Source organism: Xanthomonas citri pv. mangiferaeindicae, assembly GCA_002240395.1.
GTDB classification, from domain to species: domain Bacteria; phylum Pseudomonadota; class Gammaproteobacteria; order Xanthomonadales; family Xanthomonadaceae; genus Luteimonas; species Luteimonas citri_A.
In genome coordinates this window covers 2214583-2272253 of sequence record CP016836.1, presented here as the reverse complement: position 1 = coordinate 2272253, position 57671 = coordinate 2214583, and the positions used below count along the sequence as shown (strand labels likewise).

The 57671-nt window shown below is 67.4% G+C and carries 31 protein-coding genes (2 of these 31 only partly in view); 10 read left to right on the top strand and 21 right to left on the bottom strand.

Annotated features, from left to right (window positions below; all coding sequences use genetic code 11):
• The 3 genes from BEN78_09710 to BEN78_09700 form a co-directional block, all read left to right on the top strand.
• Positions 1–1179, top strand: partial view of a hypothetical protein gene (locus tag BEN78_09710; GenBank protein ASR43608.1) — the 3' portion only. 216 nt of this gene lie to the left of the window's left edge; 1179 of the gene's 1395 nt are visible here — the last part of the coding sequence; its start codon lies off the left edge, out of view; it ends in the stop codon at positions 1177–1179.
• Between the two features lie 2846 nt (positions 1180–4025).
• Positions 4026–5243, top strand: a complete 1218-nt coding sequence (locus BEN78_09705; GenBank protein ID ASR43607.1) for a hypothetical protein — start codon at positions 4026–4028, stop codon at positions 5241–5243.
• A gap of 270 nt (positions 5244–5513) precedes the next feature.
• On the top strand, positions 5514–5693 hold the full coding sequence (locus BEN78_09700) for a hypothetical protein (protein ASR43606.1): 180 nt from the start codon (positions 5514–5516) through the stop codon (positions 5691–5693).
• Between the two features lie 83 nt (positions 5694–5776).
• On the opposite strand, the gene BEN78_09695 is transcribed toward BEN78_09700, so the two are convergent.
• The 11 genes from BEN78_09695 to BEN78_09645 form a co-directional block, all read right to left on the bottom strand.
• Positions 5777–6478: an aquaporin Z gene (locus BEN78_09695; GenBank protein ASR43605.1), complete on the bottom strand. Its 702-nt coding sequence runs from the start codon at positions 6476–6478 to the stop codon at positions 5777–5779.
• A 104-nt stretch (positions 6479–6582) separates the two neighbouring features.
• Complete coding sequence (locus BEN78_09690) at positions 6583–11643, bottom strand: hypothetical protein (GenBank protein ASR43604.1); 5061 nt, start codon at positions 11641–11643, stop codon at positions 6583–6585.
• Between the two features lie 178 nt (positions 11644–11821).
• Positions 11822–18469, bottom strand: coding sequence for a hypothetical protein (locus tag BEN78_09685; protein ID ASR43603.1), 6648 nt, complete (start codon positions 18467–18469; stop codon positions 11822–11824).
• 251 nt (positions 18470–18720) lie between these two features.
• Positions 18721–19905, bottom strand: a complete 1185-nt coding sequence (locus BEN78_09680; protein ID ASR43602.1) for a hypothetical protein — start codon at positions 19903–19905, stop codon at positions 18721–18723.
• A gap of 196 nt (positions 19906–20101) precedes the next feature.
• Entirely contained in the window at positions 20102–26740 is a 6639-nt protein-coding gene (locus BEN78_09675; GenBank protein ID ASR43601.1) for a hypothetical protein, read from the bottom strand.
• Positions 26741–27035: 295 nt separating this feature from the next.
• Positions 27036–28169: a hypothetical protein gene (locus BEN78_09670; GenBank protein ID ASR45054.1), complete on the bottom strand. Its 1134-nt coding sequence runs from the start codon at positions 28167–28169 to the stop codon at positions 27036–27038.
• Between the two features lie 68 nt (positions 28170–28237).
• Positions 28238–28807: a hypothetical protein gene (locus BEN78_09665; protein ASR43600.1), complete on the bottom strand. Its 570-nt coding sequence runs from the start codon at positions 28805–28807 to the stop codon at positions 28238–28240.
• Between the two features lie 53 nt (positions 28808–28860).
• Complete coding sequence (locus BEN78_09660) at positions 28861–29994, bottom strand: hypothetical protein (GenBank protein ID ASR43599.1); 1134 nt, start codon at positions 29992–29994, stop codon at positions 28861–28863.
• A complete protein-coding gene (locus tag BEN78_09655) occupies positions 29991–31157 on the bottom strand; it encodes a hypothetical protein (protein ID ASR43598.1) in 1167 nt (388 codons plus the stop codon). Before BEN78_09655 ends, BEN78_09660 begins: the two co-directional genes overlap by 4 nt.
• A gap of 101 nt (positions 31158–31258) precedes the next feature.
• Positions 31259–32050 (bottom strand): hypothetical protein, encoded by a 792-nt coding sequence (locus BEN78_09650; protein ID ASR43597.1) that lies wholly within the window; start codon positions 32048–32050, stop codon positions 31259–31261.
• Between the two features lie 74 nt (positions 32051–32124).
• Positions 32125–35274, bottom strand: coding sequence for a hypothetical protein (locus BEN78_09645; GenBank protein ID ASR43596.1), 3150 nt, complete (start codon positions 35272–35274; stop codon positions 32125–32127).
• Positions 35275–36651: 1377 nt separating this feature from the next.
• On the opposite strand from BEN78_09645, the gene BEN78_09640 reads away from it, so the two are divergent.
• The 6 genes from BEN78_09640 (at position 36652) to BEN78_09615 (ending at position 42612) form a co-directional block, all read left to right on the top strand.
• Positions 36652–37221, top strand: a complete 570-nt coding sequence (locus tag BEN78_09640) for a DNA resolvase (protein ID ASR43595.1) — start codon at positions 36652–36654, stop codon at positions 37219–37221.
• Positions 37222–37411: 190 nt separating this feature from the next.
• Positions 37412–37789, top strand: a complete 378-nt coding sequence (locus BEN78_09635) for a hypothetical protein (GenBank protein ASR43594.1) — start codon at positions 37412–37414, stop codon at positions 37787–37789.
• Positions 37790–37992: 203 nt separating this feature from the next.
• Positions 37993–39717, top strand: a complete 1725-nt coding sequence (locus tag BEN78_09630; GenBank protein ASR43593.1) for a type IV-A pilus assembly ATPase PilB — start codon at positions 37993–37995, stop codon at positions 39715–39717.
• A gap of 102 nt (positions 39718–39819) precedes the next feature.
• Positions 39820–41100: a type II secretory pathway protein gene (locus BEN78_09625; protein ID ASR43592.1), complete on the top strand. Its 1281-nt coding sequence runs from the start codon at positions 39820–39822 to the stop codon at positions 41098–41100.
• 3 nt (positions 41101–41103) lie between these two features.
• Entirely contained in the window at positions 41104–41967 is an 864-nt protein-coding gene (locus tag BEN78_09620) for a methyltransferase (GenBank protein ID ASR43591.1), read from the top strand.
• Between the two features lie 12 nt (positions 41968–41979).
• Positions 41980–42612: a dephospho-CoA kinase gene (locus tag BEN78_09615; protein ID ASR43590.1), complete on the top strand. Its 633-nt coding sequence runs from the start codon at positions 41980–41982 to the stop codon at positions 42610–42612.
• 561 nt (positions 42613–43173) lie between these two features.
• Here the strand turns inward: BEN78_09615 and BEN78_09610 are convergent.
• From BEN78_09610 to BEN78_09600, 3 genes are all read right to left on the bottom strand, one after another.
• Complete coding sequence (locus BEN78_09610) at positions 43174–44124, bottom strand: DNA mismatch repair protein MutT (GenBank protein ID ASR43589.1); 951 nt, start codon at positions 44122–44124, stop codon at positions 43174–43176.
• Between the two features lie 271 nt (positions 44125–44395).
• Positions 44396–47152 (bottom strand): preprotein translocase subunit SecA, encoded by a 2757-nt coding sequence (locus BEN78_09605; protein ASR43588.1) that lies wholly within the window; start codon positions 47150–47152, stop codon positions 44396–44398.
• A 1069-nt stretch (positions 47153–48221) separates the two neighbouring features.
• Positions 48222–49133 (bottom strand): hypothetical protein, encoded by a 912-nt coding sequence (locus tag BEN78_09600; protein ID ASR43587.1) that lies wholly within the window; start codon positions 49131–49133, stop codon positions 48222–48224.
• Between BEN78_09600 and BEN78_09595 the strand changes: the two genes are divergently transcribed.
• The gene (locus BEN78_09595) at positions 49123–49596 is read left to right on the top strand and encodes a hypothetical protein (GenBank protein ASR45053.1); all 474 of its coding nucleotides are present in this window, start codon (positions 49123–49125) and stop codon (positions 49594–49596) included. The two genes, BEN78_09600 and BEN78_09595, sit on opposite strands and share 11 nt — an antisense overlap.
• A gap of 283 nt (positions 49597–49879) precedes the next feature.
• On the opposite strand, the gene BEN78_09590 is transcribed toward BEN78_09595, so the two are convergent.
• The 7 genes from BEN78_09590 to BEN78_09560 form a co-directional block, all read right to left on the bottom strand.
• Complete coding sequence (locus tag BEN78_09590; GenBank protein ASR43586.1) at positions 49880–50788, bottom strand: UDP-3-O-[3-hydroxymyristoyl] N-acetylglucosamine deacetylase; 909 nt, start codon at positions 50786–50788, stop codon at positions 49880–49882.
• A gap of 368 nt (positions 50789–51156) precedes the next feature.
• Positions 51157–52440 (bottom strand): cell division protein FtsZ, encoded by a 1284-nt coding sequence (locus BEN78_09585; protein ASR43585.1) that lies wholly within the window; start codon positions 52438–52440, stop codon positions 51157–51159.
• A 212-nt stretch (positions 52441–52652) separates the two neighbouring features.
• Complete coding sequence (locus tag BEN78_09580; GenBank protein ID ASR43584.1) at positions 52653–53888, bottom strand: cell division protein FtsA; 1236 nt, start codon at positions 53886–53888, stop codon at positions 52653–52655.
• A complete protein-coding gene (locus BEN78_09575) occupies positions 53885–54721 on the bottom strand; it encodes a hypothetical protein (protein ASR43583.1) in 837 nt (278 codons plus the stop codon). The genes BEN78_09580 and BEN78_09575 overlap by 4 nt, the downstream gene beginning before the upstream one ends.
• Positions 54718–55743: a D-alanine--D-alanine ligase gene (locus tag BEN78_09570; GenBank protein ID ASR43582.1), complete on the bottom strand. Its 1026-nt coding sequence runs from the start codon at positions 55741–55743 to the stop codon at positions 54718–54720. Before BEN78_09570 ends, BEN78_09575 begins: the two co-directional genes overlap by 4 nt.
• A complete protein-coding gene (locus BEN78_09565) occupies positions 55740–57188 on the bottom strand; it encodes a UDP-N-acetylmuramate--L-alanine ligase (GenBank protein ASR43581.1) in 1449 nt (482 codons plus the stop codon). Before BEN78_09565 ends, BEN78_09570 begins: the two co-directional genes overlap by 4 nt.
• Positions 57185–57671, bottom strand: the 3' end of a protein-coding gene (locus BEN78_09560; protein ASR43580.1) for a cell division protein FtsW. It continues 860 nt past the right edge of the window; only the last 487 of its 1347 coding nucleotides appear in the window; its start codon lies off the right edge, out of view; it ends in the stop codon at positions 57185–57187. The genes BEN78_09565 and BEN78_09560 overlap by 4 nt, the downstream gene beginning before the upstream one ends.

Genomic DNA, 57671 nt, shown 5'->3' with positions numbered 1-57671 from the left:
GCCTACCCGCGCTGGGGCCTGATGGTCCTCGGCCCGCAGCAGATGCTGCACCTACTGCCGATCCTAATCGCCGGCGTTCTCATCGGGCGCCGTGCGTTATGGGTCGCCACCGCCTGGCTGGGCGGCCTGCTCATTCTCGGCGCCTGGACCGACACGCGCGCACTGATGGTCAGCCCCGATCACGTTTGGCGCGTCTCGTTCAACGTGAGCGCGGCGCTGGTCGGCCTGACGCTCGTCGCCTTCGTCATCGACCAGGCCCTGATCGCTCTGCACCAGAGCCTGGGCCTCGCTCGCCAGCGCGGCACTGAACTCGCGCGCGCCCGCGACCGGCTGCTGCTGGAGATCGAACAGCGCGAGCGCCAGCAGACCCAGTTGCTGCACGCCCAGAAGATGGAGGCCGTCGGCCGCCTGGCCTCGACCATCGCCCACGACTTCAACCACCTGCTGGCCCTGGTGATGGGCCATGCCGGCCGTGGCCTCGCCAGCGACGACCCAGCGGAGATGAAGGCGGCCCTGCGCGGCGCCGAATCCGCCGCGCGCCGCGCCGGCGAGGCCAGCCACCGCCTCGTCGACTTCAGCCGCCACGAGGACACCGCGCCCGAGACCTTCGACGCCGTCGAGGCCATTGCCGACCTCGAGCCCGTGCTACGACGGACCTTCCTGCCCACGGTCGACGTGGTCCTCGACCTCGACCCGAGCACCGCCCTGGCGATCCACTTCGACCGCGCCCACCTCGAACTGATCCTGCTCGGCCTGGCCACCAATGCCCAGCAGGCGATGCCCGACGGCGGACGGTTCACGCTGTCCGTCGCCCCCTACGCGCTCGACCGGGTCGAGATCATCGCCCGCGACACCGGACGCGGCATGGACGCCACTACCCGCGCACGCTGCTTCGAGCCGTTCTTCACCACCCGCCCCCCGCCCAGGCCACCGGCCTCGGCCTGGCCGTCGCCGCCCATCTCGTCCGCGAAGCCGGCGGCGACATCACCGTCGAGAGCACACCGGGCCAGGGCAGCGCCTTCCGCATCGTGCTGCCGCGGCAAGCGCAGGACGCCGAGACCGTGCGTACCGGTAGCAGCCGCAGATCACGCGTCTCGGGCCAGGCGCTCCGACACCGGTCCGCGGCCGGCGAGCAGCACTGAGGCAGCCTGGGCCCGCGCGACATTCGTGGGTGTTTGAAATTGCACAGGCGAAGCGCACGCGCCTGGGCGACGCTTTGCCGGGGATGGGCAGCTCGCTACGGCCCAATCGACGCTCAAGTTCATTGACGCGCCGCCGATATCAGGTCGCGCGGGCGATGCTCACGTCGTGCAAACCTCCTTCTGCGACAACAGTCACATCGGCAAGCTGCCCTTGCCTGACGCGAAGCGTCACAAGGCGCCCTTAACTGACAGCTTCAGGGCAGAACGCTCACGGTTGTTCACCACAAAGCTGCTCAGAACGCGCGAGCGAGCGCGTTCGCACGATTGGCACGACCCATGCGACACCCCTAGTGCACGTGCATGTCGCACGGCTGCCCACGGATCGGCACCCGCCGCCTTCCAGGCACGTGAATCCATCCACCCTTGGGGAGTTGCTCCATGAAGACGCAGAAAGGTTTCACCCTGATCGAACTGATGATCGTCGTCGCGATCATTGCCATCCTGGCCGCCATCGCGCTGCCGGCTTACAACAACTACCGCGTTAAGGCAGCAGAGAATGCTTGCCTCGGTGAAGCCAAGGCGTATATGAACTCAGCCGTTTCCGCTGTTCATGCCAATATGACGGTGGAAACCTACGCGCCGAAGGCGTGCGCTTCCATCTCGACTCCGATCACCGCAGCCAATGTCGCCAGCGGCGCTTCCATCACGTTCGCAGCCACGTCGAATCCTGCAGGTCAGAAGAGCACGACCTGTAACGCCGGAACGGCGAGCTGTGCATTGGCGGCGACCGCAGGCACCAGCTCGAGTTCGGGTGGCACGAGCGGCACGACTGGCGGTTGATAGGCCGATACATCGATTACAAAAGTAAAGGGGGCTTTGCCCCCTTTACTTTTCAACCATATGACAACACCGCCCCCGCCAACGGCTGTCCCCCTGAGAGTGGGGCTAAGCGGCCTGACTGGCTTCTCCGTCGGGCTGGCGGCGTCGCTAGCATTCGATCTAGCCCCCATCTCATCTCTAGCGGCGTTGATCCTCTGCACTGGCGCTCCAATGTGGTGGCTGGAATGGCGCCGCCATTCTCCGACGACTTGTCCGGAAGCATTAGTCAAGCAAGATGCCCGTGAGCGCAGAAGGCACAGGGCAGTAGGCCTGATGGCATTGGCTGCAATCTGGGCAGTGATGCTCAATATCCTTCCGCTCTCGCAACCATCCGTCATATCCGGCTTCTGGGACGCCCTTTTCACGATATGGCCAGCACTCGCGCTCTGCGCAGCGCTTTACATTTTTCGAACTACAAGCACAGATCCATGCGGGATCGAAATCCTCGGAAGATGGGCACTCCTGAGCCGAAAGATCAGGGATATCCCTGTTTCTGAAATCAGAGATCAAGCTGTCAAAGCGTTCTTCCTGCCCTTGATGGTGAGCTTCGCTTACAACTGGTCAGACACCTTCAGCACCTCCAATCAAACGCTGGCCACATCTTGGTTCCCGCTGTCGATTGCGGTCCTTTACCTGATAGACACGATATTCGGTACCGTTGGTTACCTTTCGACATCCCGGAGACTCGACGCTCATATACGATCGAGCAATTCGAGCTGGATCGGGTGGAGCGCCGCACTCTCCTGCTACCCCCCGATTTTCATATGGCTACAATCGGCCGGGCTCAGATACGGCGATGGATTTGAATGGAATAATTGGCTATCCACCAGCCACCCAATATACTATCTTTGGGCACTAGCGATACTTACGCTCACGGCTATATATACACTTTCAACAGTCGCATTTGGCATCAGATTCAGCAATCTGACCAATAGAGGAATAATCACTAGCGGCCCTTATAGGTTCACAAAGCATCCGGCCTATATAAGCAAGAACATTTCTTGGTGGCTGATATCAGTCCCTTTCATTCCATCGTCTGATGCAACGACTGCAGTCTGGCACTGCATCGCGCTTCTCGCGATCAATTTCGTTTACTTCATCCGCGCAAAAACCGAAGAAAGGCATCTTGCCCGAGACCCCGCGTACCAGGATTACTGCGCATGGATAGCTGCTCACGGCGTTCTCCCGCGAATCCATCGAGCTTTGAGACAAGAAAATAGACTCCGCTCTTAACTGTCGCCTATAAGCTCCCAACACCGCTCATTTGATGGTGCGTCGCAAGGTCTTGCGACGCCCAACTCAGCCCGCCCGTCCTTCAGTTAATAGCGGCTTAGGAATTTCCCTACATCAGGACGCGGGCTTTCCCGAGCCGAAATTGTGCTCTCCAGCGCGATACTCGATCGCCGGTCTGATCCGGCGCAGGGGAGATCATCATGGCGCGACGCTATGTGCTGTCGCGATCCGATACCAGTACCACTGCGTTCCCAAGGCATCGAACGGCGAAACCATTATCGGCAGCGAGCGCTACGCCACCAAGGCGAACGCGCTCGGAGGTATCGCATCAGTTCACAATAACTCACCTATCGATGCCCGCTACGAGAAGCGAACTGCGACCCACGGCCAGTTTTATTTCGCGCTCAAAGCGACAAACGGCGAGGTCATCGGCACCAGTGAGACCTACACCTCATCCGCGGGTCGAGATGCGGGATCGCACCGGTCAAGTCGCATGGTCCCGACGCCACGCTCACTGACAACACCTGAGATCACATCGAAGAAGGCTGGCTGACCACGACGCGTTCAATGCGACCCATGCGTACCTCGGGCTCCGATGGGTGAGCCTGAGGCCTCGGCCCGGCGTATGCAGTCACGCGTGCGCTGGATCCGATCCACAACATCCAGCCCAAACGCGACTCGATAGCAAACCCGCCGCACCGTACGAGCGCAGTTCGAATCACCCGGACGCCGTCCGGCGCCCAGTCGCAGCAACCGACGAGGGAGACTGAGATGAAACGGCTGACCTGGCTTGGCTTGATCGTCGTCGCAATGATGGCGCACATCGGATGTAGCACTTACACCAACGTGACCTACTCCAAGGCCGAAAGGAAGACCTACAACCCAGCGTTTTTCATGGATCGCGAAGGCGATCTCTATCCTCCAGGCGAAGTCTACGTCGACAGGCAAGGTGTACTTGGACCGGGCATTCGTAAGAGATCCGCGCACCTGAAAGGCTACTATCGCCGGCAAGCTGAGGCCCAATCCGCTGACTGGGCCGCCTTGGTCCGCGCGACCGGCATTACACCCACCACCGATTTCGACCGCGACTGGACCGCAATCCAGGCCCATCTCCGTGCACGCGCCATCGCGCTTTTCCAGCACGGCCCGGACGAGGATGTGCTTCTGGTCGTACACGGGTTTAACAACGACTTCGAAGACGCCGACGAGTGGATAGATGTCCTCGATCGCGACATACGCGAACGCCGGCCGCGGACTCGTGTTGTCAGAATGTACTGGGACGGGCTGGCTCGCGATGTTCCGATCGGTATCTGGGCAAAGGCCCAGTTCAACGGGCCACCGGTGGGCCATGGACTGCGCCGCATCCTCAATCAGTTGGATCCGGGCACCCGCCTGCGCATCCTCACCCACAGCTCCGGCGCTTTCGTCGTTACCAACGCATTGGGCGACGGCAGTGCCAGCTTTGGTGGTTTCGAGGACAAGCATTGGCGGCCTGAAGTCGCCCAACGTGCTGGCGCGGCTCAAGGCGATTACACCATTCCCAGCCAGTTGACCGACTTGCGGGTCGCCATGCTGGTACCGGCCCAGCCGGCCAACGCATTCGATCGCTTTGTGCGAAGAACCACTCAAGGCACGGAGTTGCATGGTGCAATTCCCAGAAGATTGGTCTTGGGCACAAGTCGGACCGATGAAGCGACGTCGAAGCTCCGGACGCGGTGCGGCTGGTTTGGTGCAACATGCATGGCAACCGAACCTGAGCAAGCCTGCGACGCCATCCGTCGTGCTCTCAGTCTGCCTGACCGCTCCCCATCCGTTGCGATCATCGACTTCCCTGCACCGATCAACCAGCGTTACCACCCCCATGGCGTGGTGTCCTACATGCAGGATATGGCGGAATGGAACGAACTGATGCGTCAGCTGTTCGGACCGGAGCCAGCCGGCACGATGGAAGCTCAAGTGGTCGCAGGCGCGGCAACCGCTTGCGTCTGAGAGCGGCATTGCCACTGGACGCATCGCGCCACGACGGCCGGGGAAGGACGGGCCGGCTGCCAGTGCTCGCGAACGCGGTTTCCGGGTATAGGAAAGCGGCCGCTTGCATACCCAGATTTGAAGCTAGCATCCTGGTGTGACGCACACACGAGAGGCGATCGCAGCGCATGGCGATGTCTCGCCTCGAGCGAGGACAACGCCTTGGCTGATGCCACACCGCCTACACTCGGCCAGGCCATCATGAGCGGCGCTGACGCACTCCGAAAGCTGATGGATACCGTGGAAGATCAGATGATCGTGCCGCCGACCACGCGCATTCGCGTGCGCGAGCCGCGGGCAGCCTACGGCGTGAACGCCATGCACGACGATAATTCCGCCATCCCGGGCTGGCCGCTGTCGGCACACCCGCCGCTGGGAACGCACGCATCCGCTCGACCGCGCCCGCACTGACCCGCGCCGAAGCGCGAACTACTATAAAAGCACGGGCCGCGGATCGATCCGCGGCCCGTGCGCTTTACGGGTTCGCCGCTTACTCAGAGCTCGCGACGCGGCGCCAGCACCAGGCGATGCAACACACCCCCCGCCGCGCCGGCCACCAGCGGCACCAGCCAGAACACCCACAGTTGCTGCAACGCCGGGCCCGCCGCGAACAACGCCACGCCCGTGCTGCGCGCCGGGTTGACCGAAGTGTTGGTGACCGGAATGCTCACCAGGTGGATCAGGGTCAGCGCCAGACCGATCGCCAGTGGCGCGAACGGCGCGGTCACCGGCTTGGCGGTCACGCCCAGTACCACCACGGTGAACAGCATTGTCAGCACGAACTCGATGACGATGGCCGCTTCCAGAGGATAGCCGGCGGGCGAATGCGCCCCGTAGCCATTAGTCGCGAAGCCCTGGCTGAGGTCGAAGACCGGGCTGCCGCTGGCGACGTAGTACAGCACCGCCGCCGCGCAGATCGAGCCGGCCGTTTGCGCGATGACGTAAGGCACCACACGGCCTGCGGTGATGCGCTTGGCCACCCAGCACGACAACGTGATCGCAGGGTTGAAGTGACCGCCCGAGATCGAGCCCAGGGCATAGGCCATGGTTACGACGCTCAAGCCAAACGCGAACGACACACCAAGGGTGCCGATCCCCGCACCAGGCGACGACGCCGCCAACACCGCAGCGCCGCAGCCGCCCAGGACCAGCCAGAAAGTACCGATGAATTCCGCGACCAGGGGTTTGAAGTTCATGTGGAGCGCACCTCTTTCAGGGAAATGAACCGCCTGACGGCGGGTGGAATCGAGCGTGTCGACGCCCCGGATCGAACGCCGACACGTTCGGAAGAACACGGGAACTACCAGCCCACTTTCACGCCGACGTTGGCAGACAGGTCGTCGCTGCGCGCCCGGCTCTGATCGCCATGCGCCCACAGCTTGTTGACCTCGCCGAACAGGCTGACCTCGCGGTTCACCGACAACGTGCCGCCCATCGCCAGCTCGCTGCTGCGGCCGCCGGTCGGGGTCACGATGTCCGCCGTTGCCGACGGGCCGATGAAGCGCGACACGTCCTCGTCCGAGCGCGTGCGGTAGTAGTTCACCCGCGTATAGGGCTGTAGCAGCCCCGCGCCGGTCTCGAACGCGCCTTTCAGGCGCATGCCCGCGCGGGCCGTCAGGCTGTTGGCCGTCTCCTGCTGGACCAAGGCGTTGGCGATCTGCACGTCGTCGTTGCTCAAACGCTGGTGCAGCAGCTGCAGCTGCGGCTCGATCTGCCAATCGCGCCCGATCGGGAATGCCCGACCAACTTCGACCGACACCGTCCGGCTGTCGCCATCGCCGGCCACCATGTCGCCCAGCGTGGGGATGAGCTTGTAACGCGTGCGCCCACCCTGCAGCACGGTGTCGACGTAGAAACCGTTCTCGCCTTGGAAGGTCGCGTACAGGCCAGCGAAGCGTTGGTCCAGATCGGTGCGACCGACCGGCAGATTCGTACTGCCGCGGGCGGAACCCTCGACCTGCATTTCGCCGGCCAACGTGCCGAAGTACGCACCGACGTGCCAGTTACCGCCGGCCCACACGTCCGAGCCGATCTGCAGACCGTTCTGGCGACCGCGGCTGCTCGGCGTCGCATCGCCGCCCTGCTTGAGGCTGCGATCGATGCTGACCAGACGGCCCCAGGACTGGCGATACCCCGCCGACTCCGAGCCGCTGCCCATCGTGGCGTCGCCCAAGCGCTGGTGCAGGTTGCCGAGCATGCCGGACGCCGACTCACGCAGTTGCGCATTCAACGAAGCGAACAGCGGCGTTTCGCCTCGGTTGGTCGAGCGCAGGTACCAGTTTTCGCCAAGACCCGCGGCGTCGGCTGCATGCAGCCGGTACTCGAACGCACCTGCCTCGACATACTCTCCGACCAGTGCAAAGCCGTCCTTGGTGGTCTGTGCGGTGGTCGTGGCACCATTGATCGCGCGCACCAGTTCGATGCCGTCGCCAGTCGTCTGTGCGCCCAACCCCTCGCGATTGGTCAACTCGATCGCGGTGCGACCACTGACCACACCGCCATCGATCACCAGCCGGTCGGTCGGGCTGGACGAATCGCCCAGCGCCGCGCTCATCCGCAGCACACCGCCATCGCCAACATAGTCGCCGCGCACCGTCAATGTCGTGCCCGGCGTCGCCCCCATCAGCGACACGGTGCCGGCATTGTGCAGGCCAGCCACCGTCTGGTCGTAGCCGGCCAGATCCAGCGTGCTGCCGCTCGCGACCTCATGTCGCGAATTGGCACTGAAGGCATTCGCCATCGCCGCCTGTAGCAAACCCGAGGCGACCTCGGTCACGCCCGTATAGGCGTTGCCGCCGCCGAAGGTCACCCGGCCGGCGCCATCCTGGCGCACGCTGCCGGTGCCGGACACCACACCATCGAAACGCACCGCATCGGATCGGTCGAACACCAAGGTCCCGGCGTTGGCGACGTTGCCAACCAGGCTGCCGATGGTCCCGCCATCGCCGAGCTGCAGGGTGCCGGCCGAGATCGTTGTCCCGCCGGTGTAGGTGTTGTCGCCGGTCAGTACCGTGGTGCCGGTACCCGCCTGGGTCAGATGCCCCGTGCCGGAGATCGCGCCGGCCAATGTGACGGCATCGGCGCGATCGATCACCAGCGCGGCGTTGTTGACGATGTCGCCCGCCAGACTGCCGCTGGTGCCTCCGTCGCCGACCTGCACGGTGCCCGCCGAGATCGTCGTGCCGCCGGTGTGGGTATTGGCACCCGTCAGCACTGTGGTGCCCGCGCCCATCTGGGTGAGATGGCCGGTGCCAGACATGGCACCGGCCAGCGTCACGGCGTCACTGCGGTCGATGGCCAGCGTGCCGTTGTTGACGATGTCGCCAACAATGTGACCGGTCGTGCCGCCATCTCCGAGTTGCAGCGTCCCGGCCGAGATCGTCGTGCCGCCGGTGTAGCCGTTGTCGGCAGTCAACGTCAGCGTGCCCGCACCGGTTTTGGTGAGTGCACCCGGACCATCGATTGCACCGCCCAGCGTCACCGAGTGGGTCTGCGTATCGAGCGTCGCACCGCCAGCCTGAGCGGCGATCGCGCGATCGCTCTCCAAGTCCGCCAGGGCCCGCAGTGTGCCGCCGTCGAGGGTCACCCCGCCGGTTGCTGCACCGAGGTTGCCGTCGTTGGAGATCGCCACGGTGCCACCGGCGATCGTCGTGCCACCGGCATAGGTGTTGGCGCCACCCAGCACTAACGTGCCGGCGTCGGTCTTGACCACACCGACGTCACCTTGCAGCACCGCATCGACCGTCGCGCTGTACCCCGCGCCCGCCGTCGTGCCGTCGCCCACGCGGATCGTGACGCCGCCTTCGGCCTCGTCGACCAGCGTCAGCGCATCGCCCTGCACCCGATAGCCGTCGGTCGCGAACTGCATCCCACCGGCGACCACATCGCCCTGGCTGTTGTCGACCTCAACCGTCCCCGCCGCACCGGCAAAGATCGCGAACGCGCCGCTGTCGTGCGGGGCATTGAGCGTACCGTCGGCATCCGTCCAGTTGTCATTGCCTGTACGTGCCTGCCAGGTCCCATCGCCGCCGCTGACCGCCCCGTCGTTGCGACCGCCGGCATTGCCGTCCCAGAAGTTCGCCGTCAGCCCGGCCGCATTGACCAGATTGACCTGGTTTGCGATCGAGGTCTGCACGCTGAGCTGCGCCGAATTCAACATGGTGCCGAGGGCGAGCCCGTTGTCGGTCAGTGCACCGCCATAACTGATGACGCGATAGAGCCCGGCGCCGAACACGCCGCCCGGCGAGGCCGTCACATCGAGCCTGCCATCGAGCACCAGGTCGCCTTCGACCACGGTCAGATCGTTGAGGGGGCCGCCGACCGTTCCGGCCTGGCCGAACTGATAATCGAGCACCGCGCCATCGGCCAGCGACAGATCGCCGGCAATCGTCAGCGTGCCGGGCGCACTGGCCGGGGCACCCGGTGCGAGCGTGGCGCCGCTGGCCACTGCGACATCGCCACCGATGACGCCCGCACCGCCGAGCGCTGCGCCGCCGGCGACGCGGGTGGCGCCGGTAGCTAAGCGCTGATCGCCATTGACCAACAGCGAGCCGGCAGCGACGTTGGTGGCACCGGTGTAGCGATTGGCGCCGGTCAGTGTGGTCGTGCCCGCCCCCGCCTGCGTCACGCTCCCCGTGCCGGAGATGACGCCCGCCATCGCAACCGCGTTGCTGCGGTCGAGCACCAGCGCACCATCGTTGGCGATGTCGCCGACGACCCCACCCGTGGTGCCGCCATTGCCGAGTTGCAGCGCGCCGCCGGAGATCGTCGTACCACCGGTGTAGGTGTTATCGGCGATGAGCGTCGTCGTGCCGGTGCCCGCTTGGGTCACCTTGCCAGTGCCCGAGATCGTGCCGGTGAGGTCGAACGCATTGCTGCGATCAACGATGAGGGCCGCGTTGTTGACGATGTTGCCGACCACACTGCCGGCGGTGCCGCCATTGCCCAACTGCAGCGTACCGCCGGAGATCGTCGTGCCACCGGTGTAGGTCTGGGCTGTGGTCACCGTCGTGACGCCGGTACCGGCCTGGGTCAGACTGCCGGTGCCCGACATCCCACCGCCGAGCGTGTAGGCATTGGACCGGTCGATCACCAAGGCCGCGTTGTTGACGATGTTGCCGACGACGCCACCGGTGGTGCCGCCATTGCCCAGCCGTAGCGTGCCGCCAGAGATCGTCGTGCCGCCGGTGTAGGTGTTGTTGCCTGTATAGACCAGCGTGCCGGCGCCGCGCTTTTCGACGATTTCTGTGTCGCTCCCGGTCAGCACCTGAGAGATCGTGAATGTGTTCGTCGGGCTGACGATGTCGAAAGCCCCGCCCCCGAGGCCAGCCCCAAGCTCGATGCGCCTGGCGGTACTGTTGAACGTATCGCCCGTCACACGCAACGTGCCCCGCATCAGCGTGAGGGTGCCGGAACTCGCGCCGAGGGCGCCATCGCTGTCCACCGTCAGCGAGCTAACGAGCACGTCCCAAGGTGTCACCGCAGTTGTGGTGCCGGTCAGCGTCCAGTTACTCGTCAGGACGAAGAAATTCCCGAAGCCCCGATACTTTGCCGTATCGCCGATCTCGGCGGCATTCAATGTGCCGGCCGTGCCAGTCCCGGCAAGATAAAGTGTGTCCTCACGGCTGAATGCCGTGACGTTGCCATTGATGACGCCGCCGGGATTCAATGTGAGCGAATTTACTCCGCCCGTGAACACAATCGCATTGGCGCGGCTACCGTCGGCATTCTGGCCACCGGTGATAACGCCGGTGTTGCTCACGGCAGCATTGGTACCGCGTATCGCATTGCCACCAGGTTGACCCGCACCCCCGCTGTTGCCACCTGTGATTGTGCCGGAATTTCTGACTCTAGCCGGCAGCGTCATGGTATCGGTTGCAGTGAGGACGATGCCGTGCCCGCCGCTGCGACCTGAGCCGCCATTGGCGCCAGAGATCCGCCCCGTGGCTGTGTTTTCCAGGCGCGCATCGTTTTCGGAGAGAAAAACACCGCTGCCGGCGTTGCCATTGACCGCACCGCTGCCCCCACCCACGATCGTGCCGCTGTTGCGGTGGTCGTCCCCGCCTGAAATCAGCGCGCCCCAGCCACCGGTGTTGGCAGCCGTTCCGGGCTCGCCCCCGATGAGGGCCCCGGCATTGTTCATTGTGTTCGCGCTGTTGAACGTCCCGCCGGGCGCGCCATCCTGGGCATACGCGAAGGGGATGCCCGTCGCAAACAGGCTGACCGACAACAATGCGGTACCGAGCTTGCGACCGCCTGCGGCAGATGTGCCGGTCGCGGAGCGATGGCGTCGTGCCAGTTCGCTGGTCACAACCCAGCGGCGGATGGAGGCATTCCAGCGGAGTGCGTAGATACGATTCATGCGACAAAGTCCTGAGTTTTATAGGGGCGTCGCTCTATGGCGACGTGGGTCTTGCAGGTCCTGTCGATGCGGAGGCATCGATCGGCCTTGAATCCAGTCAAAGCAAGGCATTCGGGACATCCGTCATCGCCCTGCCGCGCGACCGTCACCGGCGCGCGGCAGGGATGACGTGTCGGTGTTACCAACCCATCTTCACGCCGACGTTGGCAGACAGGTCGTCGCTGCGCGCCCGACTCTCATCGCCATGCGCCCACAGCTTGCTGACCTCGCCGAACAGGCTCACTTCCCTGTTGACCGACAAGGTCATGCCCATGGCCGCCTCGCTGCTGCGGCCGCCGGTCGGGGTCACGATGTCCGCCGTCGCCGACGGGCCGATGAAGCGCGACACGTCCTCGTCCGAGCGCGTGCGGTAGTAGTTCACCCGGGTGTAGGGCTGTAGCAGCCCGGCGCCGGTCTCGAACTCGCCCTTAAGCCGCACGCCCACGCGTGCGGTCAGGCTGTTGGCTGTGTCCTGCTGGACCAGGGCGTTCGCGATCTGCACGTCGTCATTGCTCAGACGCTGGTGCATCAGCTGCAGCTGCGGCTCGAGTTGCCAGTCACGTCCGATCGGGAACGCCTGACCGACTTCCACCGACACCGTCCGGCTGTCGCCCTTGCCCGACACCATGTCGCTGGCCGTGGGCACGAGCTTGTAGCGCAGGCGGCCGCCCTGCAGCACCGTGTCGACGTAGAAACCGTTCTCGCCCTCGTACGTTCCGTACAGACCGACGAACTTGCTGTCGAGATCGGTACGGCCGACGGCGAGATTGCTGCTGCCGCGGGCCGAGCCTTCGACCTGCATTTCGCCGGCCAAGGTGCCGAAGTACGCACCCACGTGCCAGTTGCCACCGGCCCACACGTCCGAGCCGATCTGCAGACCGTTCTGGCGACCGCGGCTGCTCGGCGTTGCATCGCCGCCTTGCTTCAGGCTGCGATCGACGCTGACCAGACGCCCCCACGACTGCCGATACCCGGCCGACTCCGAGCCGCTGCCCATCGTCGCGTCGCCCATGCGCTGGTGCAGGTTGCCGAGCATGCCAGCCGACGATTCACGCAGCTGACCGCTGAGCGAGGCGAACAGCGGCACTTCGCCACGGTTGGTCGAGCGCAGGTACCAGTTCTCGCCCAGACCCGCAGCATCGGCCGCGTGCAGGCGGTACTCATAGGCACCGGCGTCGACGTACTCACCGACCAGCGCAAAGCCGTCCTTGGTCGTCTGTGCTGTGGTCGTGGCGCCATTGATCGCGCGCACCAGTTCGATGCCATCACCCGTGGTTTGTGCACCGAGGCCTTGGCGGTTGGTCAGTTCGATCAGCGTGCGGCCGCTCACGGCACCGCCATCGATCACCAGGCGGTCGGTCGGGCTGGACGAATCCTCCAGCGTCGTGCTCATCCGCAGCGTGCCGCCGTCGCCGACGTAGTCGCCACGCACCGTCAGCGTGGTGCCCGGGGTCGCGCCCATCAGCGACACGATGCCACTGTTGCGCAGGCCGCCGACGGTCTGGTCGTAACCAGCCAGGTCCAGCGTGCCGCCCTTGACCACGTCATGCCGCGAGTTGGCACTGAAGGCATTCGCCATGGCGGCCTGCAGCGAACCCGAGGCCACCTCGGTCACACCGGCGTAGGTGTTGGCATTGCCGAACAGCACCGCACCCGGACCAGTCTGCACCACGCGGCCTGCACCGGTGATGGTGCCGTCGAAGCAGGTCGTGCCTGCACGATCAAAAGCCAGCGTGCCCGCATTCTCGACATTGCCGATCAGGCTGCCGGTATCACCGCCATTGCCGACCTGCAATTTACCCGCGGAAATCGTCGTGCCACCGGTGTAGGTGTTGTCGCCGACCAACACGGTGGTACCGGTCCCCGCCTGGGTCAGATGCCCGGTACCGGAAATCACACCGGTCAGCATCGTCTCGTCGGAGCGGTTCATCACCAGGTCCGCGTTGTTGACGATGTCGCCCGCCAGGCTGCCCGTGGTGCCGCCGTCGCCGACCTGCAGCGTCCCCGCTGCAATCGTCGTGCCACCGGTGTGGGTGTTGGCACCGGTCAGCACTGTGGTGCCGGTACCGGCCTGAGTCAGGTGACCCGTGCCCGACATCGCACCGGCCAGCGTCACCGCATCGGAACGATTCACCGCCAGCGTGCCGTTGTTGACGATGTCGCCGACGATATGACCGCTGGTCCCGCCGTCACCGAGCTGCAGCGTGCCGGCCGAGATCGTCGTGCCGCCGGCGTAGCCGTTGTCGGCGGTCAGCGTCAGCGTGCCGGTGCCGGCCTTGGTCAGTGCCCCCGCGCCATCGATCGCACCACCCAGCGTCACCGCGTGGGCCTGCGTGTCGACTGTCGCGCCGCCGGCTTGAGCGGCGATCGCACGATCGCTGTCCAGATCCGCCAGCGCTCGCAGCGTGCCGCCGTCAAGGGTCACCCCCGCGGTGGCCGCACCGAGGTTGGCGTCCTCGGAGATTGCCACTGCACCGCCGGTCACCGTCGTGCCACCGGTGTAGGTATTGGCACCCCCGAGCAGCAGCGTGCCGGCATCGGTCTTGACCAGGCCGGTGTCGCCCTGCAGCACCGAATCGATGGTGGCCGTGAATCCTGCACCCGCGGTCGTACCGTCACCCACGCGAATCACGGTGCCGTCCGCCGCATCGTCAACCAGCGTGATCGCATCGCCTTGGACCACGTAACCATCGGCTGCGAACTGCAGGCCGCTGGCGGTCACTGCACCGAGGCTGTTGTCCACATCGACGGTACCGCCCTTGCCGGCGAAGATCGCGAACGCGCCATCGGAGTACGCGGCGTTGATCGCACCGTCGGCGTCCGTCCAGTTGTCGTTGCTGTCCTGCGCGCGTGCCTGCCAGGTGCCGTCACCACCGGTGATCATGCCGTCGTTGCGGCCGCCGGCCTCACCGTCCCAGAAGTTCAGACTCAGCCCGGCGGTGTTGACCAGGTTGACCTGGTTCGCAACCGAGGTCTGCACGTTGAACGTCGCCGGGTCGAGATCGGCACCAAGGGCCAGGCCGTTGTTGGTCAGGCTGCCGTTGTAGCCGATCACGCGGTACAGACCGCCGCCAAACGCACCGCCGGCCGACTGGGTGACGTTCAAGGTGCCGTCCAGCACCAAGTCGCCCTCGACCAGGGTCAGGTCGTTGAGCGGACCGCCCACGACACCGGCCTGGCCGAACTGGTAATCCAGGAGGCTGCCATCGGCCAGCGACAGGTCGCCGGCAATGGTCAGCGTGCCCGGCGCTCCGGCCGTGGCGCCCGGCGCCAGGGTCGCGCCACTGGCCACCGCGACATCACCGCCAATCACGCCAGAACCGCCGATCGTCGCGCCGCTGGCGACGCTGGTCGCACCGGTCGCACCGCGCTGGTTGCCGTTGACCAGCAACGTGCCGCTGGCAACAGTGGTCGCGCCGGTGTAGGTGTTGGCACCAGACAACGTGGTGGTCCCGGTCCCATCCTGGGTCACCGTGCCCGCCCCGGAAATCACGCCGTTCATCGCCACCGCATTGCTGCGGTCGATCACCAGCGCACCGTCGTTGGCGATGTTGCCGACGACGCCACCGGTCGCACCGCCATTGCCCAGCTGCAGCGTGCCGCCGGAGATCGTGGTACCGCCGGTGTAGGTGTTGTCGGCGGTCAGCGTCGTGGTGCCGGTGCCCGCCTGGGTCACCTTGCCGCTGCCCGAAATCGTGCCCCCCATCGCAACGGCGTTGCTGCGGTCGATCACCAAGGCGCCGTTGTTGACCACATCACCGACCAAGCCGCCGGTCGTGCCGCCGTTACCCAACTGCAGCGTACCGGCCGAGATCGTCGTGCCACCGGTGTAGGTGTTGTTGGCGGTGAACGTCGTCGCGCCGGTTCCGGCCTGGGTGACCTCACCGGTGCCGGAGATGGTGTTCGCCATCACAACGGCATTGCTGCGGTCGAGCACCAACGTGCCTTCGTTGGCGATGTCGCCGAGCACACTGCCCGTGGCGCCGCCATTGCCCAACTGCAGAGTGCCGTCCTCGATCGTCGTCCCACCTGCGTACGTATTGTCGGCACCCAGCACCAGGGTGCCGGCATCGGTCTTTGTCACCGCCGCATCGCCTTGCAGCACCGCATTGATCGTCGCGGTGTAGTCGACACCGGCCGCCGTACCATCGCCGACGCGAACTGTCGCTCCGCCCAGCGCACGGATCATTGCGCTCTCCGGCACCTCCTCGACCAGCGTCAGCGCATCGCCCTGCACCACATAGCCATTGGTCGCGAACTGCAGGCCGCCCGCAGTCACCGCGCCAGCATCGTTATTCACGTTCACTGTGCCGGCGGTGCCTGCAAAAATCGCAAAGGCGCCATCCGAATAGGTCGCGTTGATCGCGCCATCGGCGTCGGTCCAGTTGTCGTCGCCGCCAGCGGTACGCGCCTGCCAGGAGCCGTCGCCGCCATCGATGAAACCATCGTTGCGACCACCTGCCTTGCCGTCCCAGAAGTTCAGACTCAGCCCAGCGGTATTGACCAGGTTGACCTGCCTGGCCACCGAGGTCTGCACGTTGAACGTCGCCGGGTCGAGCCCGGTGCCCAGTGTCAGCCCATTGTTGGTGAGGTTGCCGTTGTAGCTGATGACGCGATACAGGCCGCCACCGAAGGTGCCGCCTGGCGAGGCGGTCGCGTTCAAGGTGCCATTTAACGTCAGGTCGCCTTCCACGATGGCCAGATCGTTGAGCGGACCACCGACCGTGCCGGCCTGGCCGAACTGGTAGTCCAGCACCGCGCCATCGGCCAGCGACAGATCGCCGGCAATGGTCAGTGTGCCGGGCGCACCCGCGGCCACACCCGGCGCGAGTGTTGCGCCGCTGGTAACGGCGACATCGCCGCCCAGCGTGCCGGCACCGCCGATCGTTGCGCCGCTGGCGACACTGGTCGCACCGGTCGCCAGGCGCTGGTCGCCATTGACCAGCAGCGTGCCGGCGGTGACGTTGGTCGCGCCGGTGTAGCTGTTGGCACCGGCAAGAGTGGTGATACCCGAGCCCGACTGCGTCACGGTACCGCTGCCGGAGATCACCCCGCCAAGCGCCACGGCGTTACTGCGATTTACCACCAGTGCGGCGTTGTTGACGATGTTGCCGGCGACCGCACCCGCTGTGCCGCCGTCGCCCAGTTGCAGCGTGCCGGCCTCGATGGTCGTGCCACCGGCATAGGTGTTGCTGCCAGTGTAGACCAGCGTGCCGGCACCGCGCTTGGCGATGGCACCGTCACCTGTCAGTGCTTGGCTCACCGTAAAGGTATTGGCCGCATCGGCGATGTCGAACGCACCGCCGGCAGCGGTGACCTGCATCGCACGAGTGGTGGTGTTGAACGCGGCACCGTCCACCCGCAGCGTGCCGCCGTTGAAGGTCAGCGCGCCCGCGGTTGCGCCGAGTGCGCCATCGACGGAGGCCGCCAGCACACCCTGGGTCAACGTCCACGGTGTCGTCGTCGTATTAGTGCCGGTCAGCGTCCAGGTGCTGGTGCCGATCTTTTCGAATCGACCGAAGCGGATGTACTTCGCGCTAGGCCCGATCTCGGCGGCATCGAAGCTGGCATTGACCGACCCGCCGAGCGCCAGGGTGTCGCTGGCACCGAATGCGCGTACGTTGCCGGTGATCGCACTGTTCGAACGCAGCTCCAGCGTATTGGTGCCGCCCAGGAACGCCAGCGCATTGCTGCGGGTCGTGGCGTTCGCATCCAGGCCCGCGATCACCGCGCCGTCGTTGACCACGTATGCATTGGAACCGCTGATCGCAACGCCGCCGTTGGCGGTTCCGGTTCGCGCCCCGGTGTTTCCGCCGGTCACCGTGCCCAGGTTCTCGAACCGGGACCCGGTCAAGCGCACGCCGATGCCGCCACCGCCTGCCACCGTCGGGGTCGTGCTCACGTAGCCATCGGCACCGACGATCCGGCCCGCCGCCTCGTTCACCAGAACGGCGTCACCTGCCAGATCCGCACCTACACCGGCGATGCCGGTGCCGCCGCTGCCGATGTTCGCCCCGACGCCGGCCAGCCCACCCTGGATGAGGCCGCGATTGCGATGCGTGCCGCCGGTCAGCGCAGCGCCGACACCACCCGCACCGCCGAACTGGTTGTCGGCATCCGCGGTGTAGTTGGTGAAGCCTCCACCCTGGCCGCCCATGAGCGTCCCGGCGTTGTCCATCCGGCCCGCAGTTAAGGCGAGGCCGGCGCCGCCTGCACCGCCGACTGCGCCGGAATTCGTCAGATCGATGAACTGAATGTTCACCGAGCCACCAGCGCCGCCGGTCACCACGCCCGAGGCTGTGTTGACGAAGTCGCTTTGCGTCAACGCGTAGCCGGCACCGCCAGGCCCTGCGGTGACACCCGTCTGGCCCGCGACCTGACCGCCACCCCGCCCACCGGCGACGTTGCCGCGGTTCTTGAGGGACGCGCCGGACGCGGTGACGCCGGCGCCGCCCCTCGCGCTGCTGCCGGTCGTCGCGGTATTGCCGCCGGCAACGCGGCCGGCGATGACCAGCGGCCCGCTGCCCACCGTCAACGTGCGGCCCGTTGTATTGCCTGTCGTCGCCGGGTGGGAGATCAGGAATGTGCCGGTGTCGAGCACCACCGGTTTGGGCGTTGCCGGCAACGGCGTGACATCGCTCATCACGATGTTCGCGGTCAACGTGATCGTCGACTCCGCGTCGCCGTCGGCCGCAGCCTCCTCCAGCGCATTGCGCAGTTCCACCTCATTGGCCACGGTGTAGTCGGCGGCATAGGCCGCCGGCAGCCCGGCCCAGAGCATGCCCATCGACAATACGGTGGTCCCAATCGTGCGGCGCCGCGTTGCGGACGTGCCGGCGGCCGGACGGCTGCGCCTGGCCAGTTCACTCGTGACGACCCAACGGGAAATGGACGCGTTCCAGCAAAGTGCGTAGATGCGGTTCATGAGGTATGTCCTTAAAGATGGGCGTTGCAGCCGTGGGGTGAACAGCACCGAGGAACGGGGGGAGAGGGAGAGAAAGGGGGAGGTGGGTCAGCCGCTGGAGCGACGGGCTGGAATCAGCACGCAACGCGTTGCAGGGCGCGGTCTCGGGAACGCAGTTGTCCGTTGGCGCGGTGCTGGCCCGCGCGTCCGCGATAGAGCGACCAGTTGCCGTCCACGGCATGCATCGCCGCCTTGGTGGCTTCGCGCCGCTCGATGATCACCACGTGCGGAATCGCGGCCCGGCACAGCGCCTGCAGCGCATCGATGACTTCGTCGCTCCAGATGTCCGGGCTTTCCTTGCGCGCATCGAGATAGGCATGGTGCTCGCCGATGCAGACGATCGCGGGTTTGACCGCAAGCAGAAAATCCAGATTACAGCGGCCGCTGCCGAAGCCATCGAACGCGATCGAGCACCCGGCATCGCGCAGGCGCTGGCAGAACGCCTCCGCTGGCGCGGTGTCGAGCACCGGCACGGGCATTGCGATCTGCACCACCAGCCGGGTTGCGAGTTGCGGGTCGGCCTGCAAGCGCTCGAACAGCGAGCTCCACCACAGGTCGCAGGCCGCGCTCTGCAGCGAGATGCTGCAGGCAAGCGTGAGCTCGGGATCGGCGACAAGCTGATCGAGCGCCGTGTGCAACAGCGTGTGATCGAGCAGACGCGTCATGCCCAGCCGCTGCAGCGCCGAGAGCCACAACGGCAGGTCACTCGCCGGAAAGGGCGATGCTGCAGATAGCTGCAGCACCAGCTCGTGATAGATGACGCAGTCGGGATCGTCGCCGGGCACGATAGTCGATCTGGCGACCTCGATATTGCCCTTGTCCAACTGGTCGTGCAGTGCGACCGCCAGCGCGATGTCGCGCCGGTAGTCCGCCTGCCAGGTCAGGTCCTGCAATAGCACGGCCTCGCCTTCGGCGCCTGGGCCGAGATTGGAGACCTCCTCGATCAATCGCACCGACACCGCCGGCATGACCTCGGTGTCGTCCTCGAGCACGTAACGGCGGTTGAGCAGGACCAGCCAGTCCTCGACCAGCTGACGCTTTTCCTGTTCGCTGAGCTCGGGACCCGAGAAATCGAGCCGGACAATCAGCCGGTCCGGTCCGACCCATTCGATGAACGCGCCCTGCAGGGCGCAGATCCAACTCAATGCGCGCAGCACGCTGGGCGCGATGCCATCCGCGCCATAGCCGGCCGCCGGGCCGAAGGTGGCGTTGAGTTGACCGTAATTGCGCAGGGTGACCAACAGCCAGACATCCTGCATTCGCCCCGCAGCGCGGGGATCGACCGCACACGACATGGACCAGCCTCCTTACCTGCGGCCAGCGATGGCCGCATCCACGACAGACGATGGAGGCACGCGCGGCGACCGCCGCGCGTGCCTGACAAGCCCGATGTCTGGGTCTAGTGCATCGGGCGCGATGCGGGCACGGCGGCCAATCCGCCGTGCCCGCGGTGCCTCACCAACCCACCTTCACGCCCACACTTGCCGACAGGTCATCGCTGCGGCTGCGGCTCTGGTCGCCATGCGCCCACAGCTTGCTGACCTCGCCGAACAGGCTCACTTCCCTGTTGACCGACAAGGTCATGCCCATGGCCGCCTCGCTGCTGCGGCCGCCGGTCGGGGTCACGATGTCCGCCGTCGCCGACGGGCCGATGAAGCGCGACACGTCCTGATCGGAACGCGTGCGGTAGTAGTTCACTCGCGTGTACGGCTGCAGCAGCCCGGCGCCGGTCTCGAACTCGCCCTTCAGCCGCACGCCCACGCGCGCGGTCAGGCTGTCGGCCGTGTCCTGCTGGACCAGGGCGTTGGCGATCTGCACGTCGTCGTTGCTCAGGCGCTGGTGCATCAGCTGCAGCTGCGGCTCGATCTGCCAGTCGCGCCCGATCGGGAACGCCTGGCCGATTTCCACCGACACCGTCCGGCTGTCGCCCTTGCCCGACACCATGTCGCTGGCCGTGGGCACGAGCTTGTAGCGCAGGCGTCCGCCCTGCAGCACCGTGTCGACGTAGAAACCGTTCTCGCCCTCGTACGTCCCGTACAGACCCACGAACTTGCTGTCGAGATCGGTGCGGCCGACAGCGAGATTGCTGCTGCCACGGGCGGAACCCTCGACCTGCATTTCGCCGGCCAACGTGCCGAAGTACGCACCCACGTGCCAGTTGCCGCCGGCCCACACATCGGAGCCGATCTGCAGGCCGTTCTGGCGACCGCGGCTGCTCGGCGTCGCATCGCCGCCTTGCTTGAGGCTGCGATCGATGCTGACCAGACGGCCCCAGGACTGGCGATACCCCGCCGACTCCGAGCCGCTGCCCATCGTCGCGTCGCCCATGCGCTGATGCAGGTTGCCGAGCATGCCGGCCGACGATGTGCGCAGCTGACCGCTGAGCGAGGCAAACAACGGCACCTCACCGCGATTGGTCGAGCGCAGGTACCAGTTCTCGCCCAGACCCGCAGCATCAGCCGCGTGCAGGCGGTACTCGTAGGCACCGGCGTCGACGTACTCGCCGACGAGGGCGAAGCCATCCTTTGTCGTCTGCGCGGTGGTCGTTGCGCCGTTGATCGCACGGACCAGCTCGATGCCGTCGCCGGTCGTCTGTGCGCCGAGGCCTTGACGATTGGTCAACTCGATCAGCGTACGACCGCTGACCGCGCCGCCGTCGATCACCAGGCGGTCGGTCGGGCTGGACGAATCCTCCAGCGTCGTGCTCATGCGCAGCACGCCGCCATCGCCGACGTAATCGCCACGCACGGTCAGCGTCGTGCCCGGGGTGGCCCCCATCAGCGACACGATGCCGCTGTTGCGCAGACCACCGACGGTCTGGTCGTAGCCGGCCAGATCCAGCATGCCGCCCTTGACCACGTCATGCCGCGAGTTGGCACTGAAGGCATTGGCCATGCCCGCCTGCAGTGAACCGCTGGCCACCTCGGTCACGCCGGCATAGATGTTGGCATTGCCGAACAGCACCGCACCCGGACCGGTCTGCACCACACGACCCGCGCCGGTGATGGTGCCGTCGAAACGGGTCGTGCCCGCACGATCGAAGGCCAGCGTCCCGCCATTGTCGACATTGCCGATCAGGCTGCCGGTATCGCCCCCATTGCCGACCTGCAACGTACCCGCGGAAATTGTCGTCCCACCGGTGTAGGTGTTGTCGCCGACCAATACGGTGGTGCCGGTGCCCGCCTGAGTCAGATGGCCAGTGCCGGAGATCACCCCGGTCAGCATCGTCTCGTCCGAGCGGTTCATCACCAGGTCCGCGTTGTTGACGATGTCACCGGCCAGGCTGCCCGTGGTGCCGCCGTCGCCGACCTGCAGCGTCCCCGCTGCAATCGTCGTGCCGCCGGTGTGGGTGTTGGCGCCCGTCAGCACCGTGGTGCCCGCGCCCATCTGGGTGAGATGGCCGGTGCCGGACATCGCACCGGCCAGCGTCACGGCGTCACTGCGGTCGATTGCCAGCGTGCCGTTGTTGACGATGTCGCCGACGATATGACCGGTCGTGCCGCCATTGCCCAGCTGCAGCGTGCCCGCCGAGATCGTCGTGCCGCCGGCATAGCCGTTGTCGGCGGTCAGCGTCAGCGTGCCGGTGCCGGCCTTGGTCAGTGCACCGGGGCCATCGATCGCACCACCCAGCGTCACCGCGTGGGCCTGCGTATCGAGCGTGGCACCGCCCGCCTGAGCGGCGATCGCACGATCGCTGTCCAGATCCGCCAGCGCTCGCAGCGTACCGCCGTCGAGGGTCACCCCACCCGTGGCCGCACCGAGGTTGGCATCATTGGAGATCGCCACTGCACCACCGGTGACGGTCGTGCCACCGGTATAGGTGTTGGCACCACCGAGCACCAAAGTGCCGGCGTCGGTCTTGACCAGGCCAGTATCGCCTTCCAGCACCGAATCGATGGTGGCCGTGAATCCTGCACCCGCGGTCGTACCGTCACCCACGCGAATCACGGTGCCGTCCGCGGCCTCGTCGATCAGCGTGATCGCATCGCCTTGGACCACGTAACCATCGGCTGCGAACTGCAGGCCGCTGGCGGTCACTGCACCGAGGCTGTTGTCCACATCGACGGTACCGCCCTTGCCGGCGAAGATCGCGAACGCGCCATCGGAGTACGCGGCGTTGATTGCGCCATCCGCATCGGTCCAGTTGTCGTTGCTGTCCTGCGCGCGTGCCTGCCAGGTGCCGTCACCACCGGTGATCATGCCGTCGTTGCGGCCGCCGGCCTCACCGTCCCAGAAGTTCAGGCTCAGCCCGGCGGTGTTGACCAGGTTGACCTGGTTCGCAACCGAGGTCTGCACGTTGAACGTCGCCGGGTCGAGATCGGCACCAAGGGCCAGGCCGTTGTTGGTCAGGCTGCCGTTGTAGCCGATCACGCGGTACAGACCGCCGCCAAACGCACCGCCGGCCGACTGGGTGACGTTCAAGGTGCCGTCCAGCACCAAGTCGCCCTCGACCAGGGTCAGGTCGTTGAGCGGACCGCCCACGACACCGGCCTGGCCGAACTGGTAATCCAGGAGGCTGCCGTCGGCCAGCGACAGGTCGCCGGCAATGGTCAGCGTGCCCGGCGCACCGGCTGTAGCACCCGGCGCCAGCGTCGCCCCACTGGCCACGGCGACATCACCACCGATGACGCCAGAGCCGCCGATCGTCGCGCCGGTCGCGACGCTGGTGGCACCGGTCGCACCGCGCTGGCTGCCGTTGACCAGCAACGTACCGCTGGCAACAGTGGTCGCACCGGTGTAGGTGTTGGCGCCAGATAACGTCGTGGTCCCCGTGCCGTCCTGGGTCACGGTGCCACTGCCGGAGATCACACCGGCCATCGCCACCGCGTTGCTGCGGTCGATCACCAGCGCGCCATTGTTGACGATGTTGCCAACCACGCCACCGGTGGTGCCGCCGTTGCCCAGCTGCAGCGTGCCGCCGGAGATCGTCGTACCGCCGGTGTAGGTGTTGTCGGCGGTCAACGTCGTGGTCCCGGTGCCCGCCTGGGTCACCTTGCCGCTGCCGGAGATCGTGCCCGCCATCGCAACGGCGTTGCTGCGATTCACAATCAGCGCGCCGTTGTTGACCACATCACCGACCAGACCACCGGTCGTGCCGCCGTTACCCAGCTGCAGCGTGCCGGCCGAGATCGTCGTGCCGCCGGTATAGGTGTTGTTGGCGGTGAACGTCGTCGTGCCGGTGCCGGCCTGCGTGACCTCGCCGGTGCCCGAGATCGTGCCGGCCAGCGTGGCGGCATTGCTGCGGTTGATGACCAGTGCGCCATCGTTGGCGATGTTGCCCAGCACGCTACCGGTCGTACCGCCGTGACCGAGCTGCAACGTGCCGCCTTCGATCGTGGTGCCGCCGACATAGGTGTTGTCCGCGCCCAGCACCAGCGTACCGGCGTCGGTCTTGGTCACCTCGGTGTCGCCCTGCAGCACGGCATCGATGGTCGCGGTGTAACCAGCGCCTGCCGTCGTGCCGTCACCGACGCGCAGCGTCGCGCCGTTGGTACCGTCCTCGACCAGCGTCAGCGCATCGCCCTGCACCACATAGCCATTGGTCGCGAACTGCATCCCGCTCGCGGTCACTGCACCGGCGTCGTTGTCCACATCGACGGTGCCGCCGGTACCCGCGAAGACCGCGAAGGCACCATCGGAGTACGTGGCATTGATCGACCCATCGGCGTCGGTCCAGTTGTCGTCCCCGCCGGCCGTGCGGGCCTGCCAGGTGCCGTTGCCGCCATCGATGAAGCCGTCGTTGCGGCCACCGGCATCGCCGTCCCAGAAGTTCAGGCTCAGCCCAGCGGTATTGATCAGGTTGACCTGCTTGGCGACCGAGGTCTGCACGTTGAACGTCGCCGGGTCGAGCCCGGTGCCCAGTGCCAGGCCGTTGTCGGTCAGCGCACCGTTGTAACTGATGACCCGGTACAGACCGCCCCCGAAGGTGCCACCCGGTGAAGCGGTCGCGTTCAAGGTGCCGTCGAGCACCAGGTCGCCCTCGACTGCCGTCAGGTCATTGAGCGGACCACCGACCGTGCCGGCCTGGCCGAACTGGTAGTTCAGCACCGCACCATCGGCCAGCGAGAGATCACCAGCGATGGTCAGCGTGCCCGGTGCACCCGCGGTCGCACCTGGGGCGAGGGTCGCGCCGCTGGCCACGGCGACATCGCCGCCCAGCGTGCCCGCACCGCCGATCGTCGCGCCACTGGCAACGCTGGTTGCACCGGTCGCCAAGCGCTGATCGCCATTGACCAACAGCGTACCGGCGGTGACGTTGGTCGCACCGGTGTAGCTGTTGGTGCCAGTCAGCGTCGTGGTGCCGGCACCCGACTGGGTGACGGTACCGCTGCCGGAGATCGTGCCGGCCAGCGTCGCCGCATTGCTGCGATTCACCACCAGCGCCGCGTTGTTGACGATGTTGCCGGCAACCGCACCGGCCGTGCCGCCGTTGCCGAGCTGCAGCGTGCCGGCTTCGATGGCCGTGCCACCCGTATAGGTGTTATTGCCCGCGTAGACCAGCGTGCCGGCACCGCGCTTGGCGATCGCGCCATCGCCTGCAAGCACCTGTCCGAGCGTGAGGGTGTTGGCGGCGTCGGCGATATCGAACGCACCGCCCGCAGACGTCACCTGCATCGCGCGGGTGGTCGTACTGAACGCGGTGCCGTCCACACGCAGCGTGCCGCCATTGAAGGTCAGTGCGCCGGCGGTTGCACCCAGCGCACCGTCGGCCGAGACCGCCAGCACACCCTGGGTCAACGTCCACGGCGTGGTCGTTGTGTTCGTGCCGGTCAGCGTCCAGGTACTGGTGCCGATCTTCGAGAATTTGCCGAAACGACGATACTTCGCCGAAGGGCCGATCTCAGCGGCATTGAAACTGGCATTGACCGAACCGCCAAGTGCCAGCGTGTCATTGGCGCCGAACGCACCCACATTGCCGGTAATTGCGCTATTCGAACGCAGTTCCAACGTATTGGTGCCGCCGAGAAAAGCCAGTCCGATACCCCGGCTCGTCCCATTGATGTCCAGGCCGCCGAGCAAGATGCCGTCGTTGATCACATAGGCATTGGAACCGCTGATACCGGAGCCGCCAATTCCGCTACCACTGCTTATTCCTGTACGTCCGCCCTCGACAGTGCCCAGATTCTCGAATCGGGAATCGGTGACCGTGACACCGGCAGCGCCAGGCCGCCCGGTGCCGGTGTTGCCACCCCCTCCAGCGCGCCCATTCTCGCCAACGATCGACCCGCTGCTGGTGTTGACCAGCGATGCACCGCCCAAGAGCTCAACGCCAATGCCAGCAACGCCGTGACCGGATGACCCGTAGTTGTAGCCCACTGCCCCTTGACCGCCGCGGATGGTGCCGCTATTGACGTGGGAACCCGCCGTCAGGCGCGCACCGGTGCCGCCATTGCCACCGAAGGCCACCTGGGCGTTAGCCCGATTGCTGGGGCTGGCGCCGACGCCACCAACAATGAGGCCGGCATTGTTCAGGCTGCCACCGCCGCTGACGACGATGCCGGCACCGCCTGCCCCACCTGCTGTGACGTACAACTGACTGTTCGCACTGTTCTGCATATTCAACTGACCGCCTGCACCACCGGTCAGGACGCCGGACGCAGTGTTGACGAAGCTGCCTCCAGTGATCGCGGCGCCAGCCCCACCAGTACCGGAAATAGCAGGCGACTCAGCGAAATTCCGCCCACCTCCCCGGCCACCTGTGATGGCTCCCCTGTTCTCGAGCACCGAACCGGTTGGCACGGTGATGCCCGCACCGCCGGCGGGACTGTTGGTGGTTACCGTCGCCGCGTTGCCACCGGTGATGCTGCCGATGACGAACAGCGATCCACTGCCCACCGTCAACGTGCGGCCCGGGATATTGCCTGTGGTCGGTAGCTCGGAGAGCACGAACGTGCCGGTGTTGAGCACCACCGGCTTGGGCATTGCTGGCAGCGGTGTGACATCGGCCATCGCGATGTTCGCGGTCAACGTGATCGTCGACTCCGCGTCGCCATCGGCCGCAGCCTCGTCCAACGCGTTGCGCAGTTCTGCCTCATTGGCCACGGTGTAGTCAGCGGCATAGGCCGCGGGCAGACCTGCGCCGAGCAGGCCCATCGAAAGTACGGCGGCGCCAATCGTGCGACCGCTTCCTGCGGACGCACCAGTGGCTGGGCGCGTGCGCTTGGCCAGTTCGCTGGTCACGACCCAACGACGGATGGATGCGTTCCAGCGGAGTGCGTAGATGCGATTCATTTAGATACTTCCTCAGGGGTGGTCATTGCGGCCAACACGGCCATGGGACGGGTGAAACAGGAATTCGGTGGCGTGGCCGCGCAGCCGGCGCGTGACACGGGGTTGCCGGTGGCCCAGTCGCCCGCAAGCGCGCAGACGTACGACAGCGAGCGCCGACTCATGGCCGCGCCTCCGTGCTGCACAGGTTTGCGAGCAGCGCGTCGTAGGCGCTGATGAGTGCGCGATCAGTGCTCAGGTAGGGCGCGATGCGCTCGCGCTGCGTGGTGCGATAGCTGTCCCACTGCAGGTCGTGCCGGGTCAGCGCTTCGATCAGCTGCCGTGCGCCGGCCTGCACGTCATTGCCGGGGTAGTAGTAGCCCAGGCCCGCACACAGCGAGGCGTTGTGCACCAGCGCATAGCCCTGCCAGCACACATCGAAGTAAAAGTAGTTGAGCGGGTTCGCCCACTGGTGCGAGATCACCACGTCGGTATGCGCGGCCAGGAAGTTGGGCGTCTCGAACCGCCCGACAAAACTCGCCTTGCCCGCACGCACGATGTCGAGCTGGGCCATCAACCCGATGAACTCCGGGCTCTCCACCGCGATGCGCGCCGCATTGGTCACGTGCAGATGGCCGATGGCCTCGGGCACGCGCCGCCAGGCCTCTTCGGCGATCAGCACCGGATAGAGACAAAACTTGGTGATGTCGTGATTGGGCTCCATCACCGTCAGCCGCTTGGGGGCGCTGGCGGGGCGGTACTGCCCGGCGTGCGGCAACGCGAGCGTGCGCTGCTCCAGGAACATCGGATCCCAGACGAACGGCACGATCGTGGCCGGCACCCGGCGCAGCGTCTGCAGGAAATGCAGCGTGCTCTCGGCCACCTGTGGGATCACCCACACCGCGTCGTAGCGGGTGTTGACGAAGATCGTGTCCCACAGTCGGCGCCCGAACAGGATCGCCTGGGCGTTGTGGATGTACTCGAAGCCGCAGCAGTAGCTCACCAGGCGCGTGCCGCGCGCCTTGAGATGCTGGGTCTGCGCGGCGTCGATCTGTCCGCCGAGCTCGATCAGCACGTCCAGCTGATCGCGGCAGGCCTCGAACGACACGGTCGGAAACTGCTTCAAATCCCACGGCAGCCGATCGGTGATCGGCACGTCGGTGACATTGACCAGCAGCACCTGGTGGCCGTGTGGGCTGCCCAGCAGCAGCTTGGCCAGGTACAGCGCGTTCTGCTTGATGCCGTTGGTCCACAGGCTTTCGTCGGGCGCATGCAGGCCCAGCGTGATGCCGATGCGCAGCGGCGTGCGCACCACGCCTTCGTCGGTCAGGTCGCGCACATAGGCCGCGCGCCGGCCGGTGAGCCGCCCGAGCAGGGACTCGATCATTGCCCGCCCTCCCCGGCCTGATAGCCGGGTGCGGTGCCGGGGATGCGGGTCGGTCGGCCGATGCCATACTGCACGTGCCGCCAGACCATCAGGCAGCCGGGCGAGGCACGCACCAGCATCACCGTTTCCTGCGGCCGCTCGGCCAGGGTGTAGACATCGACCGTGGGCAGGAACGGCACCCGGGTGTAGCCGACGAGTTCGTCGGAGGCCAGCACATTGCAGGCGCGGCGATCGGCCTGGATGTTCTCGACCAGGAACGCGCAGCCGCCATTGCGCTCGGGCACGCGGTTGACCGACAGCAGCATCGTGCGGTCGCGGGTCTCGGAGGCGAGCAGGCTGAAGAACGCGCCGTCGTCGGGCGATTCGCGATCCCAGTCCAGCAGCACGTCCTGGCGCAGCACGTCGCGCGAGACGCTGGCCGAGATCGCCGACAGCGCCGGCAGACAGGTGCGGATGCCGGCACGGCGGGCGGCGCTGGCGAGCAGGGGCAGTTCCTGGCTGGCGGGCATCGCCACCGGTTGCGCTTCGGCGGCCTGGGTCACGGCGGCCAGGAGGATATGGGCCACGACACAGGCCGCCAGGAACCAGGCGGCAAGCGCGGCACGGGCTTGATGTCGTCTCATGCGAACAGCGCCTCCAGCGCCGCTTCGTACTGCCTGACGTTGTCGGGATTGGCCGGGTGGAGCGTGTCGAGAAAGGCGCGCGCGTCGCGGCGGTAGCCGGCCAGCGAGGCGTCGTGCATGGCGTGGGCCCGGCGCAGGGCGCGGGCGCCGTCTTCGCAGTCGAAGTCGCGGTAGCGATAGCCGCAGCCGCCGAGCAGCGCCGAGTTGTGGATCAGCGGAAAGCCGCCCCACAGCGCTTCGTAGTAGAGGTAGTTCTGGGCGTTCTCCCAGTGGTGCGACACCAGCGCATCGGCGCTCACGCCGAGGATGTCGGCGATCGGCAGCCGCGGCTCGAAGGTGGCGATGCCGTGATTGACCAGGTCCAGACTGCGCGCGAAGGCCACGAAGTCCGGGTTGGCCTTCATCTGCAGCGTGTTGTGCACGCGCAGGTGCACGATGACGTCCGGTGCCTGACGGTGGGCGACATCGCACACCAGCATCGGGATGTGGCAGGTCTTGACCGAGCAGATGTTCGGCTCGCACACCGCCAGCCGCCAACGCGTGCGGCCGGGCACGTACTCGAATGCGACGCCCGATTCGGCGGCGCGGTGCTCGAGCATCGCCGGGCTCCACAGGTGGCCCATCGTGCGTACGGGGGCGCCGAGCACGTGGCGGTAGTAGCTGGCGCAGGTGGCCTCGAACGACGGCAGCGTCCAGACGCTGTCGTAGACCACACCCGAGGCGCGCATGCCCGGTGCCAGGCCGTAGATCATCCGCTCGATGTCGATGACGTAGTCGTTGGCCACGTGCATCGCGACGATCCGCCCGCCCTTCTCGCGGAAGGCCTGCGCCCAGGTGGGGTCGAGCTGGGCGCTGAGCTCGATGACCACGTCGAGTTCGTCGAGCGCGGTCGCCAGATCGATCACCGGCACCGGCGAGGCGGCCAGGAAGTCGCCGCTCTGGGTCGGGTCGCCGTCGCCGCCGTTGACCAGCCGCACCGAGCCCACGCGCGGGGCGCACAGCAGCAGCGTGGCCAGCAGGAAGCAGTTCTGGAAGATGCCGTTCTCCCAGATCGACTGCTGCCCGCGCCGCACATACAGCGTGATGCCGACCTCGAGCAGGCCGCCGCGCCGTCCGGTGGCCCCGCTCATGCGAGCGTCTCCGCAAGCGCCGGCGCAGTAGCGAGCACGGCCGCGAACGCCGCGACATTGCTCGGCACCTGCGGATGCAGACCGCCGAGAAATTCCAGCTCGCGCAAGCGCGCCGCGCCGAAACCGGCCAGGCAGTCGTGCGCGGCCAGCGCCAGGCTGTCGGCGCCGGCATCGATGTCGAAGCCGGGGTAATAGGCGCCCACACCTGCGGCGTGCAGCCAGGGCGAGTTGTGGACCAGCGCAAAGCCGCCGTACAGCACGTCGAGCCAGGCCGCGTCCTGGTCGCGGCACCACTGGTGCGCGATGACCAGGTCGATCCGGTGCTCGGCGCTGTAGCGCGCAAAGCCCTGGGCGCCGGTGAGCAGCAGACGGTCGTCTCTCACCAATTGCAGATGCGGGCTGAGTGCGGCGAAGGTCGGGTGCTGGCGCAGGTGCAGGCTGCCGAGTACGTGGACGTGCTCGATCGCCACCGTGCCCATGCGGTAGGCGTGATTGGCGATCAGGATCGGCAGCAGAGCCACATCGAGCACGGAGGTATTGCTGGCGATGCAAGCGATCCGCAGGCTCTGCAGCTCGCTGTCGGGCGCATCGGTGCCTTCGCGCGCCAGACGCGCGGCCCGGGAACCGTACTCGATGCCCTGCCCCTGCAGCACCCGGGCCTGGGCATCGACGAACTCCGGTCCCCACAGCAGCGGCACTTCCTGCACCGGGCAGCGGTGCAAGGCCCGCATCGTCGGCGCCAGCGCGGCGTCGCGTGGCAGCAGCCACACTTCGTCGCAACGCCGCGGCCGGGCGAAGCCGCGCGGCCGGTCGAAGATCGTCGCCTCCATCAGCCGTGCATACGGCGGATGGGGCGGATGCAGCACCACGCGCTTGCCGCGGGCGCGCAGATAGTCGAGCCATTCCAGGTCGGGCTGGCCGCCGATCTCGATCAGCATGTCCAGCTGTTCGGTGGCCTCGCGTTGACCGGCCACCGGCAACCGCAGCGACTCGGGATCGGCCTCGTCCATGGCCTGCGGCACCTGCGCGGTATCGACCAGCATCACGTGCTCGACCGTGTCCACGGCCGCCAGCGCCTGGGCCATGTGCAGGGCGCGCCGACGCGCCGCCGCTTCGGCGGCGTCGTGCGGATGCGCACTGCTGATCGAAAGTCCGATTCTCATTCCGTTGTGTCCTCGCTCGATTCCATGGCCGCGCCGGGCGGCCCCCTGGTGTCACGCGATGGGGCGATCCCGCCAGCCCCGATGGCTCTGTTCGGTGTGCGCTACTTCATGGGCCGCGCCTGCTCGGCCACGCCTTGCCCGCCGTGGTCGGCAGCCGCGGTCTCGACCTGCGCCAGCGGTTGCGGCGTGGTCGAAGGCGCGCGCCGGACGGCGAACCAACTGGGCCAGTCCCGATGCGTGTCTCCGTGCGGGCCCATGGGTGCGGCATGCAGGGTGTCCGGGCGCACCGGCGCACCGGCACGCGCCCGATAGACGAACGCCGACTGCCGATGGCCCTGCGAGCCCGACATCGCCCCGCTGGCCTGCTCGGCCGGCGGCATCCGCACCTCCACGTGCGGCGGTGCGCAGGCACTGCGGCGGCGGGCCGCGGCCACGCCGTCGCGCACATCGTCACGCGCCATCGGCGCGCAGCCGGCCGGCTGAAACGCGATCCCGCTCGACCGGTTCTCCTTGTCGAACCAGATCCGCGCCCGACACGCCTCCGCCACCGGCGCCCGCGGGCTGGGCTTGATGACATAGCTCCACTCGCGTGGCTCGGGCAGTCCATCGCTGAACTGCGGCGGGCCCAGCAGCGCCAGCACCTGACGCCGCGTCATGCCGAGCACCAGCCGTCGCAGCTCGGCCTCGGAGACGAAAATGCCTTGTCTCGCCTGCTCTTCTGCGGCGAGGTTGGGAAACAGCAGCTCGCTGATCGGCGAACTGCTTCCCGTCATACCGCGGGCCAGTTGGGACGCCCGTCCCGTGCCCGCAAACAACAACACGATCAACGCCAGGGCGAGGATCAACAGCACCAGCAACACTACGGTGCCCAGCTTTGCCAGGAACGACTTCACACACCACCTCCTGTCAGTCGAGCGAATGCCGCCCACACACGGCCGCCCGAAGGCGGCCGTGCGCGGTCAACGCATCACCACTGATAGCCGACGCTCACGCCTGCACCGGTCTTGTCGCGGGTGTTGACGGTGGCACCGCCCTTGAACACCCAGTCGCCGTCTTCCGAGACGCGCGACACGCCGACGGCCAATGCGCCTTCGCCGTCGTACCCGCCGAGCGAGGCCGAGACCATGCTCTTACCCGGGTCGGTGGGCTGCGGCATCATCGCCATCGCCATCGCACCTGCGATGCCGGCGTTGGTGTTGCGCTCGATCTGGTCGACACGGTGTTCGACCGCACGCAGCTGACGCATGTTCGCCGCGTCCGTATCGGCGATACCGTCGGCCACGTTGACGATGCGACGCTCATGGCCCGGCGAACCGACCGACACGGTGTTGGGCTGGTCGGCAATCGACCCTGCCCCCAACGCGACCGAGTTGGCGCCGCTGGCCACCGCACCCGCACCGATCGCGGTGCCCTGGTTGCTGGCCGACGAGCCCGAACCGATGGCCGTGGTCTTGTCGCCGTTGGCGTTGGAGTCCGAACCGACCGCGGTCGCGCCGTTGCCGTTGGCATTGGAGCCGCCACCGGCCGCCAGGCTGCCGTCGCCGTCGGCCTTCGCCGGCGGACGCGGGGCGCCGCCGGTGTCGGTACCGCCGCCGATCAGGCTGCCGCCGCCGGTGCCGATGCTGCTCAGCGCCGTCGACAACGAAGCCAGACCGGTCGAGGTCGAGGTCGACAACGAACCCAGCTGACGGCCGTTGACCGCATCGGTGCTGTCGCTCGCCAGCGAGCCGTCGGAGACGTTGGTCAGACCGACCGTCCCGGTCGCCGACGTGCCGCCGAGCGTCGCCTTGGTGTGCGAGGCATCGTCGTACTGCACCGCGTTCGCCGCACCGCCCCCGTTGACCGTCAGGTTGGCGATCGCAGTCGAGGTCGAGGTCGACAGCACGTTGAGGTTGAAGTTGGTCGTGCTCAGGCTCGTCGACAGCGCGCCCAGCTGGCTGCCGTTGACCGCATCGGTGCTGTTGGCCGCCAGCGAACCGGCCGCCACGTTGTTCAACCGCACCGGAGCCTGGGCAGCCGCGCCGCCGAAGGTGACCGCGTCGTGGTTGACGTCGTTGTACTGCACCGCGTTGAAGCCGCTACCGCCCGCCGACAGATTGGCGAAGGCAGTCGAGGTCGAGGTCGACAGCGAGAACAGCTGGCTGCCGTTGACCGCATCCGTGCTGTTGGCGGTCAGCGCACCGGCCGCCACATTGGTCAGCCGCACCGGCGCCGTGGCCGACGTGCCACCCAGCGTGACGATCGAGCGCGAGGCGTCGTTGTACTGCACCGCGTTGGCGGCCCCGGTCGACAGGTTGGCGAACGCCGTCGAGGTCGAGGTGGACAGCGAGCCCAGACCCGTGGAGGCCGAGGTCGACAGCGCGGCCACGGTGCTGTTGGTCGAGCTCAGGCCGGTGGACAGCGAACCCAGACCGGTCGAGGTCGAGGTCGACAGCGAACCAAGCTGGCTGCCATTGACCGCATCGGTGCTGTCGGCGGCGAGCGAACCGGCCGCGACGTTGGTCAGCCGCACCGGCGCCGTGGCCGACGTGCCGCCCAGCGTGACCGCCGTACGCGTCGCGTCGTTGTACTGCACCGCGTTGGCGCTCACGGTCGACAGATTGGCGAACGCCGTCGAGGTCGAGGTGGACAGCGAGCCCAGACCGGTCGAGGCCGAGGTGGACAGCGAGCCGAGCTGGCCGCCGTTGACCGCATCCGTGCTGCCGGCCGCGAGCGAGCCGTCCGCGACATTGGTCAGCTTCACCGGCGCGGTCGCCGAAGCGCCGCCCAGCGTGACCGACGAGTGCGAGGCGTCGTTGTACTGCACTGCGTTCGCACCCACCGTGGACAGCGAGGCAAACGCCGTCGAGGTCGAGGTGGACAGCGAGCCCAGGCCGGTCGAGGACGAGGTCGACAGCGATGCCACGGTGCTGTTGGTCGTGCTCAGGCCGGTGGAGGTCGAGGTCGACAGCGAACCGAGCTGGCTGCCGTTGACCGCATCGGTGCTGTCGGCGGCGAGCGAGCCGGCGGCCACGTTGGTCAGCCGGACCGGTGCGGTCGCGGTGGTGCCACCCAGGGTGACGGCCGAACGCGAGAAGTCGTTGTACTGCACGGCATTCTCGGTGCCGCCGGTCTGGAGGTTCGCGAACGCCGTCGAGGTCGACGTGGACAGCGAGTTCAGATCGAAGCGGGTCGTGCTCAGGCCGGTGGAGGTCGAGGTGGACAGCGAACCGAGCTGGCTGCCGTTGACCGCATCCGTGCTGTCGGCGGCCAGCGAGCCGGCGGCCACGTTGGTCAACCGCACCGGCGCGGTGGCGTTGGCGCCGCCGAAGGTGACCGCTGTGTGCGTGCCGTCGTTGTAGACCACGACGTTCTCGCTCAGCGTCGACAGCGAGGCGATCGTGCTGTTGGTCGAGCTCAGGCCGGTGGACAGCGAGCTCAGGCCGGTCGAGGTCGAGGTCGACAGCAGACCGAGCTGGCCGCCGTTGACGGCATCGGTGCTGCCCGCCGCCAGCGAACCGGCCGCGACGTTGCTCAGCTTCACCGGCGTCGTCGCGCCGACACCGCCGAGCGTGACCTGGCCATGCGAAGCATCGTTGTACTGCACCGCGTTCGCGGCGACGGTCGACAGCGAGGTCACCGAGCTGTTGGTCGTGCTCAGGCCGGTGGACAGCGAGCCGATGCCGGTGGACAGCGAACCCAGGCCCGTGGAGGTCGAGCTCGACAGCGACGCGAGCGTGCTGTTGGTCGTGCTCACACCGCTCGACAGCGAGGTCACCGTGCTGTTGGTGGTGCTCAGGCCGGTGGACAGCGAGCCGACGCCCGTCGACAGCGACGCGACACCGGTCGAAGCCGAGGTCGACAGCGAGAACAACTGGCTGCCGTTGACGGCATCGGTGCTGGTGGTCGCAAGCGCGCCCGGCGCCACATTGGTCAGGCGCACCGGACCGGTGGCCGACGTGCCGCCCAGCGTGACTGCCGTGCGCGCCGCGTCGTTGTACTGCACCGCGTTGCCGCCGCCCGTGCCGCCGTTGCCGATGGCCGTCGACAGAGAGCTGATGCGAGTCGAGGTCGAGGTCGACAGGGCGTTGATGCCCTGGTAGGCGGCGTTGAGCTGGCTACCGTTGACGGCATCCATGCTGGTCGCGTTGACGCGGCCGGCGGCAACGTTGGTGATGGTGCGGTAGATCTGGCCTGAGCCGGGGGCACTGCCGACACTGACCGTTCCTTGTGGAGCGGCTCCAGCGAATGTATAGCTCGCTCCGCCAACCGTTGACGCAGTGGTTGCGACGGCCGCCTGCGTGACGGAAGCAGCGCCCAACGCTACGTCGTACTGATTGGCCGCTCTAGACTGCTGCCCCAGAGCCGTTCCGTATCTTGCGTTCGTCTGGGCCAAGCCGCCTATCGCTACAGATCCATCCGAGGCTTTACTTTGGAAGCCGAGTGCAATGCCGCCACCTCCGGCAAGCGTCTGACGGCCGATCGCAATGCCGTCCACTCCCGCAGCATTCGCAGAGTAGCCGAAGGCCATACCATTAGTGCTCGAAGCAACAGACTGCTGGCCGATCGCAATGGTGTTCTCGGCGGTCGCCTTAGCATGCGGACCGATCGCAGCACTGTAGGTGCCGGTCGCTTCAGCCCAGTAGCCCAGTGCGCTCGAAGCGGTTCCTGATGCCCTTGAGGAACTACCGAGCGCAACAGCCGCATTTCCGCTCGCGACGGCGTTGGCCCCGCACACAACCGCATTGTTGTTAGTTGAGCCCGTACCGACGTTCTGCCCAGCGGTGTTCTGACAGAACACGTTCTGCGCCATGGCCGCCTGCGGCACCGCAAACATCGCACCGGTCAACAACAGCGCCTGCGATCCCCACAGGGCGCAGCGCAGTGCGGTGGTGAGCCTTGCGTCGGACGGGGCACCGACGACACCAGTCACCACGGCGGCCGCGCCTTCAGCGCTGGCCAGTTCGGACGTCACGACCACTTGTTGCAGTGCGCGACTCCATTTTTTCTGATAGATCCTGTTCAATTTCGCGTCCTCACATCTTGTTGTTTTTAGACAATCGTCATAGGACTGCCGACGCGCTCTGGCGGGCAGTGGTCGTTTTTGCTTTTTTCGGGCAGACACACGCATGCGCTCCGTCGCCCTCTCCAGGGAAAGACGTGAGCCACTGCGTATGTCCTGTCGATTCATGCCGCGGCGCATCGCAAGATGCCGACCTGCTAGACAAATGAATGCGGACTTGCCCCTTCTCGCACTACTCTTCTGTTAATCTATAACGCCCAACTCGAAAGGAAATAAAATGCAAAAATTGGTGAAACTTCGAGTCTTTTGCGGCGAAAGGGAACCCTTGTGCAAAACTGAAATCGCCCGCAATATGGACGGGCGAAAGTAAGGGCGTAGTTCGCATTAAGGATTCGGCGCAGCCGAAATGGACACAGGGAGGAAAGGGTTCCCTTTTGTCAACAGGGAGTGTCGCCCACGGGGACTGGCGAACACGGAGGCTGCGCGGTAGGCATGAGATTCCTAGGCTATGCGCGTGTGTCAACTGACGAACAGAACGTCACCCTGCAGCTGAACGCCTTGAAGGCCGCCGGTTGCACCGAGATCTTCACTGATGAGGGCGTGTCCGGCGGCCTGCGGTCGCGGCCTGGACTCGATGAACTGCTTGCCAACGCCCAAGCCGGCGACACCTTGGTGGTGTGGCGGTTGGACCGCCTGGGCCGTTCGCTGACCCACCTCGTGGACCTGCTGGCCAGCCTGGGCCAGCGACAGGTCCGCTTCCGCTCGCTGTGCGAGTACATCGACACCGACTCGTCGGGCGGCCGGCTCGTCTTCCACATGATGGCGGCGCTCTCGGAGTTCGAGCGCTCGTTGATCAGCGAACGCACGCGTGCCGGCATGGCGGCGGCACGCTCACGGGGGCGCCATATGGGACGCGCCCGCGCGCTGTCGCGGGACCAGCGCGAGGAAGCCCGCAAGCTGGTGCTGTGCGATCACCTGACACACCGGACGGTGGCCCAGCGCTTCAACGTGCATCCACGCACGATCGCGCGGTTAATGGCACGCGACGACGCCGACGGATAACGCGCCGCGCGACGGGATCGTCTGCAGAGCCGGGACATGGCGCCTGGCGATGGCGGTGTGTGCGTGATTTTCACGGATAGCGCCAAGCCCGTGCATTTATTTCACGGCTGCATGCATTAACTTCCGGGTGAAAGCGCGGGATCGATAATATGTCGCCTTTCGCGCGACGCACGCGCTGGAGCTGCTGCCAATGAAGCCGTCCTGGCTGCCCTTATCCATCGCCGCGCTTGCCGGTTTTGCACTCTGGAGCGTGGTGTCACTGTCGATGGGCGGCGGCGAGCCTTGGGATGCCGAGCTCTACTGGACGCTTGCCTGCCCTGCGGCGCTTGCGTTGTCGCTGGCCCTCGGCCTGGCCTTCCCGATACGCGCGTGGTGCTGGGGCGCGGTGGTGATGCTCGCGCAGGTCCCGGTGGTGATCGCGGTATCGGGCGTAGGCCCGCTGCTGGCAGCTGGCGTGGTGTATGCCGCCCTGCTCGCGGTGCCGGCGATGTTGGCGTCCGCACTCGGCGGCTGGTGTCGGCGCAGGTGGCTGGGACACACCCACCGGTCGCCGCGCGCTCGTCGCTAGCGTCCGATACGCCCTCTCGCAACCCAAACCTGGGTCAGAGTGCAATTTCGCCACGCGAAATTGCACTCTGACCCCGGTTTTGACGACCAAGCCTCATCCCTACACATCGGCTTCGCCGATGGGCGAGCGACCTGGCGGGCCACGATGCGCCGTCGCGACGCCGGTTGCAGTAGAGTGCCCGCGGTCCACCGCAGAGCGATCAGATGAGCTTCCAACCCGGCCCCAATCTTGTCGGCATCACCGGCATCGCCCGCCGCCTGGTCATGGACGGTGCGCTGGACGAGGCGGCCGCGCGTGAGGCGCTGGACAAGGCGACGGCGGCGCGACGCAATGTCGCAGGCTACCTGCGCGAGCACAAGCTGGTCAGCGCGGCACAGATGGCGGCTGCGTTGTCGGTGGAGTTCGGCATGCCGCTGTTCGACCCGGCGGCGATGGCGCCGCAGGCGAGCGCAGTCAAGCTGGTCAGTGAGGAACTGCTCAACAAGCATGCGGTGCTGCCGCTGTTCCAGCGCGGGCCGCGCCTGTTCGTGGGTACCGCCGATCCGACCAACACCCTGGCGCTGGACGACATCAAGTTCCAGACCAATCTCACCGTCGAGCCGATCCTGGTCGATGAGGACAGCATCCGCCGCACCTTGGAGTTGTGGCTGTCGAGCTCGGATTCGCTGGCCGGCGCGCTCGACGATGCCGAAGGTCTCGAGAGCCTGGATGTGGGCAACGACGAGGACGGCGGCCGGATCGAGAACGTCGTCGACGGCAAGGACGATGCGCCGATCGTGCGCTTCGTCAACAAGGTGCTGGTCGATGCGATCAAGCGCGGTGCCTCGGATATCCACTTCGAGCCCTACGAGACCGACTACCGGGTGCGGCTACGCGTCGACGGCATGCTCAAGCTGGCGGCCAAGGTGCCGGTCAAGCTCAACCAGCGCATCGCCGCGCGCCTGAAGGTGATGGCGCAGCTCGACATCGCCGAGAAGCGGGCGCCGCAGGACGGGCGCATCAAATTGAACCTGTCCAAGACACGACAGATCGACTTCCGCGTGAGCACGCTGCCGACGTTGTTCGGCGAGAAGGTGGTGCTGCGTATTCTCGATGCCAGCGCCGCGAAGCTGGGCATCGACAAGCTGGGCTATGAGCCCGACCAGCAGAAGCTGTTCCTCGATGCGATCCACAAGCCTTACGGCATGGTGCTGGTCACCGGCCCGACCGGCTCGGGCAAGACGGTCTCGCTGTACACGGCGCTGGGCATCCTCAACGATGAGACCCGCAATATCTCCACGGTCGAGGACCCGGTCGAGATCCGCTTGCCGGGCGTGAACCAGGTGCAGCAGAACGAGCGTCGGGGCATGACGTTCGCCGCGGCGCTGCGCGCGTTCCTGCGTCAGGACCCGGACGTGATCATGGTCGGCGAGATCCGCGACCTGGAAACCGCGGAGATCGGCATCAAGGCGGCGCAGACCGGCCATATGGTGCTCTCGACGCTGCACACCAACGACGCGCCGCAGACCATCGCGCGCCTGATGAACATGGGCATCGCGCCGTACAACATCGTCAGCTCGGTCACGCTGGTGATCGCCCAGCGACTGGCGCGGCGGCTGTGCCCGCGCTGCAAGCAGCGCGTCGTGCTGCCCGACCATGCGCTGCTCACCGAAGGCTTCACCGAGGAGCAGGTCCGCGCGGGCGTGGAGATCTACGAGCCGGTGGGCTGCGATGAATGCACCAACGGCTACCGCGGACGCGTGGGCGTGTACCAGGTGATGCCGATGAGCGAGCAGATCCAGACGATCGTGCTTCAGGGCGGCAACGCGATGCAGATCGCCGAGGCTGCGCAGCGTGCGGGGGTCAAGGACCTGCGCCAGTCGGCGCTGGAGAAGGCCCGCCAGGGCCTGACCAGCCTGGCCGAGATCAACCGCGTCACCAAGGACTGATTCCCCGTCCGGGGCCTGCGGCGTCGAGCGCCAGGGGCCGGTTTTCGCTACCATGCGGCCATCCGTCCGGCGAGGGACACGCCGACCCCTGGGGAACGTTCCATGTCGACCTCACGCACCGCGGCCCGCAAGACTGTCCGCGCTTCGAACGCGACGCCGGCGCAAGCCGGGGTGACGCTGCGCCTGTTCGCCTGGGAGGGCACGGACAAGCGCGGCATCAAGATGAAGGGCGAGCAGCAGTCCAAGAGCGCCAATCTGTTGCGCGCCGAACTGCGTCGCCAGGGCATCCAGCCGACGCTGGTGCAGCCCAAGCGCCAGCCGCTGTTCGGCGGCGCCGGCAAGGCGATTTCCGCGCGCGACATCGCAATCTTCAGCCGCCAGACCGCGACGATGATGAAGTCCGGTGTACCGGTGGTGCAGGCGCTGGAGATCATCGGCAACGGCCAGAAGAACCCGCGCATGAAGCAGATGGTCGACGGCATCCGCGTCGACATCGAGGGCGGCGCGTCGATCTTCGAGGCGCTGAGCAAATATCCGGTGCAGTTCGACGAGCTCTACCGCAACCTGGTGCGCGCGGGCGAGTCGGCCGGCGCGCTGGAAACCGTGCTCGACACGATTGCCTCGTACAAGGAGAGCATCGAGTCGATCAAGGGCAAGATCAAGAAAGCGCTGTTCTACCCGGTCGCGATCATCGGCGTGGCCATCCTGGTCTGCGCGATCCTGATGGTGTTCGTCGTGCCGACGTTCCGTGAGACCTTCGAGAGCTTCGGCACCGACCTGCCGGCGTTCACCGAGCTGGTGTTCGGCATCTCGGCGATGATGGTGAAGTGGTGGTGGCTGATCGCCATCGTCGTGTTTGCGTCCGCGTTCGGTTTCATGTTCGCGTTCAAGCGCTCCCCAGCACTGCAGCACGGGGTGGATCGCATGCTGCTGCGTCTGCCTGTGGTCGGCCGGGTGTTGCACAACTCGTCGATCGCGCGCTTCGCGCGCACGCTGGGCGTGACCTTCAAGGCCGGCGTGCCGCTGGTCGAGGCGCTGGACTCGGTGTCGGGCGCGACCGGCAGCTCGGTCTACGAGCACGCGGTGCTGCGCATGCGTGACGATGTGGCCGTGGGCTACCAGCTCAACATGGCGATGCGGCAGACGGCCCTGTTCCCGCACATGGTGGTGCAGATGACCGCGATCGGCGAGGAGGCGGGCGCGCTGGACACGATGCTGTTCAAGGTGGCCGAGTTCTACGAAGAAGAGGTCAATAACGCCGTCGATGCGATCTCGAGCCTGATCGAACCGTTCGTGATGGTCATCATCGGCACCCTGGTCGGCGCGATCGTGATCGCGATGTACCTGCCGATCTTCAAACTCGCGATGGCGGCGACCGGCTGACGCATGGCTTTTCTCGATCACAACCCGGCCCTGGGCTATCCCCTCGCCGCCGGCCTCGGCCTGCTTGTGGGCAGCTTCCTCAACGTGGTGATCCTGCGTCTGCCCAGGCGCCTGGAATGGCAGTGGAAGCGCGACAGCCGCGAGATCCTCGGCGAGCCCGACCTCTACGACCCGCCGCCTCCGGGCATCGTCGTCGAACGCTCGCATTGCCCGCATTGCGGGCATCAGTTGTCGTGGTACGAGAACATCCCGGTGATCAGCTGGCTGGCGCTGCGCGGGCGCTGCCGCAGCTGCAAGGCGCCGATCTCGGTCCAGTACCCGGCGATCGAACTGCTGACGATGCTGCTGTTCGCGGCCTGCGTGTGGCGGTTCGGCTTCGGCTGGCAGGGCTTCGGCGCACTGGTGCTGACCGGCTTTCTGGTGGCCCTGTCGGGCATCGATGCGCGCACCCAACTGTTGCCCGACTCCTTGACGTTGCCGCTGATGTGGCTGGGGCTCATCGCCAGCCTCGACAACCTGTACATGCCGGCCAAGCCCGCATTGCTGGGCGCGGTGGTCGGCTACGCCAGCCTGTGGTCGGTGTGGTGGCTGTTCAAGCAGGCGACCGGCAAGGAGGGCATGGGCCACGGCGACTTCAAGCTCTTGGCTGCGCTCGGCGCCTGGTGCGGGCTGGCCGGGCTGCTGCCGATCATCCTGCTGTCGGCGGTGACCGGCGCGATCGTCGGCTCGATCATCCTCGCGGTGCGCGGACGCGACCGGGCCACGCCGATCCCGTTCGGACCGTATCTGGCGGTGGCCGGCTGGGTGACCTTCATGTGGGGCCAGGACCTGACCGCGTTCTACCTACGCGTGTCCGGGCTGCAGTAGCGCATCGCCACGATGGGCGCGCTGGTCATCGGTCTCACCGGCGGCATCGCCTCGGGCAAGTCCGCGGCCACGGCGGCGTTCGAAGCGCGTGGCATTGTCGTCGCCGACGCCGACCTCGCCGCGCATGCAGCGGTCGCGCGCGGCAGCGAAGGCCTGGCCGAGGTGGTCGCGGCCTTCGGGACCGACGCCCTGGCCGCCGACGGCGTGCTTGATCGCGCCGCGATGCGGCGACGGATCTTCGCCGACCCGGACGCGCGCAAGCGCCTGGAAGCCATCCTCCATCCGCGCATCCGGCTCGCCCTGCAGACCGCTTGCAAGGCGGCCACGGGCCCGTATGTGATCGCGGCGATCCCGTTACTGGCCGAAGGCGGACGCGCTCACTACCCGTGGCTCGATCGCGTGCTGGTGATCGACGTGCCGGTGGCGGTCCAACTGGCGCGCCTGCTCCGCCGCGACGGCATCGACGAAACGCTGGCCCAGGAAATGATCGCCGCCCAGGCGACCCGCGAGGCCCGCCTGGCGATCGCCGACGACGTCGTCGTCAACGACGGCAGCCTCGCCGACCTGGACGCCCGCATCGGCGAGCTCGACACCCGCTATCGCGCGCTCGCCGCAGCGCGTGCGGGCGGATTGGCGGCGGGCTGATCGACGACGCCCGGTGACGTTGCGCGCCGTAGGCCGCCGCGGCAAGCCCTCTGCCCCCACCCGGCGCCTTCGGCACCGACCTCCCCCGCGGGCGGGGGAGGTGACTTCAGCACAGCGCACGGTCAAACCGGCGCGCACGGATACTTGCTCTTGCTCCTTCCCCCGTTCTACGGGGGAAGGTTGGGATGGGGCTGCTTTCCCGCGACATGCCCGCCCCCACCCGGCGCCGGGGCGCCGGCCTCACCCGCACGCGGGGGAGGCGACCCGACACGCGGCGTGCGGTCAAATCCGGCGCGCGCGGACATTTGTGCTTGCTCCTTCCCCCGTTCTACGGGGCATTGCGCCCTTCACGGGTGGAAGGTTGGGATGGGGGTGCCTTTCCGCGGCAAGCCCTGCCCCAACCCGGCGCCAGAGGCGCCGGCCTCCCCCGCATGCGGGGGAGGCGACTTCAGCACAGCGCACGGTCAAACCGGCGCACACGGATACTTGCTCTTGCTCCTTCCCCCGTTCTACGGGCATTGCGCCCTTCACGGGTGGAAGGTTGGGATGGGGGCCGTTTTCTTAGGCGGCGCCGGGCCAGAGGCTGCGGATCGCGGCGACGCCTTGGGCGCCGTGGCGGCGGGCGGTCTCGATATCGGACGGGGTCATGCCGCCGATGGCGTAGATCGGCAGGGCGCTGTGTTCGCGCAGGCTGGCGAAGGTCGGCCAACCGATGCCGGATTGGCCGGGGTGGCTGGCGGTCTCCGCGACGGGTCCCAGCACGACGAAGTCGCATCCCAGACGAGCAGCGTGCGCGAGGTCGTCGGCGTCGTGGCAGGAGGCGGCGAGCGGCAGGCCAGGGGCGATCGGACGTATCGCGTGGTCGCGCAACGCAGCGGCCTTGAGATGCAGGCCGACGCCCGCAGCCTGGGCCAGCGTCGGCGGGCCGTTGAACAGCAGTTCGGCGCCGCGCCGGCGGCAGCGTGTAGCTGCCTCGGAGAGCAGGCGGGCCTGCCGGTCCGGATCGATACCCGGCAGGCGCAGTTGCACGCGGCGGATGCCGTTGCGCAAAGCCTCGTCGAGGCTGCGTAGCCAGGCGGCATCGTCGTCGCCGGGCGGCGGGGTGACGAGGTAGCGATCGGGGGCCTGCAGGGCGGCCACGACGGGCAGGTCGGCGGGCGGCATCGAGTAGCGACCGAGCTTGTCGGGCGCGACCCAGGTCAACGCCTGGCCTTCGCGGCCCTTGGGGGTGCCGTGCCATTGGGCGACATGGCGGACGTCGAGCCGCAGGCGCTTACTGGGATAGCGCTGTGGCACCACCATCAGCGGCGCGCCGACGACGATCTGGATGCCGAGCTCTTCATCGAGTTCGCGCGCCAGCGCCGCTTCCGGGGTCTCGCCCGGCTCGCATTTGCCGCCGGGAAACTCCCACAAGCCCGGCATGTCGCGGCCCGGCGTGCGCCGGGACAGCAGGATGCGGCCGCGCTTGTCGGTGATGACCCCGGCGACGACTTCGACGACGCGTTCGCTCATGCCTCTGAATTCGGCGGACAGGGGGTCGAGATTAGGCAGGCGACGGCGGCTTGCCAAGCGGTACAGGCGGTACCGCCGACGCCGCGTTCGGCCGGGACGCCCGGCATGCACCGCGGCTACGTCGATGACGGAATGGGGCCAGACCTCCGCTCCCTGCCCGCCCCCACGCGTGCCATACACGCGATGACCCGGCGGTGGCGCGCCGATCTCCGGAATGCGTGTCCGGACCGACCTCAGGCACCGGCCCCGCGCGACGGCGGAGCCGGCCAGGTCAGCTCAGCTGACCGTGGCAGTGCTTGTACTTCTTGCCGCTGCCGCAGGGGCAGGGATCGTTGCGGCCGACCTTGGCGCCGTCGCGGACGATCTGCGCCTGCGGCCCTGCAGCCTCGGCCTGGGCGGCGCGCACGTCATCGGCTTCTTCGTCGGCCCCGTAGCCGCCGGCGTCGGCGTGCTGGAACTGGGCCTGGTTGAGCTTGGCCTCGACCTGGCGGCGTTCCTCGGCCTCGAGCGCGGCGATCTCGTCCTCGCTGCGCACGCGCACGCGCGCGAGCATGGTCACGACCTCGTGCTTGACCTTGTCGAGCATCTCGGAGAACAGCTCGAACGCCTCGCGCTTGTATTCCTGCTTGGGCTGCTTCTGCGCGTAGCCGCGCAGGTGGATGCCCTGGCGCAGGTAGTCCATGCGCGCCAGGTGTTCCTTCCAGCCCTGGTCGAGGACGTTGAGCATGATGTGCTTTTCGAGCATGCGCATGGTCTCGCCGCCCAGCTGCGCTTCCTTGTCGGCGAACAACGCATCGACCGACTGCTGCACGTGCTCGGCAATCTGCTCGGCGTCGAGCTCGTTGCGCGACTTGGCCAGCGACACCAGCTCCAGGCGCAGGCCGAACTCACGCTCGATCTCGGCTTCCAGGCCCGGCAGGTCCCACTGCTCGTCGATCGACTGCGGCGGCACATAGCGGCCGACGATGCCGGCGACGACGTCGGCGCGGATGCCATCGACATTGTCCTTGACGCTCTCGGCGTCCAGCAGCTCGTCGCGCTGGCCATAGATGACCTTGCGCTGGTCGTTGTTGACGTCGTCGAAATCGAGCAGGTTCTTGCGGATGTCGAAGTTGTGGGCCTCGACCTTGCGCTGCGCGTTGGCGATCTGACGCGTCACCAGCGGGCTTTCGATGATGTCGTCTTCCTGCAGGCCCATCCGCGCCATGACCTTCTGCACCCAGTCGGCGGCGAAGATGCGCATGAGGTTGTCTTCGAGCGACAGGTAGAAGCGCGAGGACCCCGGGTCGCCCTGGCGACCGGAGCGGCCGCGCAGCTGGTTGTCGATACGCCGCGACTCGTGGCGCTCGGTGCCGATGATGTGCAAGCCGCCGGCGGCGACGACCGCGTCGTGGCGCTGCTGCCATTCCGCACGCAGGCGCGCCTTGGTGGCGTCGTCGACCGGCACGCCGGACTCGGCCTCGAGCAGCGCGAGCTCCGTCTCGAGCGAACCGCCGAGCACGATGTCGGTACCGCGACCGGCCATGTTGGTGGCGATGGTCACCGCGCCCGGACGGCCGGCCTGGGCGACGATCTGCGCTTCGCGCTCGTGCTGCTTGGCGTTGAGCACCTCGTGCGCGATGCCTTCCTTGCGCAGGTGCTCGCTCAGCAGCTCGGAGACTTCGATCGAGGTCGTGCCGACCAGCACCGGCTGTCCGCGTTCGTGCGAGGCCTGAATCTCGCGCGCAACGGCGCGGTACTTGCCGGCGCGGTTGAGGAACACCGCATCGGGCGCGTCTTTGCGGATCATCGGCCGGTGGGTTGGGATCACCACGACTTCCAGGCCGTAGATGCTCTCGAACTCGAAGGCCTCGGTGTCGGCCGTACCGGTCATGCCCGAGAGCTTGCCGTACATGCGGAACAGGTTCTGGAAGGTGATGCTGGCCAGCGTCTGGTTCTCGCGCTGGACCGGCACGCCTTCCTTCGCCTCGACCGCCTGGTGCAGGCCGTCGGACCAGCGACGGCCTGGCAGCGTACGGCCGGTGAACTCGTCGACGATGATGACTTCGCCGTCGCGGACGATGTAGTGATCGTCGCGCTGATAGATCGCGTGCGCGCGCAGCCCGGCGTTAAGGTGGTGCACGACGTGGATGTTCTGCGGCGCGTACAGACTTTCGTCCTCGCCGAGAATGCCCGCGCCGCGCAGCAGCGCTTCGGCGTGCTCCTGGCCTTCCTCCGACAGATGGACCTGCTTGGCCTTCTCATCGACCCAGAAGTCGCCTTCGCCGTCCTCGGTCTCCTGGCGGACCAGCGACGGGACGATGCGGTTGACCTTGATGTAAAGCTCGGGGGAATCGTCGGCCGGGCCGGAGATGATCAGCGGCGTGCGCGCCTCGTCGATCAGGATCGAGTCGACCTCGTCGATGATCGCGTAGTTGAGCGTGCGCTGATAGCGGTCGGCCTTCGACAGCGCCATGTTGTCGCGCAGGTAGTCGAAGCCGAACTCGTTGTTGGTGCCGTAGGTGATGTCGGCGCGGTAAGCCTCGCGCTTGGCCTCGCCGTGCGGCATGCCCGGCCAGATGACGCCGACCGACAGGCCCAGCCAGTTGTAGAGCTTGCCCATCTGCGCCGCGTCGCGGCGGGCCAGGTAGTCGTTGACGGTGACGACGTGGACGCCCTTGCCCTCGAGTGCATTGAGGTAGGTCGGCAGCGTGCCGACCAGGGTCTTGCCTTCACCGGTGCGCATCTCGGCGATCTTGCCCATATGCAGGACCATGCCGCCGATCAGCTGGACGTCGTAGGGGCGCATGCCCAGCACGCGCTTGCTGGCCTCGCGGCAGACCGCGAAGGCCTCGGGCAGCAGCTTGTCGAGCGTCTCGCCGTTGGCGATGCGCTGCTTGAACTCCGGGGTCTTGGCCTGCAGGGCGTCGTCGGACAGCGCCTCCATCTCCGGCTCGAGCGCGTTGATCTTGACGACGACCTTCTCGAGCTGTTTGACGAAGCGGTCGTTGCGACTGCCGAAGACACTGGTGAGCAAGCGATTGAGCATTGGAGTACCGAAGTCTGGAATCGGAGCGCGGGACCGAGGCGGATTCCCCAGAAGCCGCAAACAGAAAAGGGCGCCAGGCGCCCTTTGATGGCAACGCGCATTGTAGCTCGGGGCGAGCGGGGGCGTTTGCAAGGCATGCCTTGCGCCCCAGCGAGCGCCCGGAGCGGCTGTGCCGCGGAGGGCCGGAACGAGGAGGCGCGTTTGCAAGCCACTGGCTTGCGCGCCGACGAGCGCCCGGAGCGGCTATGCCGCGCTCTAGCCCTCCCCCGCCTGCGGGGAGGGTTGGGTGGGGGCGGCCGCAGGGCGATGTCGCGGCCTTCCGTCTTGGCCGCCCAAGCCATGCCCCCACCCGACGCCTAACGGCGTCGACCTCCCCCGCACGCGGGGAGGTGTGGCGTCCTGCGACCTCACAAGCGCCCGGCCCGGCGGCTATGCCGCGCGTCAGCCCTCCCCGCGCGCGGGGAGGGTTGGGTGGGGGCGGCCGCAGGGCGATGTCGCGGCCTTCCGTCTTGGCCGCCCAAGCCATGCCCCCACCCGACGCCTAACGGCGTCGACCTCCCCCGCACGCGGGGGAGGTGTGGCGTCCTGCGACCTCACAAGCGCCCGGCCCGGCGGCTATGCCGCGCGTCAGCCCTCCCCGCGCGCGGGGGAGGGTTGGGTGGGGGCGGCCGCAGGCGATGTCGCGGCGTTCTGTCTTGGCCGCCCAAGCCCGTGCCCCCACCCGACGCCTAACGGCGTCGACCTCCCCGCACGCGGGGAGGTGTGGCGTCCGGCGACCTCGAGCGCCCGGCCCGGCGGCTGCGCCGCGCTTTAGCCCTCCCACGCCTGCGGGGGAGGGTTGGGTGGGGGCGGCCGCAGGGCGATGTCGCGGCCTTCTGTCTTGACCGCCCAAGCCCGTACCCCCACCCGACGCCTAACGGCGTCGACCTCCCCGCGCGCGGGGGAGGTGTGGCGTCCTGCGACCTCGAGCGACCGGCCCGGCGGCTATGCCGCGCGTCAGCCCTCCCCCGCCTGCGGGAAGGGTTGGGATGGGGGGCGCTTCAATTGGGTGGGGGCGGGCCCCGACCGGTTACTGCCGGCTCACACCCATGGCGCCGAGGAACTTGCGCGGGTTCTGCACCTGCCCGTTCTCCCAGACCTCGAAATGCACGTGAGCGCCGGTGGAACGGCCGGTGGAGCCGGCCTTGGCGATCTCGTCGCCGATGCGCACAAGATCGCCGACTTTCACCACGTTGCGCGAGTTGTGCGCGTAGCGGGTGACGTAGCCGTTGCCGTGGTCGACCTCGACGACGTTGCCGTAGCCGCGGCGCACGCCCGAATAGCTGACCACGCCGTCGGCGACGGTCATCACCGGATCGCCGGTGCGCGCGTCGAAGTCGATGCCCTTGTGGAACTGGCCGCCGCGGCCGAAGGGGTCGGCGCGGTACCCATAGGACGAGGTCACGAAGCTGCGGCGCACCGGCGAGCGCGACGGCAGCGCGTCGCGCTGGAGCTTGCGATCAAGCAGCAGCGCTTCGAGCACCGAGAGCTGCTGGCCCGAATGGCTCAGATCGTCCTCGAGCGCCTCCAGGCCACCGAGCAGCTTGCCGGCCGGCATGTCCTGCGCCGGCTCGGGACCGCCGACGCCCACGGTCCGGTCGAAGTCGAACTCGCCGTCCTCCATGCCGGCGCCGCGGGCAAGCCGGTCGCCAAGCGCGTTGAGACGGTTGGCCTGGGCCTGCAGTTCGCTGAGCCGGGCGGCGAGCGCATTGACCTCGCGCTGCGCCTCGCGGCGGGTCTCATCCAGGCTGCGCTCGTGCGCGGCGGCCACGCCGTGCAGGCGGGCGATCTCGGCCGAGTTCATCGCGCCGGCGGCGCACATGCCGGCCGCGGCGACCACGATCGCCATCGAGACCGGCCGGCGACGGGCCAGGATGCGGGCCCTGCGGGCCACCTGTGCGGCGACGCCGCGCATATCATTCAACAAGGTTTTGACGGTCATGGTGCCAATGTCTGATTTCCGGTCCAGATCCAAGCCATCCCGCATCGGAGCCCCGACCGCCGCGCTGGACGCAGCCCTGGATGGCACGTCGGCCGATCCGATCCGTCGGGCCATGTGGCTCGACGCGTTGGATCGCCGCCTCGTTCCCCTGCTGCCGCCGGCACTGGCGCCGCATGCGCGGCTGGCCAATGTCGATCGCCGCAGGCTGGTGTTCCTCGTCGATTCGCCCATCTGGCACGCCAGGCTGCGCCTGTCGGCCGATACGCTGCTCGACGCTGCCCGCTCCATCGGACTGGATGTCGACGACATCGTCGTCAGGACGTCGACCCAACCCCTGCGACCCGCACCCCCAGAGGTCCGCGGTGCGCTGGCCGCCCCGCCGTCGGCGGTCGCACGCGACACGCTGCGGTCAGTTCTGGCCTCGCTCCGACCGCCGGAAGGCGGCAAGGATGAGGAGGTGTGAAGTCTGTGGATCTCGCCTGCCCCCTTCATCGGCATCAAGGCCAGGTGAAGGAGAGGGGGCATCCTACCGGGCATCGCCGCCTGGGGCGTTAACCAGAAGCTAACTTTTCAGAAAGCCAAAGTTAAAAATTCGTTAGTAAAAGCACCCGACCTGAACGCTGCCGATCGAAATTGCGATCTGCGCGCGCCGTCAATGTTGCAGGTCGGTCCGCGCGCTGGGACGTGCCCGGACCATCGCCCGAAGCGGGCGGTCGATATCGGGTCGCAGCATGCGACCGGGCGATTCAGGCAGCGACTGGGGCGCCGTAGGCAACCGGGGCCGCGTCGTCCTCGGCAAAGCTGACGATTTCCCAGGCCGATCGGGTCTCGAGCAGCGCGCGCACGAGCTTGTTGTTCAGCGCGTGCCCGGACTTGTAGCCCTTGAACAGGCCCAGGATCGGGTGACCGGCCAAGTAGAGGTCGCCGACCGCATCGAGGATCTTGTGGCGCACGAACTCGTTGGCGTAGCGCAGGCCATCGTCGTTGAGCACGCGGAACTCGTCGAGCACGATGGCGTTGTCCATCGAGCCACCGAGCCCCAGGTTGCGTTCGCGCATGTATTCCAAATCGCGCATGAAACCGAAGGTGCGGGCGCGGCTGACCTCGCGGATGTAGGCCTCGGTCGAGAACTCGACCTCGGCACGCGACTGCGCCAGCGGGATGGCCGGGTGGTCGAAGGCGATGGTGAAATCGAGGCGGAAACCGTCGTAGGGCTCGAACCGCGCGATCTTGTCGCCCTCGCGCACTTCGATCGGCGACAGGATGCGGATGAAGCGCTTGGGCGCGGCCTGCTCGACCACGCCTGCCGACTGCAGCAGGAACACGAACGGGCCGGACGAGCCGTCCATGATCGGCACCTCGGCCGCGGACAGCTCGACGTACAGATTGTCCACGCCGAGTCCGGCGAGTGCGGACATCAGGTGTTCGACCGTCTGCACGTGGGCCGTGCCCAGGCTCAGGCCGGTACACAGCGTGGTCTCGGTGACGAGCCCACCCTGGGCGGGGATATCGATCACGGGGTCGAGATCGACACGCCGGAAGACGATGCCGGTATCCGGGGCGGCCGGGCGCAGCGTCAGGAACACTTTCTCGCCGCTGTGCAGGCCGACGCCTGTTGCGCGGATCACGTTCTTGATAGTGCGTTGGCGGGGCATCGGCAATCCGGGGGAGATGAAGCGCCGGCCGCGGACGCGGCAGGCAGCCGGGCGAGATTATCACGGAGACCGCTGAACCTGAACGAAGCAATTCGAGGCGGTCGCAGCGCGTGCCGCACCCGGGTCGGGCGTGGGGCCGACGCGACGCGTCGGCGCAAAAGCACGCAACAAACCGGCCCGCCGGGCATACCCGGCGGGCCAAAACGGCGCGCTGCGGACAACAGCGCGCCGATACTTGCGAGGACAACACACTGCGTTCCGCCGCACCGGGCAAGTGCGATGCGGACACAGTCACCGGCGTCAGTCGACCCGACGCCGCCAGGCCGGGCCGGCCTGTGCGGTGTCAGCCGACGACGCCAACGACAGGCTCAGTCGGCCTGCCGACGCAGGAACGCCGGGATGTCCAGGTAGCTGCTGTCGCTGCCGAAATCGGCGACCTTCGGTGCATCGCCCGCATCGCTGCGAGCCATGCCCTGCCCGGCCGAACGCGACGCGGTGGACGCCGCCGCACCGCCATTGCCGCGCAGCGAGGCCGCGATGCTGTGGCCCGGGCTGTACGGGGCCACGGCGTCGCCGTCGTCGATCAGCAGGCCGGTGGTGCCGTCGCGGACGCCACGCTGGTTGTTGCTGATCAGCTGCACCTGCGGCTTGCCGCGACCGGCGCTGTCGTGCCCGGTGCCGCGTGCCGGCGCCCGGTTGAGGCCGGTGGCGACCACGGTCACGCGGACTTCGTCCTGCATGTCCGGGTCGAGGACGGTCCCGATGACGATGGTCGCGTCCTCGCTGGCGAAGTTCTCGACCGTGCGGCCGACCTCGTCGAACTCGGCCATCGTGAAGTCGGCGCCGGCGGTGATGTTGACCAGGATGCCGTTGGCACCGGCCAGGTTGACGTCGTCGAGCAGCGGGTTCTGAATCGCGGCCTCGGCGGCGGCCTGTGCGCGGTCGTCGCCGCGGGCCAGGCCCGTGCCCATCATCGCCAGGCCCATTTCGGCCATGACGGTACGCACGTCGGCAAAGTCGACGTTGATCAGGCCCGGACGCACGATCAGGTCGGCGATGCCCTGCACCGCGCCGAGCAGCACATCGTTGGCGGCGCGGAAAGCCTGGATCATCGTGGCGTTGCGCCCGAGCACGGTGATCAGCTTTTCATTGGGGATGGTGATCAGCGAATCGCAGTGCGCCGACATCTCCTCGATGCCCTTGAGCGCAACCTGCATGCGCCGGCGGCCCTCGAACGGGAACGGCTTGGTGACCACGGCCACCGTCAGGATGCCCATTTCCTTGGCGAGCTGAGCTACGACCGGCGCTGCACCGGTGCCGGTGCCACCGCCCATGCCGGCGGTGATGAACACCATGTCGGCGCCCTGCAGCGCGTCCATGATGATCTCGCGATCCTCGAGCGCGGCCTGGCGGCCGACCTCCGGATTGGCGCCCGCGCCCAGGCCCTTGGTGACGCTGCTGCCGAGCTGCAGCTGCAGCTTGGCACCGCAATTCTTGATTGCTTGTGCGTCGGTATTGGCGGTGATGAACTCCACGCCATCGACGCTGTTGTTGACCATGTGCGCGACCGCGTTGCCGCCGCCGCCGCCGACGCCGATGACCTTGATCACCGCGTTTGGAGCCATCTTCTCGACCAATTCGAAATGTGCCATGTCCGTTGTCCTCGGTTTGGAGCCGTGATTGGTGATGCGCGATGCGTGATTCGAAGCCGCCGAATCCCGTGTCCCACACCGCCATCCGGTATTTATGTTGTTGTCGAATGTGCTGGTTACCGCTTACCGCTGTCTTCGTCGCCGCCCTGCCCTTTGCCCTTCGTTGTCGCTTTTTGAAACGCCCATTGCGCAAGTCGCGCGTGGCGGGTTCGTCAGAACTCGCCGTTGAACCACGTCTTGAGTTTCTTCAGCAGCCCGCCCGCGCGACCGGCGGAGATCACCGGGCGTCGGGGGTGCTCGATCTGGCTGCCCATCAGCAGCAGGCCCACCCCGCTGGCGTGCACCGGATTGCCGACGACCTCGCCCAGTCCGGTGACGTGCTGGGGAATCCCCACCCGCACCGGCATCTGCAGCATCTCCTCGGCCAGTTCGACGACGCCTTCCATCTTCGCCGCGCCGCCAGTGAGCACCATGCCGGCGCGCACGTGCTGCTCGAAGCCCGAGCGGCGCAGTTCGGCCTGCACCATCTCGAAGATCTCCTCGTAGCGCGCCTGCACCGCCTGCGCCAGCGACTGGCGCGGCAGCCGCCGCGGCGGCCGGTCGCCGACGCTGGGGACCTGGATCGATTCTTCGCTGGTCGCCAGCTGCGCCAGCGCGCAGGCGTAGCGGACCTTGATCTGCTCGGCTTCCGGAGTCGGCGTGCGCAGCATGTGCGCGATGTCCTCGGTGACCTTGTCGCCAGCAATCGGCAGTGATGCGGTGTGGCAGATCGCGCCCTGCACGAACACCGCCAGGTCGGTCGTGCCCGCGCCCATGTCCACCAGCACCACGCCCAGCTCGCGCTCATCGGAGGTCAGCACTGCGGTGCTGGACGCCAGCGACGACAGGATCAGGTCGTCGATCTGCAGGCCGCAGCGCTGCACGCACTTGCTGATGTTGGCCGCGGCCGACTGCGCGCACACCACCAGGTGCGCATGCACCTCCAGGCGCACGCCGGTCATGCCGACCGGATTGCGGATGCCTTCCTGCGAGTCGTCGAGCACGTACTCGCGCGGGATCGCATGCAGGATCTTCTGGTCGGCCGGGATCGCGACCGCCTTGGCCGCGTCGAGCACACGATCGAGATCCGACCAGGTCACTTCGTTGTCGCGGATCGGCACGATGCCCGGCGAGTTACGGCACTGCACGTGGTTGCCGGAGATCGAGGCGTAGACCGAGCGGATCTCGCAGCCGGCCATCAGCTCGGCTTCTTCGACCGCGCGTTGGATCGACTGCACCGTCGACTCGATGTCCACGACCACGCCGCGTTTGAGCCCACGCGACTCGTGGCTGCCGATCCCGATCACCTCGATCGGGTTGCCCGGCGAATACTCGCCGACCAGCGCCACCACTTTCGAGGTGCCGATGTCCAGTCCGACGATGAGTGTCTTGTCGCCTTTGCGGTTCATGAGAGGCCGTGAGTCGTGAGTCGTGAGTCGTGGTGAACGGGCATACCCGCCGCGTGCAGCGCCAGAGCGCGCGGCCCGCCGGATGCGGGCGCAGACGCCGTGCCCGCGGCCTCGGTGTCGGCGCTCGGCGTGCCCCAGACCAGGGCAAAGCCATTGGTGTAACGCAGGTCGGCGCGCGCCAGCGGTTCGGCGCGATTGGCGACCAGCCGCGGCAGCATCCGGGCGAAACGCGCCAGCCGGGGCACCGCTTCCTGGCTGCCGACCAGCACTTCGGTGCCGCTGGACAGGTGGATCAACCAGCTGCCGCGCGCGTCGAGCACGACGCCTTCGATCTGCTGGCCCGAGGGCCGGAACAGCTCGCGTGCCTCGTTGTAGAGCGCGACGACCTCGTTGGCGCGCGCGTCGGGACCATCGAAGCGCGGCATCGCGTCAGGCACCTCGACGCCTTCGGCCGAGAACAGCCGGCCGCGGGTCGACAGCAGCCGGTCCTCGCCCCAGCGTGCGAACGGGACATGCTCGCCGATTCGCACTTCCAACACATCGGGCCAGTGCTTGCGCACCTCGACACCGGCGACCCAGGGCAGGCGCGCGACATCGCGCCGCGCCTGCGCCAGATCCACCGCGAAGAAGCCGCGCTGTGCGTGCGGCAGCACCGTCTCGCGCACGCGGGCGACATCGACCTGCTCAAGGCCGTCGTTGATCCGCAGCACGCGCAACGGCCAGCGCTCGGCGCCGATCCAGCCCTGCATCACGGCGACGACCGGCAACGCCACCAGCACCAGCGCCAGCAGCCAGGCCAGAATCCGCGTCGTGGTGGCGAGCGCCTGGTTCATCGCGCGGCCGCCTCCGGCATCAGCGTCGATTCGAGCACGCACCAGCACAGCGCGGCATAGTCCATGCCCAGCTGCGCGGCGGCCTTGGGCACCAGCGAATGGCTGGTCATGCCCGGTGCGGTGTTCACTTCCAGCAGGTGCAGCGCGCCGGTGGCGCGATCGCGCATCACGTCGACGCGGCCCCAGCCGCTGCAACCGGCAGCGACGAACGCCTCGACCGCCAGCGCGCCGAGCCGCACCTCGTCGTCGCCGTCCTGGCCCGGGCACAGATAGCGGGTGTCGTCGGAGACGTACTTGGCCTCGTAGTCGTACCACGCGCCCTTGGGCACAATGCGGATCGACGGCAGCGCACGCGGGCCCTCGCCGGCATCGAGAATCCCGACCGTGAGCTCGTCGCCCTCGATCATCTGCTCCATCAGCAGCTCGCCGGGATAGCGCGCAGCCAGGGCGACCGCGGCGTCGAGATCGGCATCGGCAAACACCCGGCTGACGCCGACGCTCGAGCCTTCCTTCGACGGCTTGACGATGACCGGCAGGCCGAGCTCGCGCGCCGCGGCATGCACGTCGGCCGCTCTCGGCATCCTGCCTCCCGCGGCACTCGCGCATCCTTGCGCGTCGTCGCCCGGCACCAGGCGCACATAGCGCGGCGTCGGCAGGCCCAGGCTCAGCCACACCTGCTTGGTGCGGATCTTGTCCATGGTCAACGCCGAACCGAGCACGCGCGAGCCGGTGTAGGGCACGCCGAAGGCATCGAGCAGGCCCTGCACCACGCCGTTCTCGCCATCACCGCCATGCAGGATGTTGAAAACTCGGTCGAAGCGGCCAGCAACGATCGCCTCGGCAAGCGCAGGCACGCCATCGACCGCGTGCGCGTCGACACCGCGCGAGCGCAGCGCGTCGAGCACGCCTTGTCCGGACTGCAGCGAGACCTCGCGCTCCGAACCAGGACCGCCGAGCAGCACGGCGACACGGCCGAACGCAGCCGGATCGGTGATACGCGGCGCGGGCAGAATCGCGCTCATGCGGCCACCTCCGCAAAGCCGTCCTGGACCAGCCGTTGCACGGTCGCGCCGATGTCGCCAGCGCCCATCATCAGCAACAGGTCGCCGTCGCGCAGCACGTCGGGGAGCACGTCGATCAGCTCGTCAGCGGCATTGACGACCACCGGCTCGATGCGGCCACGCGCACGGATTGCGCGGGCCAGTGTCTTGGCGTCGGCGCCGGCAATCGGCGCCTCGCCGGCCGGATAGACCTCGGTCAACACCAGCGCGTCGACATCCGACAGCACACCGGCGAAATCGTCGAACAGCGCACGGGTGCGGCTGTAGCGGTGCGGCTGGAACGCGACCACCAGCCGGCGGTCGCCCCAGCCGCCGCGCGCGGCGGCGAACACCGCAGCCAGTTCGCGCGGATGGTGGCCGTAGTCGTCGACCAGCTGCACCCGGGCGCCGGTCGGCGTGACCACTTCGCCGAGCAGATTGAAGCGGCGGCCGATGCCCTCGAAGCGACCCAGCGCAGCGACGATCGCCTCGGGGGCGACGCCGAGCTGCCAGCCCACCGCAGCGGCGGCCAGTGCATTGAGCACGTTGTGGCGGCCGGGCAAGGCCAGCCGGGCTTCGACACGCACGTTCTCGGGCAGGCACAGCGTGAACTGCATCGCCGCGCCGTCCTGGCGGACATTCTCGGCGCGCACGTCCGCCTCGTCCGACAGGCCATAGGTCATCATGTGCCGCGGCACGCTCTGCGCGAGCCGGGCGACTTCGGGATCGTCGATGCACAGCACCGACAGCCCGTAGAACGGCAGCCGGTGCAGGAATTCGGTGAAGGCATCCTGGACCCGGGCGAAGTCGCCGCCGTAGTTCTCCAGGTGGTCGGCATCGATATTGGTGACGATCGCGACCAGCGGGTTGAGCCGCAGAAAGCTGCCGTCGCTCTCATCGGCCTCGGCGACCAGCCAGTCGCCGCTGCCCAGGCGGGCATTGGCGCCGGCGGCGAGCAGTTGCCCGCCGACGACGAAGGTCGGGTCCAGGCCACCCTCGGCGAGCACGCTGGCGGTGAGCGAGGTCGTCGTGGTCTTGCCGTGGGTGCCGGCGACCGCGATGCCGCGGCGGAAACGCATCAGCTCGGCGAGCATTTCGGCACGCGGCACGATCGGGATGCGCTGCGCGCGCGCCTCCATCAACTCCGGGTTGTCGGCGCGGATCGCACTGGACACGACGATGCAGTCGGTGCCCAACACGTTGGCCGCCGCGTGGCCGCGGTGCACGGTCGCGCCCAGACGGGCGAGCCGGCGGGTCGCCGCGCTGTCGGCGGTGTCCGAACCCGAAACCTTGTAGCCGAGCGTGACCAGCACCTCGGCGATGCCGCTCATGCCGGTGCCGCCGATGCCGACGAAATGCACGCGCGAGAAGACCTTCGCGAAGTCTTCCTTCGACAGGCCACGGGTCTGGTGCAGGCGACGGATCATGCGTGGCTCCTGCCGCCGAAGCTCGGCTCGACGCGCTGCTGCAGACGGCTGGTGCCGCGCTTGGCGGTCGCCGGCGGCACGGGCAGCGGCGGTTGATGGGTGGGGGGCATCGGGCCGGCCGGCGTCGGTGCTGGCGCGGCGGCATCGCCGCGCAGCCGGGCGACCTGGCGCTGGGCGCGGTCGAGTTCGTAGGACACGCGCAGCAGCAGCCCGAACGCGACGCAGGTCATCATCACGCTCGAACCGCCCGAGGACACCAGCGGCAGGGTCAGGCCCTTGGTCGGCAGCAGGCCGAGGTTCACGCCGATCGAGACCAGGCTCTGCAGACCGATCATCAACGCGACGCCGAATGCGCAGTAGCCGGCGAAGTGGCGACGCATCTCCACGCACTTCAGGCCGATCCACAGCGCGCGACCGACCAGCGCGACGAACAGGCCGACGACCAGGCACACGCCCAGGAAGCCCAGTTCCTCGGCCAGCACC

Coding starts and splice junctions, on each gene's coding strand:
- BEN78_09635 (ASR43594.1), top strand. CDS start 37,412: ATGAAGCCGTCCTGGCTGCCCTTATCCATCGCCGCGCTTGCCGGTTTT.
- BEN78_09705 (ASR43607.1), top strand. CDS start 4,026: ATGAAACGGCTGACCTGGCTTGGCTTGATCGTCGTCGCAATGATGGCG.
- BEN78_09610 (ASR43589.1), bottom strand. CDS start 44,124: ATGAGCGAACGCGTCGTCGAAGTCGTCGCCGGGGTCATCACCGACAAG.
- BEN78_09590 (ASR43586.1), bottom strand. CDS start 50,788: ATGCCCCGCCAACGCACTATCAAGAACGTGATCCGCGCAACAGGCGTC.
- BEN78_09600 (ASR43587.1), bottom strand. CDS start 49,133: ATGACCGTCAAAACCTTGTTGAATGATATGCGCGGCGTCGCCGCACAG.
- BEN78_09675 (ASR43601.1), bottom strand. CDS start 26,740: ATGGGCCTGCTCGGCGCAGGTCTGCCCGCGGCCTATGCCGCTGACTAC.
- BEN78_09655 (ASR43598.1), bottom strand. CDS start 31,157: ATGAGAATCGGACTTTCGATCAGCAGTGCGCATCCGCACGACGCCGCC.
- BEN78_09605 (ASR43588.1), bottom strand. CDS start 47,152: ATGCTCAATCGCTTGCTCACCAGTGTCTTCGGCAGTCGCAACGACCGC.
- BEN78_09615 (ASR43590.1), top strand. CDS start 41,980: ATGGGCGCGCTGGTCATCGGTCTCACCGGCGGCATCGCCTCGGGCAAG.
- BEN78_09700 (ASR43606.1), top strand. CDS start 5,514: ATGGATACCGTGGAAGATCAGATGATCGTGCCGCCGACCACGCGCATT.
- BEN78_09690 (ASR43604.1), bottom strand. CDS start 11,643: ATGAATCGTATCTACGCACTCCGCTGGAATGCCTCCATCCGCCGCTGG.
- BEN78_09630 (ASR43593.1), top strand. CDS start 37,993: ATGAGCTTCCAACCCGGCCCCAATCTTGTCGGCATCACCGGCATCGCC.
- BEN78_09660 (ASR43599.1), bottom strand. CDS start 29,994: ATGAGCGGGGCCACCGGACGGCGCGGCGGCCTGCTCGAGGTCGGCATC.
- BEN78_09580 (ASR43584.1), bottom strand. CDS start 53,888: ATGAACCGCAAAGGCGACAAGACACTCATCGTCGGACTGGACATCGGC.
- BEN78_09570 (ASR43582.1), bottom strand. CDS start 55,743: ATGAGCGCGATTCTGCCCGCGCCGCGTATCACCGATCCGGCTGCGTTC.
- BEN78_09565 (ASR43581.1), bottom strand. CDS start 57,188: ATGATCCGTCGCCTGCACCAGACCCGTGGCCTGTCGAAGGAAGACTTC.
- BEN78_09685 (ASR43603.1), bottom strand. CDS start 18,469: ATGGGCATGCTCTGGGCCGGGCTGCCGGCGGCCTATGCCGCCGACTAC.
- BEN78_09585 (ASR43585.1), bottom strand. CDS start 52,440: ATGGCACATTTCGAATTGGTCGAGAAGATGGCTCCAAACGCGGTGATC.
- BEN78_09620 (ASR43591.1), top strand. CDS start 41,104: ATGGCTTTTCTCGATCACAACCCGGCCCTGGGCTATCCCCTCGCCGCC.
- BEN78_09575 (ASR43583.1), bottom strand. CDS start 54,721: ATGAACCAGGCGCTCGCCACCACGACGCGGATTCTGGCCTGGCTGCTG.
- BEN78_09625 (ASR43592.1), top strand. CDS start 39,820: ATGTCGACCTCACGCACCGCGGCCCGCAAGACTGTCCGCGCTTCGAAC.
- BEN78_09695 (ASR43605.1), bottom strand. CDS start 6,478: ATGAACTTCAAACCCCTGGTCGCGGAATTCATCGGTACTTTCTGGCTG.
- BEN78_09680 (ASR43602.1), bottom strand. CDS start 19,905: ATGCAGGATGTCTGGCTGTTGGTCACCCTGCGCAATTACGGTCAACTC.
- BEN78_09640 (ASR43595.1), top strand. CDS start 36,652: ATGAGATTCCTAGGCTATGCGCGTGTGTCAACTGACGAACAGAACGTC.
- BEN78_09645 (ASR43596.1), bottom strand. CDS start 35,274: ATGGATGCCGTCAACGGTAGCCAGCTCAACGCCGCCTACCAGGGCATC.